Below are 57,671 nucleotides of genomic sequence, written 5' to 3'. Positions count from 1 at the left end.
TCATTCGTCAGGGCCGAAAAGTTCGTTTTGCTGATAGTGAAATTATTGTTGCAAATCTGGAATTAAGCAACGATAATTGTGAAGGCGCGCGGAATGCGCCGAAGCAAAGCTCGAAACGAGGAAACGTCACTGAGGTCGCAAGAGCAGGTTTGCTCGCTGTCCAACGACAGTAGAGCCGCACAAGCTGTTGCGATCATGGGAGGTGAGTCTGACAGACAGTTTCATCGCGTCCTGACGACCTTGCGCCAACGTGCTGGCTGCTGAGGTTCAATCGCCTCGAAGCGTTGTGCAGGACGAGGTTGCCCGCATTACACCAGTGTCCTTTACGTCAGCGCATCCAATGCGGGCTTGGCGAAGGGAATCGCTTGACCCCAGGATAGGCCGGAGCTTCCAATATGTTGCGAGTTGCAATTCTTGGTGCTGGACGAATTGGAAAAATTCATGCGGCCAACGTGGCGGGAAATCCTAAGGCAAAGCTTGTCATAATTGCCGATCCATACGGCACCGCAGCCAAGGATCTGGCCGATCATCTTGGTTGCGAGGCCTCTCTTGATCCCGTTGCGGCGATCGGGCGAGGTGATGTCGATGCCGTCATTATCGGCACGCCGACGGATACTCATGTCAGTTTGATGCTTCACGCGGTGCGGAAGGGAAAGGCCGTGCTTTGCGAGAAGCCGATTGATCTCGACATCGCCAAAGTGGATGCTGCTGTCCACGAGGTCGAGCAGCTGAACGGCCGCGTGATGGTGGCATTCAACCGCCGCTTCGATCCGAGCGCCCGGCAACTCCGCAGATCGATCGATGCTGGTGAAATCGGCGACGTGCGGCAGGTCATTATCACCAGCCGGGACCCGGGAATGCCGCCGCGTGAGTACGTCCGTCATTCCGGCGGTATCTTTCGCGATATGGCGATTCACGATTTCGACATGGCGCGCTGGCTGCTCGGCGAAGAGCCGATCGAGGTGATGGCGACGGCCAGCCGACTTGTCGATCCTGGATTGGCCGAACTCAACGATTTCGACACGCTCATGGTTCAGATGCGCACGGCATCGGGTCGACAATGTCATGTCAACTGCTGCCGCGAGGCGGTCTATGGCTATGATCAACGGATGGAAATCTTTGGATCGAGCGGAATGCTGCTAAATGAAAATCTGCGGCCAACCACGGTCCGGCGTTGGAGCAAGACTGGGACGGAGGTGCGCGACCCGCTGCTGAATTTCTTCCTGGAGCGATATGCCGAGGCCTACAAGGCGGAATTCGATCAATTTGTCGATGCAATCGAAAGCGGTTCGCCAATGCCTACCACCCCACATGACGGTCGCCAGGCGCTTCGTTTGGCTGACTGTGCGCTTGAGTCTGCCCTGACGGGCCGAGCTGTCAAAGTCTGATCAGAATAGGGATGGGGACGACATGCGTGATATTGGCGTAGGCGTCATCGGCACCGGCTTCATGGGCAAGGCCCATAGCTTTGCCTATCGGGCCGTTGCCGGCATTTTCCCGGGCAGCCTGCGTCCTGTTTTGCAATCGGTTGCAGATATCAATGGGGACGCGGCGGAGCAAGCCGCCAAGCAATTCGGTTTTCGCCGCTGGCGAACCGATTGGCAGGCGCTCGTCGATGACCCGGATATTGAGGTTGTCTCGATCACGGCGCCAAATACCGTTCATCGCGAAATGGCGCTTGCGGCCCTCGCGGCGGGCAAGCACGTTCATTGCGAGAAGCCGATCGCGCCAAATGCCGATGCCGCAAAGGACATGATGGAGGCCGCTGAAGCTGCGGGCGTCGTGACGCAGGTTGGTTATAACTATATCAAAAATCCGATCTTGAAACTTGCACGTTCCATGATTGCGGCAGGAGAACTCGGCGAAATCACCGGCTTTCGCGGCATTCACGCTGAAGATTATATGGCGGATCCGGAAGCTCCCTACAATTGGCGCGTGGATGCCAGCGGTGGAGCGGGTGCCATTGCCGATCTCGGCAGCCATATCATCGGAATGGCCCGTTTTCTTCTCGGCCCCATCAGTCACGTCGATGCTGATTTGGAAACCGTCGTCAAGAGCCGCCCCATCCGCGCCGGCGCATCGGAGCGCCGCGCCGTCGAAGTCGATGATATTGCGCGCCTTACCGTGCGATTTGAGCGGGGATGCCGGGGAACGATTGAAGCAAACTGGGTGGCGACAGGACGAAAAATGCTGCTCGGGTTTGAATTGACCGGCGCAAAGGGGTCTCTTGCCTATACGCAGGAACGCCTCAATGAACTGCTTCATTACCGCACCAGCGGCGATCCACGCCATAGCGGTTACACGCGTATCGAGGCAGGGCCCCAGCATCATCCCTACGGGCTGTTCTGCGTCGCGCCGGGTCACCAACTTGGCTTCAACGATCTCAAGACGATCGAGGTTGCGGAATTCCTGGAAGCGATTGCTGGTGGAGAGAGGCGCGGGCCGGATTTTCGCGAAGCCTGGGAAATTCAGAAGATCATCGATACGGCGGTTCGATCGTCCAAAGTGCGGGCGTGGCAAGCGATAGAGTAGGAGTGACGACCATTGCCGCCGAGGTGCAGGGGGCAGCCTGGGCTACGATAAAATAGTCGAACCGAAGGCAGCCGGAAGAGCTGCATGACAGGGGAGGTGCTGGAGTGGCTCTGCTTGAAGTTCGCAACGTATCGAAGAGTTTTGGCGCCATCCACGCGGTAAACGACATCAGCTGGTCGATCGAGCCCGGCGAGGTCGTGGGGTTGATGGGCGACAATGGTGCCGGCAAATCCACTCTGGTCAAGCTGATTGCCGGGAATTTTCCGCCAACGGATGGGGAAGTTCTCGTCGACGGCGAAGTCTGCCATTTCCATAAGCCGATCCAGGCGCGCGCCAAGGGCATCGAAGTCGTTTATCAGGATCTCGCGCTTGCCGATAATCTCACCGCCGCGCAAAACGTGTTCCTCGGCCGCGAGCTAAACAAGGGGTTCTGGCCCTTCCGAGTGCTCAACAAGCAGGCGATGATCGACCGCTCGGCCCAATTGTTCGACGAACTGAAGTCCGAAACGCGACCGCGCGATCTGGTCAAGAAAATGTCCGGCGGCCAGCGTCAGGCGGTGGCCATCGCCCGCACCCGGCTTTCCAACGCCAAGCTCGTTCTGATGGACGAGCCGACCGCCGCCATCTCGGTGCGTCAGGTCGCCGAGGTGCTCGAGCTCATCCGCCGCTTGAAGCACCAGGGTGTGGCGGTCATCCTCATCAGCCATCGTATGCCCGACGTGTTCGCGGTGAGCGACCGCATCATCGTCATGCGGCGCGGCACCAAAGTCGCCGACAAAGCCACGACGTCGACATCGCCGGAAGAAATCACCGGCCTGATCACGGGAGCGATCCGTGCAGCATGATCTCATCAAGACGACCGAAATCGGTCATGCCGCAATTTCAGATGTCGTGGAGAACAAGGAACAGACCTTTACTGCGCGCCTCATCGCGAGCCAACCGTTCTGGGTGACGATCGCGCTCGTCGCCCTGGTCATGGTCATGGCCATTAATGAACCGAGCTTCGGCACCGTCGAAAATGCCGCCAACGTCACGCGTAACTTCGCGCCGATCGGAATCATGGCGATGGGGATGACCGTGGTCATCATCACCGGCGGCATTGACCTCTCTGTTGGGTCCGTGATGGGCCTGGTGGCGATTGTCGCCGGCCTATTCCTCACCTGGCATTATTCCTGGTATGTCGCCTTCACGATGGGCATGATCGCCGGGATCGCGTGCGGCATGGTCAACGGGTTTTTCGTGGCCTATGTCGGTATGCCTTCCTTCGTCGTGACGCTTGGAATGCTGTCAATCGCGCGGTCGCTTGCGGTGGTGTTTTCGGCCAATCAGATGCTCTATCAGTTCGGGCCCGACGCACCCATCGTCAGAGCCATCGGTCAGGCGAAATGGCCTTTGCGCGCGCCGGTGGGTTGGGCACCGCTCTGGATGCCGGAATTGTCTTCGCATTTCTGGGTCATGGTTGGGCTGGCTCTCATCGTCGGCTATGTGTTCAATTCGAAAGCCTGGGGCCGCCATCTATTTGCGATAGGCGGCAACGAGCAGGCTGCTCGGCTCACCGGTGTCCCGGTCGATTGGATCAAATTTCAAGCCTATGTCTTTTCCGCCTTCACCGCGTCGTTGGCCTCGCTTTTGCTGCTCGGTTACAATGGCTCGGCCATCAATGCCATGGGGCAGGGCTATGAGCTGCGCGTCATCGCAGCGACCGTGATCGGCGGCGCGAACCTGATGGGCGGGGCCGGCACCGCCTTCGGGGCTTTCATCGGTTCGGCCTTTCTGGAGGTCATCCGCAATGCCTTGTTGATGGCCGGCATCGATTCCAATTGGCAGGGCGCATTTGTCGGCGCTTTCATCATTCTCGCGGTCCTTCTCGGCATGCAAACCGGTGGCAAGTCGATCGTTGCAGCCATTTTGGAGCGGTTGTTGCCGAGAAAGCATCGTTAGAAGCCGAATTCACTGCGGGCAATCAGTGAAGGTCAACGAGGAGGAAACGAGATGAAGGGATTTCTCTTAGGCACGGCTATCGCCTTCGGCGCCATATCTGTGGCGATGTCCGGCGCGCAGGCGAAGGATATCTTCGCTTTGGTGCCGAAGAACATGAACAACCCGTTCTTCGATCAGGCTCGCGACGGCTGCAAGAAAGCCGAAGCGGAATCGAAGGGGGCTTTTGAATGTATGTATATAGGTCCCGGTGAGCACGGCGGCGGCGAGGAGCAGGTGCAAATCCTCCAGGATCTGATCGCCAAGAAGGTGAATGGCATTGCCGTATCGCCATCCAATGCCGCGGCCGTAGCTGTGGCATTGCAAGCTGCCAAGCAGGCCGGCATTCCCGTTCTTACCTGGGACTCCGATCTCCTGCCTGACAGCAAGGCCCTGCGCGCCGCCTATATCGGCACCCACAATTACGAGATCGGCACGAACCTCGCCAAACTCGCCATGCAGATCAAGCCGAAGGGCGGCACGGTGTGCATCCAGTCTGGCGGCGCGGCTGCGGCTAACCACAATGAGCGGATGCAGGGAATTCGCGACACATTGTCGGGCAAGAAATCGGCGGCCTCCCCCGGTGACCGCTTGACGGGCCAGAACGGCTGGACCGAGATTCAGGGTTGTCCGCTTTATACCAATGACGACTTCCCGGTATCCGTCCAGCAGTTCACTGACACCATGGCGAAGAACCCTAACCTCGATGCCTTCATTCCGACCGGTGGTTTCCCGCAGTTCATTCCCGACGCAAACCGCGCCGCGGTGGCACCGTATAAGGATAAGATCGCCTCGAAAGCACTTGCCCTTGTGGTGGCAGACACACTGCCGGTGCAGATCGATCAGATGAAGGAAGGCCTGTCACTCGGCCAGGTCGGCCAGCGGCCGTTCGAAATGGGCTATAAGACGATGTTGGCGCTGGAAGCGATGAAATCGGGCAAGCCCGCGCCCGCAGATCCTACTTACACCGGTCTTGATGTCTGCACGCCCGCGACCGTCGCCACCTGTATCGGCAAGTAAATCTGCTCGTTGCAATGATGGGGCGGGAGGCAACTCCGGTCCCATCGTTTTGTCGCGGCGAATTTCAGGTGCGGCTTCGATCGCCGACGTGCGAGCGTCGCGCGCCACGACCCGCGCCTAAATGCGCGAGGACATACTGCCGTCGATTCTGACAAAACGTAGCTCGGAGCCGAGTCGGTCCTCGCCAGGACGGCCCGATTGCCCTTGCCGACTTCGTCTGCATTCTCATTCTCGTTGGCCGTCCTCCCGCAGATGCGCGAAAGGCCGCGTGGCCACGGTCAGTACGTCGTCCTACCGGTAGCACATGTGTATTACGCGCCGCGCCACAACGTTCCAACGATCACGCGTCGCACTCTGTGCAACTCTGCATGCGGGCGGGCTCCTCCAATGGGTTTTTGAGCAGATTGTATGGACCTAGACCTCAGTTGCTGGAACTAGCTAGCCATTACTTGCTCAAATTGGCCCATGATGGATTGGAGCGAGAGTTCAATATTTCCAGTTGGTTAGAAGGCAGCGTGTGCACGACGTGTGCACCGGGAGATTAAGAAAAATCTCAGGACGAGAAACGTGTGCGGTCCTGTGTTGAGAGCGCGCTAATCTCGCGTGACACCGTGACACTCACGAAATCGAACGAGCTATGAGGGCATGATTAGCGATGACGTTCCGGGGAAAGGGCTCTTGTGCAAATCGGACATCGGAGCAGATGACGAGGCCGCCTAGCGGCTCAATACCGAACCTGCGCCTCCGTGGCAGACCTGATGAGCCTGAACCCTAGTCCTTCCGGATCAGTCGCCAGCGACCAGGTGTGGTACCCTCCCGCGTCGAGAATGCTCTAGTGAAGTGACTCTGATCCGAGAAGCCGCATTTGATCGCAATTTCCGTCAGTGACAATGTTGAGTTTGCCAGCAGAGCTTTGCTTTGCTCGATACGTTGGTTCATCAACCAGCGATGCGGCGGTGTACCCGTGCTGACTCTAAAAGCGCGGGCAAAATGGGCCGCGGACAAGCCACATTCGCTGGCGATCCGATGCAGAGAAGTTTGGCCGTCGAGATTCGCGCGAATCAATGCCTTGGCTGTCCGAAGCTGCCATGGTGCCAGTCCGCTGCGGGGAGAGCGATTGCCAGGTCGGCTGCTCGAGTACTTCTGTAGGAAATGAATATTAAGTGCCATCGCAACATGGCCGACGAACAGTTCGTTGGCCTCTTGAGGTCTTTCCAGGGCGGGCAGTAGGCAACGACCTAGATGAACCACGATGGGATCGAGGAAGTTTGCACCCGATGCAACCTCATATTGAACGCGACCAACTTCAAGTTCGTTCGCCAGCTCACTTAGCGCGTTATGCGGCAGATATAGATAGAGGAAGTCGAACGGATCATAGAAGTGAACGATCGTCTCGCATCGCAGATCGTAGATGCTCGTCTCGTCCTTCAAGGCGCCCTTGGGCGCGTATCGGCCATCCAGCCATGTCTCAGCTCTCTGATGCCGCAGCCGAAGGCAGAGTGCGAAGGCCTCGTCGGGAGGCGACGGCAACGTCGGATCGCCGACCGGTCCGGAATATGCCATCCGCACCGCGGCGAACGTTCCCTTCTGTAGCGACTTGACGAGGCCCGAGTTTGGATCGCGGATCATTGGAAATAGCTTCGCAAGCCGATCGCCGTAGAGGCCTTCATCGGTCATGATGTACTCCCAATGCGCGGCCGAAGACGATCGGCCCAGTCTGCGTTCCGTTTTGATGCCCTTGCCTGATTTCCTTGCAGGCTCGTTTTGATCAATCGTGGCTCAGGACATTCAAGCGCCTCGGGTCGGGTGACCCTAGATTTAGGCAACACTTCAACTTTCACGTGTTGTCTCCGGAGCATTGATGTATTTCACAACGATCAAACCGCACGTCATGTCGGCGTCGGCGCAGACCAATCTGTCCTTCCTGGAAGATCTCGTCCGCGCTGCCCGCTCCCGGTTCGCCGCGCTTGTGGACAAACTCACTGAATTGCAAGCTAGGCCGTTATCGAAGATGCCGGCCGAGCGGACGTCACATGACAACAATCCGGGCAGCCGTGCACACGGTTTGGCGGCCGCGACCGAGGATCTGATCGCGATCGTCACCGTGATGGATCGGATGGCCGGCGAGCTCCTGCTGGAATCGAAGCAATTATGGGCGTCCGTCGGATATGTCTCTGGTAACGTCCACAAGATCAGCTTCGGGCGATGGCGATTGCTCGGTAGCCGGAAGCGGGACGATCTGTTCGCCGTCGCGGTCGACGAGAGGCTCAGGCGGATGCCTCGCTTGGTGATCTCGCTGCTGGAGGTTGCTACCATATTGGAGGAAGCGGTTGCAGACCTGCATCCAGTCAAGACCGGCGAAGGGGCTGGCAACAGGTAGCGACATCCCCGCCGATCACTGCGACGTCGTGTCAGGCTTGCATGCGCGTTCGACCGAACGCGCATGCTTAGAGTGTCGCGGGAGCGCCGCCCAAATGGCGGTCGCCCCGCAACTCCGGACTTCATTCGCCCGCTCCGACAATGATGGAAACCGGCCCTTGCTCCTTCGAGAGGGCTCGGTAGATCAATCCGCCGACGCTGGCACCGATGAGCCATCCCCAGTCGCCGACGTTGAAGATCAGTCCATAGGCACCGAACAGGGACAATCCGATGGACAGCGTGCCGGATAGGGCGAGGGCGATCAGCGCATTGCGATTCCAGCCTCCGTCATAGTTGAACGCGCCGCTCCGCGACATCGTGTAGAGGTCCTCGACTGTCACGATCTGCTTTTTCACGAGATAGTAGTCGGCGATCATGATGCCGAACATCGGTCCGAGCGCGGAGCCGAAGATGCTGACGAACAGCGTGATGGCGGACGGGCTTGCCACGAACAGCCACGGGCACACCAGCACCGACAGGATCGACGTGATGAGGCCCCCCAATCTGAAATTGATTCGCTGGGGATTGAGGTTGGAGATGTCGTAAGCCGGCGAAACGAAATTGGCGACGATGTTGATGCCCATCGTCGCGACGATGAAGGTGATCGATCCGACGATGACGACGAACGGATTGCCGATCTTCTCTACAATCAGCACGGGATCCATGATCGCCTCCCCGAACACCTTCAGCGTACCGGCCGTCACGATCACCGTGATGATCGAGAAGACCAGGAAGTTGACGGGCAGGCCGAGGAGGTTGCCCATCTTCATGGCCTGTTCATTCTTGCCGAACCGGGCGAAGTCACCAAAATTGAGCAGAAGCGCCGAGAAGTAGGCCACGATCAGCATTGCGGCATTCGCCATCACGCCAATCGTGGCGGCGTTGGAAGCTGCCGGCGGGCTCAGCTGGAGAGACAGGCTCGAGAAACCGGCCTGCCATAGCATCCAGATCGCCAGCGCGAACATGACGACGTACACCACCGGCCCGCAGAAATCGATGAAGCGGCGGATGCGCTCCATGCCGCTCAGGAAGATGAGAAGCTGGAACAACCACATGAAGAGGAAGCTGAACCACGCGAGCGTAGACAGGCCGACGATGTTGTTGTGGGTGAGATCGGCGGCCGACGGCACCAGGGTGACGATCAGGACCTGCACGGCCTTCGAGGCGAAATAGGTTTGCACGCCGTACCAGACAATTCCAACGACGCCCCGCACCATGGCGGCAAGATTGGCGCCCATCACCCCGAATGAGATGCGAGCAACGACCGGGAACGGAATGCCGTAGCGCAGCGACGGGCGTCCGATCAGGTTCATCAGGAAGTAAACCGCCGTGATGCCGACCAACATGGAGATCAGCACCTGCCAGCCGGTCAGGCCGAGGAAGAACAGGCTCGCAGCGAACGTGTAGCCGCCGACGGAGTGGACGTCCGACATCCACATCGCGAACAGGCTGAATACACCCCAGGTGCGCCCCTCAGGCGCGGTTGGAGCAAGGTCGTGATTGTAAAGCTTCGGATGGGCGCCGGTGATCATCAGCGTGGGAACGTCGCCGCTCTTGGATGACATGTCCTCTACCTCGCATTTGCTGGCGCAGGTGCAACTGCCCTCGTCGGAAGCCGCAGTCCCTGCTGTTGATGCCCGCGCTTTGCGGACGATCGGATCGAAGCAAGCGATATGCCATCTCTATAACGATAGATAAAAAATAGTTTTACGATCGATAAAAGTATTTTACAAACACGAATTTGTGATTTGATGGCCGGACTCTGGCGCAATCGTTGCCAGCAACCGGAGATTGAGTTGCAGGACCAGCCGCGATAGCCGAGCAGGTTGAAGCGAGTCTGGTTTGGTGAAAGCGAGGAAGCGCCCGGAAAAAGCGGCGCCCGAACAATAGGCTAGGCGCCAGACTTGGGCGGGGCTCGCTTCGCGAGGACGGTCCGGTCCGCCGGCTTGTTGCTGCCTTCAAGGCCGAGACCGCCGAGGACGAGCTGGACGATCGTCGCCTTGGCCGCGGCGTAGTCAGCCTCTTCGAGCTGTCTCTTGCCCTTCATGATGATCATCTGGCTGGAATAATCAGCATAAGCCTGGGTCATCGCCCAGATGCAGAAGAAAAGATCGACAGCGCTGATCTGCCGAATCGCCCCGCTCGCTGCCCATTGTTCCATCGTCTCGACTTTGGCGAGCAGCAAGGGGGTCGAGACCTTCTCAATGAAGGTGCCAATGAATTGCGCGCCGCTGATGATTTCGTTGGCATAGATGCGCGACAGATGAGGATGATCTCGCGAGAAATCGATCTTCTTGTGAATATAGCGAACGAGGATGGTCTCGATGTCGGAAGTCATGTCGAGACTGTCCATGTCTCGTGCCCACATGTTCATCGCGCGCTCCAGCACTGCGCGATACAGGTCCTCCTTGTCCTCGAAATAGTAGTAGATGTGGGGTTTTGCGATAGACGCCTTCTTGGCGATCAGCGCCGTTGTCGCTCCCCGGAAGCCGAAATGCCCAAAAACGAACTCCGCGGCATCGAGGATTTTTCCTTCGATGTCAGGTCCTGGCGCCGCCTTGCGGCCGCCTTTTGGCGCGCGGCGGATGCGGAAAAGCTTGAGCTTGTCGACGGATGCGGCAGCCATAGAGCCTCATTGGAAGCTTCGCCTCCGCGAGGGAAGGCTGAGGGAGAGTCTTGTTCGGATTGAGATTTGGCGATTCCGCGCGCAAAGTGCCCTTCCTATCTAGCATTTTCAAGCGATTAGGGCGGACCATTGGGAATGAAGTGTTTTTCGAAGACAAGAGGTTGCGCTTCTGGGGTACCAGAGAAAACACGAACAAGGGGCATCGGGCCAGAACGAGATGTTTTGATGGATGGAAGCGAGAGTTCAAGTGTTTCAATCGGTTAGATAGCCGGTGTGCACGAGGCCCGAGATCAACAAAGGTCCGCCGTCATGCCGTAGACGTCTAGACCACACTTAAGCCGGCAATCAGCATGTCAGTGTGACGGGCTCGGGAAAGCCAAGTATTCCGCAACCTATAAGTCGGCGCTCTGACCCGCCGCTTGAGAGATGATGGCCGCCGGCTTACTCAAAGCCGACGGCGTCGTGGTCGGCAGTGTGGTCGAAATTACCCCGGGCATGTCGAAGCACGTCCCGCGCACTGCGCCGACACGATCCGGTAAGGGGGAGGCCGGCGGGCGGTAAGTCCAGCAACCGAACTTCAAGCTGCGCCGAAGCCTGCTCAGGCCGAGATCGCCTTGGCCGATCCGACCTTGCCGCGCAGAACGAACTTCTGGATCTTGCCGGTAGACGTTTTCGGCAATTCGCCGAACACGACGGCCTTCGGCGACTTGAACCCCGGTAGGTGCTCGCGGCAGTAGCCGAGGATGTCGGCTTCGGTGGCCGTCGTGCCCGGCTTCAGTTCGACGAAGGCGCAAGGTACCTCGCCCCACTTTGGATCCGGCTTGGCGACCACGGCAGCGAATAGCACCGCCGGATGCTTGTAGAGCACGTCCTCGACTTCGACCGAGGAGATATTCTCACCGCCGGAAATAATGATGTCCTTGGAGCGGTCCTTGATGATGACATAGCCGTCTTCGTCGACGACGCCGAGGTCGCCGGTATGAAACCAGCCACCGGCGAAGGCATCGCGCGTGGCGTTTGCGTTCCTGAGGTAGCCCTTCATCACGATATTGCCGCGAAACATAACCTCGCCGATGGTCTCGCCGTCACGCGGCACCGGCTGCATGGTTTCGGGATCGATGACAGTGACGGCCTCTTGCAGCGGGTAGGGCACGCCCTGGCGGCGGGTGAGCTGCGCGCGGCCGTCAGCCGAAAGGTCGTCCCAGCCAGGCTGGGCCGCGCAGAACGCCGCCGGGCCGTAGACCTCAGTCAGGCCATACACATGAGTGAGTTTGATGCCGATGCTCTCGGCACCAGCGAGGACGGCGACCGGCGGGGCTGCGCCGGCGATTAAGCCGTGGACGGATCTGGCCGCGTTGCCACGGGCCGCGCCCGGAGCATTGATGAGCGCGTTGTAGACAATCGGCGCGCCACTCATGTGCGTGACGCCGTGTTCGGCGATCAGGTCGAAGATCTTGGCGGGGTCGACCCTGCGCAGGCAGACGTTGATGCCGGCGGTAACCGCGATGGTCCAGGGAAAACACCAGCCGTTGCAATGGAACATCGGCAGCGTCCACAGATAGATCGGGTGCCTGCCCAGATTGGCTGCCAGCACGTTGCTGACTGCGTTGAGATAGGCGCCGCGGTGATGGGTGACGACACCCTTGGGGTTCCCCGTCGTGCCAGATGTGTAGCTGAGCGCGATGGCATTCCACTCGTCTTCGGGATAGCGAGGCACGAACTGCGGATTGCCCTGGACGATTGCCGTTTCATATTCCACCTCGCCGATCCGCTTGCCGCCATCTAGCGCCATATCATCGACGTCGAAGATTAGCGGCTTCGGCTCGGTCATCAGTGTGGTCGCCTCCGCGATCAGGTCGGAGAATTCGGGGTCGACGAAGACAATCCTAGCGCTGCCGTGGTCTAACTGAAAGGCGATTGAAGCAGCATCGAGCCTCAGGTTTAGTGTGTTAAGCACCGCTCCTGCCATCGGCACCGCAAAGTGAAGCTCATGCATGGCCGGAACGTTTGGGAGCATGGCAGCGACGGTATCGCCCTCTTTGATGCCAAGCGCGGCAAGATAGGACGCTAGCCTCCGACACCGATCGTAAGTCTCGGCCCACGTGAATCTGCGGTCTTCATAAATAACGCTCGTGAGATGCGGATACACGGCGGCCGTGCGCGCGAGGAAACTCAGCGGCGTCAGCGGCTGGAAATTGGCCGGGTTCTTGTCCAGGTCGATATTGTATGGGTTGAACATGCCGTCTCCAGTTCCTTGGACATGTGGCCGACACCGATCGGGCGCAGTCCTATCATCGCGGTGGCATCTGTAGAATCGGTCAATTGACGTATTGTCGAATGACGGTGTGCGGATGACACTTGGTCAAACCCGTCAGCGAGCAAGCAGAGTTCATTCAAACGACTTGCTCAATTGGTATGCTTGAGCGCGGATACGGTCGGGCGCTGCGATCACCTGCGTCTATTCGGCCACGCAAGGAGCTAGCTTATGGACACCGTCACCGTCTCGTCGTCTTGCACATGCGCCCCGGAAATGGGCGGCGCGGATGCCGTGAAGCATCCTCTTGATCCCTTGACGGCCGCTGAAATCGGCGCGGTGATCCGGATCGTTCGCGATGATCTCCAGTACGGCGCCGATTTTCTCTTCGAGACGATCGAACTGTTCGAGCCTGAGAAATCACTCGTCCGTCAGCACAAGCGGGGAGATCCCATAAAAAGGGCGGCGCGGGTCAATCTCTTCAAGGTCAGAGAAGACGGCATTTGGCGTCTGACGGTCTCGCTGACCGAGGGCAGGGTCCTCACATCGAAGTATCTGCGAACCGCCAAGCCGATGATCCAGCTCGAGCAGTTCACGGCCATCGAAGATGCCGTGCGCGCAGCTCCCGAGTTCATTGCGGCTTGCCAGAAGCGCGGCATCGAGGATATGTCGCTTGTCTGCATCGATCCGTGGTCGGCGGGCAATTTTGACATTCCCGGAGAGGACGGCCGCTATCTCGCGCACGTCTTCGCCTGGCTGCGTCTGCGGGAGAACGACAATCTCTATGCGCATCCCATTGGCGGCCTGAATGCCGTGGTCGACATCAAGACCTACGAGATCATCCGCGTTGACGACCACGAGATCATTCCGATTGCTAAGGCGGAGGTGAATTACGAGGCGGAATTCATCAAAAATCCGCGTACGCCCTACAAGCCGCTCAATATCGTTCAGCCCGAAGGAGTTTCGTTCAAGCTCGATGGGCATCGGCTGGAGTGGGATCGCTGGTCGGTACTCGTCGGTTTCAATTCGCGCGAAGGTCTGACCCTTCATGACATCAGCTACGACGGGCGGCCGATCGCGCACCGCGCGTCGCTGGTGGAGATGGTCGTACCGTACGGCACCACAGACAAGGGGCATTTCCGGAAGAATGTCTTCGACATCGGCGAGTACGGCATCGGCAAGCTCGCCAATTCGCTGAAGCTCGGCTGCGACTGTCTCGGCGCCATCGCCTATCTTGACGCACATCTCGCGACGATGGATGGCAATGTGGTCACCATCGAAAACGCCATCTGCATCCATGAGGAGGATGCCGGCCTGCTATGGAAGCATTGGGACTTCCGCTCCAACAAGGTCGAGTCGCGGCGTGCCCGCAGGCTTGTCATCTCCTGCATCGCGACGGTCGCCAATTACGAATATGGCCTGTTCTGGTACTTCCACACGGACGGCTCGATCCAGTTTGAGCTCAAGGCCACCGGCATCATCAACACGGCCGCGTGTCATCCGGGCCAGCCCGGCAAATACGGCAAGGAAGTCGCCCCCGGCGTCGTGGGCCACATTCACCAGCACATCTTCTGCGCGCGGTTGGACATGAATGTCGATGGCGACGACAACAGCGTCGTTGAGCTCAACACCGAGGCCGATCGTTGGGGACCCGACAATGCCTACGGCAACGGCTTCTACGAGGAGGAAACGGTTCTGAAGACAGAGCTGGGCGGTTGCCGCCAAGCGAACCCGGCGACGCATCGGGCCTGGAAGGTTATCAATCCCGGCCGCAAGAACTGGGTCGGCACGCCGACGAGCTACAAGCTCGAGGCAAGTCATCCGGTGACGCCGTTCATCCATCCGGAATCGCCGTCGGGCAGGCGGTCGACCTTCATCAAGAACCAGCTCTGGGTCACCGCCTTCGATCCCGAAGAGCGCTATCCGGCTGGCGAACACATGAACCACTCGGACGGAACGGGAGGTGTCTCCGATTTCATCAAGAAGAACCGGAATATCGAAAACACGGATATCGTCCTCTGGCACGTCTTCGGCCTTCACCATCAAGTCCGTCCTGAGGACTTTCCGGTTCAACCCTGCATCTTCACCGGCTTCAAGCTAATGCCGAGCGGATTTTTTGACCGCAATCCCGGCATCGATCTCGCGCCGGACAGCAACGCCGCAAGCTGTCATGCGCAGGCCGCCGAATAGGGCACGGTTCGTTCCGCATTGGTCGCATCGCAGCCCATCCGCCCGGAACCGTCGGCCGGTCGGCTCCCGTCCATTGGAGGGGCAGCGTGCGCGGGGTCGAGGGCCGTTGTGGCCGTCGCTTTTGCGATCTTGGTGAGCTCCGCCGCGCGCGTCCTTCCCGCGCTGCTGGCCGTCCCCATCCAGCAGGACTTGGGCTTGCAAATCTCCGACGTCGCCTGGCCGATCACGATCGGCATCGCCATCTCTGCATCCGCGTCGCCGCTCGCGGCGCGTAGTGTCGAACGATGGGGAGTTCGATCGCCGCTCGTCGTTAGCCTCGTTCTCCTCGCGGTATCGCTTGCATCGACGACGTTCGCCACGTCGCCCGGACACCTCGTTCTGGCCTGGGGTCTTGGACTTGGCTGCAGTGGATCCTTCAGTGCATCCATCCTGGGCGCGATAGTCGGCAGTCGTAGCAGCGCGGCGCATTGCGGCACGCGCTTTGGCCTCCTGACGTCGATGCAATTCGTTGGATCAGCGGCAGGACTGCTGCTCGCATCGCGCGCGGTCGAGGCACTCGGCTGGCGCATCGCGTTACATGCCGCTGCAGTCGTCGTACTGGCCATGGCCTTCGTGGTCGTCATCCTTATTCCGGCGTCTGTTCAGGAACTTACGCCGCAGCAGTCGGCATCCAGCCGGCATGCGCCGTCGTGTTCGGCGGGGCGGGCGTGGCGGTTCTTGGCGCTGGCTGCGATTTTCTGCATCTGCGGCGCGTCGACTTCCGGCTTGATCGACAGCCAGCTCGGCATCCTCTGCATGGGCGCGGGTCTCGGCCTCTCGTCGAGCGCCGACGTGATGGCCATCGTCCTGCTCGGGGGCGCGATCGGAACTGTGGCGAGCGGGTGTCTCGCGGATCGTTATCCCGCACCCATGCTGCTGGCGGTCTACTTTGTCGCCCGCGCGCTCGTCCTGCTTTGGCTGCCTTTCACCGGCCTCAGCGTTGTTGAGTTGGCGCGGTTCGGCGCATTCTACGGCCTCGATGCGGCGGTGACGTTTTCTGCGCTCGTGAGGCTGATGGCCCGCAAATCTCGGCGGCCGCTGCATCGGCGCGGCAATGGGCTGGATGATGGCGGCGCACGTGGCAGGAGCCACCATCGCTTCCGCCGGCGTCGTGGCTCTCGGCCTCGCAGGCTATGCGATCGGGTTCGCGAGCGTTGGCCTTACTTGCCTCGTGGCCGCAGGGCTTGTGGTGTTGCTTAAGGATCCGCCCTCAAGTGAAGAGCCATCCGACTGAAGCGGTCGCGAAGTCGGTCAATGGCCGGCAAGCTTCCGAGACCGTCGGGACGGGCTCTCCGCCAGCAGAAGTCCCTCGGATACCGCCAGTGCTGCGAGCCGCGTGCGCGAGTCACAGCCCATCTTTGCGAGGATGTGCTCGATGTGTGTGGAGACCGTGCGGGGCGACACGAAGAGTTGCTCGGCGATGTTGGGATTTGAAGCGCCGCTTGTGACGAGGTGCAGGATCTGAATCTCCCGGAGGGAGAGATTGTACGGCCAGCGAATACATTCTTCGGTGATCAGCAGGATATTGCCGCGGCAGGGCGTGATCGTAACCTGGTGGCAGCGGCCGGCATCGTCCGGCCAGATGAAACGTTGCGGTTTCAATGACTTCGCTTTCTCCAGCACGACTCGACGAAGCTCTCCGTGTTCCCCGAGATGCGGCCCCGGACTGCGGTTGGGTAGGTGGAATGCGAAGCCGTTCGGAGAGACGGCGAGTGCATACGAGCCTGGCGCCAGCTCGTCGGCCAGAAGCTGTGGCGTCCTGAGCTGATCGCAGATGTTCAGCAGAATCGGGCGGAAGCGCTCCGTCATCTCGCGGTGCTCGTCCTTTGCGTGCGCTTCTTTGGACCAGCTCATGTGGATTGCCCCGATGTAGCGGCCATCCGCGACGCGCAAGCACATCGTCGAGCCTTCCTTGAATCCATCCGGGATCAGGTATTCCTGAGCGGTGAACGTGTCCGGCAGATAAAGATTCCAGTTGCGCTTGAAGTCTCGCCAGCGCATCGAGTGCGTGTCCTTCTCGCGCGCGATGGCGTAGGCCGGGCACGAGTTAGGGAATCCGTCGAGCACGTAGGACATTGTTCTGTCCGTGTACCCGTCGGCGGCCAGAGTGCGATGGGTTCGGGATATCGGATCCATCGCGACCAGGGCAATTGCCTCACTCTTCACGAACTCGCGTAATAGACGGGTTACCTGCGTTGCCTGATCGACGATCTGGTCATTCAGGGCTGCCGCCGGTGTGTCGAGCCGCACGGTAGCTGACATCATATGGTCGATCGTTGCCGATTTCACGGTGAGCCTCCAACTCGTGAAAGATCTTGCCGACGGTTCGTGATCGAATCTTCTTCTTGGCCGCTAACGATCCGTTAGCCCGGCGGGATTGCGAGACCTCCGCGGCCTAAGAGCAAGAGCCGCGCCAACCAATGCGAGGTACCACATCACTATGGCGGCCATTCGTTCCTTCTGATCGCGACCGTCCTGGATCGAAGTCAGATACGGAGCTGAGAGCTGCAATTGCATGTTAGAGGCGGTCACTCCTTTAGTCAAAGCAGTGTCACACCTCGCCTCGTTCAGGGCCAGCAATTCTGACGCAAAAGGCCTGCAGCGCCGTCGACTGATGAAAATTTGGGCTTGGCTTGCTGCGCAGGTTGTCACCCCGAGCCCTTTTCGCGCCCGCAGCGTAGTTCTGGATCACTTCTGGCATCTCCAGAGCGGCTCCAAAATCGGTCAGCTGACGTATTGCTGAAAGTCGCCGACAAACCGAAGCTTCGGTTGCGCGGTTCGACCGTATTTCACCATCTCCGGTCATCCGGATGCAGGTAGAGGACCGCGATCATCCGGCGGATCGCATAGATACGCCGTCTTCATTCACACGAAATCCGGCCGGTCTCGGTTGCGATGCCGAGAACCCGCGTGCGATTGCAGGAGGTCGCTCAGATGGTTTTGAGACTCACCAGACGTTCAGTGACCGCGGGCATCGGAGCGGCTGTAGCGGCGCCATTTGTTGGACGGTCCGCGTTTGCAGCACAGCCGATCGTTCTCGGCATTCCCTACTGTCAGACGGCGGCTGCGGGGGTTGCGGATCATCAGGACTTTCTGAACGGCACGACGCTCGCGATGGAGGAGATCAATGCCGCAGGCGGCGTCCTCGGCAGGCCACTGAAGCTGTTCACAACGGACATGAACGTTCTTTCGCCTGAATCCTCCAAGCAGGCGCTTGCCGCCTGCGTGGACGCCAAGGTCGACGCGATCTCCTTTGCTTTTACCCTCGTCCCGTTGCCGGCGATGGACGCGACCGTGAAGTACAAATGTCCCTACATCAACGGCAACGCGCAACGCGGCGGCACGTCTGCTGTCAAAGCGCAGCCGGATAAATACAGCCACATCTTCCAGTTCTGCCCATCCGAAGTGAACTACGGATGGAACTACGCGCTCTGGCTTGAGGACGAAGAGCAGCGGGGCGTCTGGAAGCCTAAGAATCGCAAGGTTCATATCATTCAGGAGCAGATCGGTTATTGCCAAACGATTTCGCGTGCGGCCCAGGAAGCGATCAAGCGGCGCGGCAAGTTCGAAGTCGCCCGGATCACCGATATCCAGTATCCCGTGCAGGACTGGGCGCCGGTTATTCGCGAGATGAAGGAAGTTGATGCCGCCGCGATCATGGTGGACCATTGGGTGGCTGCTGAATACGCCGCTTTTTGCAAGCAGTTCATGGCAAGCCCGGTGCGCGACTCGCTCGTTTATCTCCAGTACGGCCCGTCCCAACCGGAATTCCTCGAGCTGGCCGGGTCGGCGGCGAACGGCTTCGTCTGGGGCACCACGATGGGCATCTACGGTGACGAGAGGGGGCTCGCCTACAGGCAGAAGTACAAGAAGCGTTTCCCAGGCATTGCGGGGCTCGCCTATACCGGCATTGCCTACGATCAGACCTACTACCTCAAGAAGGCCTGGGAAGCTGTCGGCGATCCCCGAAAGTTCAGCGAGGTCTGCGACTGGATCCGGGCCAACCCGCAGCGCGGCGTTTGCGGCTACGTCGATATGGGCAACCCATATCAGGAGGCGCTCCATTTTCCCGACAATGGTGGCGACGAATTGCAGGCGCAAAAGCTCGAGGCCGGCGTCGCGCAGCTCTATGTCCAGATCCAGGGTGGCGAGCACAAGATCGTCTACCCGGGTCCGGTCTCGGAAACGAAGCTGATCTCTGCGCCGTGGTGGAGCTGATGCTCAGACAAATCTCCCGAAACGGTGCGGCTGATCAGGGCGGAAAGCCCGTCCTGTTCTCATGCAGCGGCATCTCGCTCGATCTCGGAGGTCGCGAGATCCTCCGCGATATCAACTTGCAGGTTGAAGCCGGGGAAGTACTGGGCATCATCGGACCGAACGGCGCGGGCAAGACCAGCCTGTTTGAAATCCTGTCCGGGCGGATGCCTCCGAAGAGCGGCACGGTGTGGTTCAAGGGCGAGAATGTTACGGGCTTGCCGTTGTATTCCCGCTCGCGCCTGGGGATCGGCCGCACATTCCAGACGCCGGTCGTTCCTGACGAGTTGACCGTCGGCGAGACATTCAAGGCGGCGCGCCAGGCCCATCGGCCATTCCTCACCAAATTCGATGCCGAATATGGCGCCGACCTCGTCGGCCTGAAGATCAGCGAAGACACGTCGGCGACGCAGCTTGAGACCTTCAACCGGCGCAAGTTGCTGCTGGCTTGCCTGCTGATGCGCCGGCCGTCGTTGCTGCTACTGGATGAGCCGGCTGCGGGGCTGATCAATTCGGAGGTCGACGAGATCGACAAGTTGCTGCGCACCCTCGCCAAGGAAATGAACATCGCGATCCTGATCGTCGAGCACCGCATCGAGCTCCTCGCGACGATCGCCGACCGCATTGTGGTGATGGATGCCGGGGAGGTCATCTCCGAGGGGCTGATGGACGAGGTCATGGCGGATCCGAAGGTCCACGCGGCTTACTTCGAGGATTTCAGCGAAGAGGCCGAGGGATGAATATCTCCGTAAGCAACCATTTGCCGGGTACTCCGGCGCGTCAGCCACAGCGCGAGGTCCTAAACGTCAAAGGATTGTCCGCCGGTTATGGGCCGGTTCGGGTCATCCACGATCTCGATCTCGTCGTTCAGTGTGGGGAGCGGATCGGCATCGTCGGCCTGAATGGCCACGGCAAGTCGACTTTGTTCTATGCAATCGCCGGACTCACGGGCTGGCAGCGCGGCTCGATCAAGCTGAACGGCGGGGAGGTCGGTCGCATGCGGAGCCAGGGCCCGGGGCGCTACACCCACGAGATCGTGCGCGCGGGATTGGCGTTGATTCCACAAGGCGACGAGATCTTCCACGGCTTGACGGTCGAGGAACATCTCGATTCCGGGGCCTACACCGCGGCGGCCTGGCGCGATCGCGCCGCGCGCAAGCTCCGCATCCTGGAGATCTTTCCACCGTTGCGGAAGCTGATGGACGTACCCGTGGGGCGCCTGTCGGGCGGTGAACGTCGCATGGTGTCTATTGGCCGCGGCCTGATGACCGATGCGTCGCTCTTCCTCGTAGACGAGCCATCGCTAGGGCTAGCGCCCAAGATCGGCAAGAGCGTGATCAACGCGTTGATGGCCGTCGAGCTCGGAAATGCCGCCATGATCATTGCGGAGCAGAACGTTGCCCTGCTCGAGGGACGGGTCGATCGCGTTATCGGCATGCATGTCGGCAAGCTCAAGGGTGAGGCCTCGGCGGCCCTCGCGTTGAACGTTTATCGAAAGGCTTAAGACGTGGATATCTGGTTCATCGTCAGCAACACCATCGTCCTTGCGTGCATATACGGCACGCTCGCGATCGGAATTTCGATCACGTGGTCGAGCCTCGGCCTGCTCAACCTGTCCTATGGCTTCATATTCGCATTCGCGGGTTATGGCGCATGGCTGTTCGCCCAGCATGTCTCCACATGGGGGCCTGCAGTGCTGGCCGCGGGTATCCTCTCCGGCGCGCTCGGAGGTGTAATCATCTGCGCGGTCGGGTTCATACCGATCCACGACAAACCGAATTTCACCATCCGGGGTCTCATTGCGACGCTCGCGATCAATCTCATCGGCACACAGTTCCTGCTCTGGTGGTTCGGTCCGCGGTCGAAGAACCTGCCGGAGATCTTCGGTAACTGGTCGGTATCCTTATCGGGTGCGGTCTTCACGGCGGATAAGGTCGGGAACGTAGCGACCTCCGTTCTGATATTGGCGGTCGTTCTCAGGTGGATGCAATCGAGTCGCCGTGGCCTCGAAATCCGAGCCATGATGATGAATCCTCATGCGGCATCTATCGTCGGCATAGGCGTTCGGCGAACCTCCTTCTACGTCATGGGCATTACCGGCGGATTGGCAGGCCTCGCGGCGGTTCTGCTGTCACAGACCTACTACATCTCGCCGTTCGGCGGACTGATGCCGATGATCAAGGGCGTCAGCATTGCGCTTTGCGGCGGGCTCGGCAGCGTGCGCGGCGCGGTCATTGCCGCGATCGTGCTCGGCTTCAACGAGGCGCTGACAGGCATGTCGATCGGCGGTCGCTACGTTCTCGTCACCCAGTTCGTCGTGATCATCGTCATCCTCTTGGTCCGTCCGCGCGGCATCGCCGGGCTGCTCGACAAGGCGAGGGAGGCCTGAGCTATGTCCCTTGATAGCGGCATCAAGTGGCGCAATCCGCTCTTTGTCTGGGGCGGCAAGCGCGACGTCGAAGAGCTTCCGACCATTCCGTTCCGAAGCCATCAGGAGGTCTGGGAAAAGACGCGCCAGTCGAGAACAAAGCTGAACCCGGTCGGCCGCCTGCGCTATTACTACAAGTGGCCTAGTCATGGCGGAACGATGTGGAATCGTCTTCGCTACTGGCCGACGCGCCGCCGGGTGCTTCGCATGCCCGGGGATTACAATGCCAAGACGTTGCGTGCGGAGAAGACGATCGTCGACAAGCGGCCCATCTGGTGGATGCTGGGGCTTCTTGCGCTGGCGATCGCTCCCCTGTTCACGCCCGGCGACCTGCAGAACACGCTGCTGACGGCGGGCGCCACGTTCGGCATCTATTCGGCTATCAGCCTGTGCTGGATGCTCATCATGGGCACTGCGGGCGTCTTCTCGCTCGCCACTTATGCAGTGATCGGGACCGCCGCGTTCGTGACGGCACTGCTTGCGGTCAAGTTTGCGATGCCCTGGTGGTTGTTGCCGCCGATCGGTGCGCTGGTGGGGCTCGTCTTCGGCGGGCTCATCGCTCTGCCGGCCACGCGGCTCGACGGATTCTACTATGCGCTTCTCACCCTTGGGCTCAACGAGCTCTGCCGGGTCTACTTTGTGACGTCGAAGGAGTTCGGGTCCGCGAATGGCGGCCTGTATGGCGCGAGGACCTATATACCGGAAGACTGGTCGCAGCTCGGTCAGCTGCTGCTGGCGTATTATGCCTGCTTTGGGCTGATGCTGCTCGCGTTGTTGCTCTACCGGTTCGTCAACGGCCGCCGGCTTGGACGCATCCTTCGTATGGCCCCCGAAAAGCGCGAGGCCTTCGCCGAGGCGACCGGAGTGAACTTCCGCCAGGCGCGCGTGTGGGTATTCCTCATCTCGTCGGCGGCGCTGGGCTTCATCGGCGGATTCTATACCTCGAATTTTGGCGGCGTTGCGTTCTCGATCTTCAACTTCGATACCGTCTTGCTCGGGCTCGCCATGCTGGTGATCGGCGGCGTCGGACGTGCGGAAGGCGCGGTGGTCGGTACCCTGATCGTCGTGTTCTTCGACCAGGTCCTGAACACGTGGGGGCCGGCGCGCTTCATGATCATCGGTCTGATCATGCTGCTGGTCGTGCTCTACCTGCGCAACGGGCTGTTCGGGATCAAGGCGCAGTTCCGTGCGTGGCGCGACAAGAAGAAGAGCGAGCGACGCTCGACGCGGGCGGAGAAGGGCGGCGAGATGCTACCTGAGGAGGCGACAGAAACCCAGGACAAGAGCGTCATCTATCAGCGGCGCCACGACAAGATGACTCGCGATCATCTCAAGACGCTGGTGTCGCCGGAGATCATAGAGGAGCATCGCCACTCCCTCAACGGGCAGCACAGCGAGGCGCTCGAGCGGCTGTTGATCTATTTCCGTACCCGTCCCCAGGTGGAGAAGTACGCGATCATTACCGTGGAACGCTTCGAGGGGTACCGGATCGTGGCGCTGTCCGGTCATCGCGGCGTGGCGCCGCGCGTGGTCGAGGACAGGATCTACTCGACGCCGGATGAAGCCTGCCACGGCGTCTTCATGCGGCGCGTCCAGGACCTGCTGGAGTCCTGATCGGATCACGGATGAAGCTGCATCCGATCTGTGCAGCGGATATTGGGCTCGCAAAGAAGGGAGTTGGTGGTGACACCGGTCAGACTTTTTGGCTACACGGACAGTATCTCGGTCAAGCCGGGCGAGACCATCCAGTTTCATGTCAACGCGGAGGGGACGGACACGGCTGAGGCGCGGCTGGTGCGCCTAATCCATGGCGATCAAAACCCCATGGGGCCAGGCTTCGTCGAGGAAGAGGTGGCATGCACCGCGAATGGCAGGTGGCGGGTCGAGCCGCAATTCACTCAGGTAGGATCGTTCCTAGAGGTCGAAGACTCCGAGGGCCGGCTGGCCTTTGCAAGCAGCTTCACCCTGTTCGCCTTCATCCACCCGACTTGGCCCGCGTCCGGAAAGCGCCAAACTATTGTCGGCCGATGGGACGACGACAGAAAGCAGGGTTACGGGATCGGCATCGATGAGAAGGGCTGTCTGCAGTTCTGGATCGGATGCGGCGAAGAGATCGAGCGCCTGACCGCCAACGTGCCGCTGCAAGTGCAGATGTGGTATTTCGTAGCCGCGACCTTCGATGCCGAGACCCGGCATGCGACCTTGCACCAGATCGGGGTCGGCAACAGGTACAACGGCCTGTTGGGCAAGGTCGCGCTGGTGGATTACGAGTCCCGCACATCTGCGATCTTCCGAAGCAAGGCCGGCAACTTGGCCTTAACTCCGTTTTTGATGGCAGGTTCGCGTAGCCGCGACGCCCAGAAGCGTGCGTGCGTGTCGGAGCTATATTGGGGCAAGATCGACCGGTGCGGCGCGTTTGATCAGGCTCTGCAGCCCGCCGAGCTCGACACGATCAGGAGCGGGCTCGTCCCCGCGATGGACAGCTTGGTCGCGTACTGGGACACAAGCGCGGGGTACACCGACCGCGGCATCGGTGATCTCGTGGTCGACGTCGGTCGGCACAAGTTGAATGCCCGAGGATACAACCGGCCCGTCCGCGGTCAGACCGGCTGGAACTGGGAAGGCTTCACCGATTGTTTCCGTCTGGCTCCGCACGAGTTCGGGGGGATCGAGTTTCATGGCGACGCGCTGACGGACTGCAATTGGAAGGCGACCAAGGTCGTGACCCTGCCGCTCGGTCTCAAAAGCGGCTGCTATGCCATGAGGCTGCGCTCCGGCAGGGAAAAGAGCTTGATCGAGGAGCATGTCGTCTTCTTCGTGCGCCCGGAAAGGCCGCGGGCGCGCGTTGCATTCCTGTTTCCTACTCTCACTTATCTTGCCTTTGCGAACGAGCGCCTGAGCTTCGATCATCCGGAACGCGAGGCTTTAACGGGTCGGCCGGCTGTGCTGTCCGATATCGACATCGAAATGTACATGCGAGCCGATCTCGGGCTGTCGACATACGACATGCACGCCGACGGCAGTGGCGTGTGCTACAGCTCCTATCACCGTCCGATTATGAACATGCGGCCGAGATACCGGATGCCGAGCCTCGATGTCGCGTCGGGACTGGCTGCAGATCTATCCGTCATCGCATGGCTGGACCAGAGCGACTTCGAGTACGAGGTCCTGACCGATGAGGATCTGCATCGCGACGGGCTGGAGGCGTTGTCGCCATACGCATGCGTTATCAGCGGAACGCGCCCGGAATACTACACCGAGCGCATGCTGGATGCGACCGAGGATTATATCGCCGACGGCGGCCGTTACATCTATGCAGGCGGCAACGGCTTCAATGCCACGGCGGGAATTCGGGACGGCGAACCATGTATCATGGAGTGTCGGCGTCGCGATGACGGCTACAAGCCGTGGGTATCGCGCTACGGCGAGCACTACATGGCAACAGACGGGATGCGTGGTGGTCCCTGGAAGGTGCTCGGACGGGCAACCCAGAAGCTGGTGGGGATAGGCCTGAGCAGTTCGGGCGGTGGACGAAGCGAACCATACCGACGGATGCCCGACAGCTATCATCGCACCGTGTCCTGGATCACCAAAGGGGTCGATGGCGAGATCATCGGCGACTTCGGTCTCGCCAATAACGGCGCCGCGGGGCTGGCCCTCGACTATTACGATCGCGCCCTGGGTACGCCGCCGCACACCAGGATCATCGCATCGTCGGGGGGGCACACAGACAGCTATGTCGTGAACCAGCAGCTCGTCCTTTATTCATACCTCGGTCTCTATGGATCATATGACTGGCGCGTTCACGCCGACATGACTTACTTCACGGCGCCCGATGGCGGAGCCGTGTTTGCATGCGGCTCGGCCGCATTCGCGCAATCGCTGCCGGTCAACAATTTCAAGAACAGCGCATCCCGCGTGCTGACAAATGTCGTGGAGGCATTCGTGGGCGCCGGCAGGTTGCCCGGGTTCGCCTGGGTCAATGAGGAAAAGCAGTGGGCCTGAAACAGGCGTCGCAGAATGGCGTGCCGGTACGCCCCGGCCGACATGCTTCACGTCAGGCATTTGCGGTTCTGGAGAGTTGAGAATGTTGCCTCTCGAGTATGACAGGTCCCAGGACCGCGACATCATCGTCCGGGATCGGTTCGACGGCTTCCGCCGCGAGTTTTTGCGGACACTCGTGACTCCCGAGGTGATCGAAGAGCACCGGCGGTCGCCTCTGGGACAGCACAGCGAAAGGCTCAAGCGACTGTTGATCTATTTCCGTCAACGACCGCTCGACGAAAGATATGCGGTCAGGGCCATCGAGCCGTTCCGCCGTTATCAGGTGGTCAAGCTGTCGGGGCGTCGGGGAGTTCCACCGCGTGTGATTGATACTGCCATCTACACGTCGGCGAACGACGCCTGTCACGGCCTGTTCATGCGCTGCATCCGCGACCTTCTCGAAACCTAGAGCACACGCTGGACGGGGCAGGGCGCCTTGTTCGGCTTCTCGATTGGAAACTCCGCACCATGGCGCAGATCAAGATATTCGGCTACGCAGACAAGATCTCGGTGAAGCCGGGCGACACCATACAGTTTCATGTCAGTGCCGACGGCACGTCTACCGCTGACGCCCACCTCGTGCGCCTGATCCATGGCGACGAGCATCCGCATGGTCCGGGATTCATCGAGGAAGAGATCGACTGCGTCGCCAACGGCACCTGGCGGGTCGAGAAACAGTTCACGCAGGTCGGAGCCTTCCTCGAGGTTGCCGACCCCGATCGCAAGCTCGCGCTCGACGGCAGCGTCACGCTATGTGCATTCATCTGGCCGACATGGCCCGATGTCGGGCACCGGCAATGCCTCCTGGGCCGCTGGGACAACGACAGGAATCACGGCTACGGCCTCGGGATCAATCCGAGCGGCAGGCTGGAGTTCTGGATCGGTCGTGGAAGCGAGATCGACTATCTGCAAGCAGAGCTGCCGTTGCAGAAGCAGGCCTGGTATTTCGTCGCGGTCACCTTCGATGCGCGAAGCGGTCGCGCCACCCTCTACCAGGAGGGCGTCGCGAACCGCTACAACAGCCTGCTCAGCAAGGTCGCGCCGGTCGAATATCGCTCGCACGTGTCGGAGGTGTTCCGGTTCAGGCAGAATAACCTGCTCGATACGCCTTTCCTCGCAGCCGGTTCGCGCGACTGGCACGCACTACGCGGTCACTTTGTCTCGCAGCTCTACTGCGGCAAGATCGATCGTTTCGGTGTGTTCGATCGCCCGCTGGGTCGCGAGGAGCTCGATGCGATCCGCTCAGGCGGGCAGCCCCCATCGGACGGCATGGTGGCATACTGGGACACAACGAAGGGCTACACCGACAACGGCATCGGCGATCTCGTGGTCGACATCGGACCAAATCGCCTCGATGCGAACGGCTACAACAGGCCGGTACGCGCGCAGACCGGCTACAACTGGAACGGTCGCAACGACTGTTTCCGTCTCGCCCCGCATCAATACGGTGGCATTGAATTCCATGCCGACGCGATGATCGACAGCAACTGGAAAGTCACAAAAACGCTACAACTTCCCGAAACGCTGCGCAGCGGCGCCTACGCGATGAGGGTGCGCGGTGGCGACGGCAAGGGCCTTGCCGAGGAGTACATCGTTTTCTTCGTCCGGCCGCGCGTGCCGACCGGACGCATCGCTCTGCTGTTTTCCACGGCAACCTATATCGCTTATGCCAATGAGCGGTTCGCGACCGACGGCCAGATTGTGCAGCCAATGGCCGGTCAGCCGCCGACGATCTCCGAGGTCGACATTGAAATCTACGAAAATCCGGAATTCGGCGGGGGCTGCTACGACTCGCATGCAGATGGCGCAGGCATCTGCTATTCGAGCTATCGCCGCCCGCTGGTGAACATGCGGCCGAAATACCGGATCTCCGCGTTCGATCTGCCTTGGAATTTCCCGGCTGATCTCTCGATCTTGGCGTGGCTCGAGCACAAGGGCTACGACTACGATGTCTTGACCGATGAAGATGTGCATCTTGAGGGTGTCGCCGCAATGGCCCCCTATGCGTGCATTCTTAATTCCACACATCCCGAATATCATTCCGAGCGAATGCTCGATGCCCACGAAGATTACATCGCCGGCGGCGGACGCTTCATCTGCATGGGGGCGAACAGCTTCTGCTGCAATGTGGCATTTCGAGATGACGAGCCGTGGATTATGGAGTGCCGCAAGACCGGCGGACACTGGATCGCCTGGGCGGCACGGCCGGGCGAATACTACCTTGCCACGACGGGGCAGATGGGCGGAATTTGGACCGGCTTCCAGCGCTGGGGGCAGAAGCTGGTCGGCAACACGTTTGCCGGCGAAGGCTTCGCCCATAGCCAGCCTTACCGACGGATGCCTGACAGCTACGATCCTACGTTGGCCTGGGTCACCGAAGGAATCGAGGGCGACATCATCGGCGATTTCGGTCTGGGCAATGGTGGAGCGGCCGGCATCGAGATCGACTGCTACAAGCTGGGGTTCGGCACGCCACCCAACACCAAGATCATCGCATCCTCGGGTGGTCACCCCGACAACTACATCGCCCATGACGAGGAGGGTGCGCACGCGCATCAGGGTTTCAGCGGGACGCACAACTACATCCTGAGGGCCGATATGGTGTACTTCGAGGCGCCGAATAACGGTGCGGTGTTTGCAACCGGATCCATCGCATTCGGAAGTGCCCTTCCTATCAACGGCTTCGAGAACAACGTCTCACAGCTCCTGAGCAACGTGGTGAACGCGTTCGTCAAGCCGGGTCCGTTGCCCGGCTCGAACAGAACTAGGGAAACTACAGCAGGGCTCGAGCGAGTCGCTCCCTAGGAAGGTCCCAATGATTGACTTGCACTACGCGCCAACCCCCAATGGTTGGAAGATCTCGATTCTGCTGGAGGAACTCGGGCTACCGTATAGCGTCGTCCCAATCGATATTCGCGCCGGTGAACAGTTCAGGCCAGAGTTTCTCGCTATCAGCCCGAACAATCGTATTCCAGCGATCGTTGATCGCGCGCCGGCTGACCGCGGCGAGCCTATTTCTGTATTCGAGACGGGTGCCATCCTGATCTACCTGGCCGAGAAGACGGGACGCTTTCTGCCAGTGGATGTGCGTGGTCGTAGCCGGGTTTTACAATGGGTGATGTGGCAGATGGGCGGTCTTGGACCGATGCTTGGTCAGCACGGTCATTTCCGTCTCTATGCGCCGGAGAAGATCCCGTATGCGATTGACCGCTATCAGCGTGAGGCGACGCGACTATATGGTGTGCTTGACGCTCTATTGGGCAAGACCGGGCGCTTTGTTGCTGGCGACGAATACACGATAGCCGACATGGCCTGCTTCCCGTGGACGATGACTCATAAAGCGCAGGGTTTCACACTCGAGGACTATCCGAACGTCAAGCGCTGGTATGCGGAAGTTCGCGAACGGCCGCAAGTGCAAGCCGGCCTTGCGGTCGGCAAATTCGTGAAGGAGCCGTTTTCCGACGAAGCAGAGCGAATCATGTTCGGCGCATCCAGGGTCGTCGCTGAATGAACGGTGATGGAGGCCTCTGGCGATTGAAAATGGAGATGCAGGCTCGCAGCATCGCGTACCGCAGAGATGGAGAGTGTAACGATCGATGATCGAGTTTTTCTTCGACTGCTCAAGTCCGTGGACCTACCTCGCCTTCCACAACATTCAAAAACTGGCGAAGAAGTTTGACGAGCCGCTTTCGTGGCGGCCCGTGCTGGCTGGCGGCATCTTCAATGCGGTCAATCCGAGCATTTATGCCTCGCGCGAAAATCCGATCGCGCCGAAAGCGCAGTACATGCTGAAAGATCTCGCCGATTGGGCTCGTTCGGCCGATCTTGTGATCAAGATGCCACCGACGGTCTTTCCGGTGAACAGCGTAAGGGCGATGCGGGGCTGCGTCTGGCTCGGCAGCGACGGGATGGTCCCGTTCGCAACTGCCGTGTTCGAAGCCTATTGGGGTGAGGACAAAGACATCTCCCAGGATTCTGTGCTGACGGACATCTGCAAGAAGGTGAGTGTCGATCCTGGAGAGTTTTTCCGAGGCATCAACGAAGCGGCGGTCAAGAACCAGCTTAGATCAAACACTGACGAGGTAATCGCGCGCGGGGGATTCGGATCGCCGACAATCTTCATTGACAGAACCGATATGTATTTTGGCAACGATCGTCTGCCCATGATCCGCGAGGTGTTGGAGCGCCGGAACCGGTACCGGTCGGTCGGCAATATTGCCCCCTAAGCTAGCTAGGGGCGCTGCACAGCTTCTCCACTGTACCCGGCTGTTCGAAACGAGGGCAAGGCATGCGCATGGCGCGACACGGTCGCGATTAGTTTCGCGGTGTCACCCAATCACCACGCAAACCGGGGTTCCGGAACCTGGATCGGTGGACGGATTTCCCATTCAAGAACTGGCAGAAGAGCTCCAGCTGCTTGACTTCGGCCTCGAAAGCCGAAAACCGATGGTTAGATCGCAAGGCGAATTGAATGTCGGTACTGGTGGTTGCATCTTCCCGATTTGAATCTACTCGCCGATCGTCTTGGCGGTGACGGATCGCGCAAACGGCACAGCCGCGATAAGCCTGTGCGGTCTTGTGACCCGAGAGAGCACGGCCCTGGTCGTCCGTCAGTCGGTTTCCTCAAGTTCGCTCATGCCGCCTGTCGACAGGCATCAACGGCGAACAGCTTTGAAGCGCCGTTGATCTTCTTAGCGAGCCCAAGAGCTCGCGGGCCGAAAGTCTCTTGGTCGTGAGTTTTTCTCACACGTTCCTGCGCACTTTTCCGATCCCCGCGGCGGCCATTCGCAATTAGTGTTCAGTACAACGATCACAAATAGAGACTAGGGAGCGAACATGCTGCTGCATTGCAGCTTTGGCCAAAGGGGGGCGTCATGAGCGCAGTTCCTCAAGGCTCTATCACAGGCACTTTCGATAGCCGGGCACATCTAGGCAACGCGTTGATGCTCGTCGATCGCGCCATCGGAGCAAGCGTTGAGGCTTGTGCCGCTTTGTTGGTCGCGGCGGAAATCGTCGTTCTGTTTGCGGGTGTGGTCAGTCGTTATGTGTTCCATAGTCCGATCCTCTGGACCGACGAATTAGGGTCCTTTCTCTTTCTCTGGCTGGCTATGCTTGGTGCTGCAGTCGCATTTCGCAACGGCAGCCATATGCGCATGACCGCAGTGGTGTCGCTGAGCGGCCCACAGCTATGGCCACTGTTCGAAAGTGTTGCGCTCGCAGCGAGTCTTGCCTTCATCCTAATGACGCTGGGACCGGCGCTCGAGTTCGCGCATGAGGAAATCGTAATCACGACGCCGGCGCTCCAGATTTCGAGCGCCTGGCGCGCCAGCGCGCTGCCAGTTGGCCTCGGTCTGATGCTGATCACTGGAGTTATCTCCATGCTCCGCTCGCCGAGCCGTATGGCCAGTATGGTTGCGATCTTAGTTGTCGCTCTGGTGGCGGGCGCATTTTATAGCTCTAGCGGAACGCTTCCGAAGTTGGGGAACTACAATCTTCTCCTGTTCTTCGTCGGGCTTGTTGGCGCTCTCGTATTGGCTGGTGTGCCAATCGCATTTGCATTTGGGCTTGCGACGTTTGGATACATCGCACTCACGACGCGGCTTCCGACCCTTGTGGTTATTGGTCGGATGGACGAGGGGATGAGCCATCTGATCCTTCTGGCTGTTCCCTTGTTTGTCTTTCTTGGCCTGCTGATCGAGATGACAGGCATGGCGCGGGCAATGGTCGGCTTTCTGGCCAATCTGCTCGGACACGTACGCGGTGGCTTGTCTTATGTGCTCGTCGGCGCGATGTATCTCATGTCGGGAATCTCAGGTTCCAAAGCTGCAGACATGGCAGCTGTTGCGCCTGTGCTCTTCCCGGAAATGCGATCGCGCGGCGCAAAGGACGGTGATCTTGTTGCTCTCTTGTCCGCGACAGGCGCACAGACCGAAACGATCCCGCCCTCAATTGTGCTGATTACGATCGGTTCTGTTACCGGCGTATCCATATCCGCGCTCTTTACGGGCGGAATGCTTCCCGGAGCGGTGCTTGGTGTCATGCTCTGTTTGCTCGTCTGGTGGCGTTACCGGCGCGAAGATCTCAGCGCCGTAACGCGGCCGGCTCGCAAAGAGATCTTACGATCGCTAGGCTTTGCCCTTCCGGCTCTTGCGCTACCCTTTGTCATCCGCGCGGCAGTGGTGGAAGGCGTAGCGACAGCGACGGAAGTATCGACCATAGGCATCTTCTATGCCGTCATAATCGGTTTGCTGTTCTATAGGCAGTTTCCGCTGGCGCGCGTGTACCCGATGTTGGTTACGACAGCTGCGCTATCCGGCGCCATCCTCCTCATCATCGGCGCAGCTACCGGCATGGCGTGGGCGCTGACGCAGTCCGGATTTTCGGCAACGCTGGCGGCAACGTTCAAGAGTCTGCCAGGCGGTGCACCGACGTTCCTAATTGTGTCGGCGATCGCGTTCATCGTGCTCGGCTCCGTCCTCGAAGGAATTCCAGCAATTGTGCTGTTCGGACCTTTGATGTTTCCGATCGCGCGGCAGGTCGGCGTCCATGAGGTTCACTACGCGATGGTTGTGATTCTCTCCATGGGCATCGGCCTTTTCGCGCCACCTTTCGGCGTTGGCTACTATTCGGCATGCGCAATAAGTCAGATCCATCCGGATGCAGGTATCAAGCCGATCGGAGGCTACATCGTCGCCATGTTGGTCGGCCTGGCTTTTGTGATCGCCATTCCGTGGATATCGATAGGATTCCTGTAATGCAGGCTGAAGATAGGCGTCTCACGTTGAATTGGCCGATCTCGCCTCGCCCTCGTTCACGGCTCGCGGAGATCTGCCGTGCGACGCGACGATCCGCTGGAGTTTCATAAGACATGGTCAGCACCCGCATCGAAGTTGACTACCTCCTGGAAACGCACGGGGAGGTCCAGCGCGTCGCCGAATTCATGGCGGGCGAGCAATCGAGTGGTACATTCGTCGCGATCCCGGGCGAAACGCCGGAGCTCAAGGAGAGGGTGGCAGCGCAGGTCACGCGGCTGGAAATCCTCGACCACGCTGTGGAAGGGCCGTCGCTGCCGACCCGAGTCAAGGTCGAGTCGGAAGCGCGGTTCAAGCGCGCCTTTATCACCCTGTCCTGGCCTTTAGACACGCTTGGCCCGTCGCTTCCGAACCTGCTGGCTACCATTGCCGGCAATCTTTTCGAACTCGGCTCTGTAACGGGCCTTCGTCTTCTAGACATCCGCTTGCCGGATGCATTCGCCGCTGCTTATCCCGGGCCGCAGTTCGGCGTGCAGGGTACCCGCCGCCTTGCCGGCGTGGAAGCGCGACCGATCATCGGCACGATCATCAAGCCGAGCGTAGGACTTGGGCCGGACGAGACGGCCTCCCTCGTCAACGAGCTCTGCTCTGCCGGTATCGACTTCATCAAGGATGACGAACTGCAGTCCGACGGACCAGCGTGCCCGTTCCACCTGCGCGTCGAGAAGGTCATGCGCGTGATTGATACCCATGCTCAGCGCAGCGGAAAGAAGGTCATGTTCGCTTTCAACTTGACCGGGGATCTCGACCAGATGCGCCGGCGCCATGACACGCTTTTGAAGCATGGCGCGACTTGCATGATGGCAAGCCTCAACTCCGTTGGTCTCGTCGGGATGATCGAACTGGCGCGCTTCGGCCAACTGCCTATTCACGCGCACCGGAATGGCTGGGGCTATCTCTCGCGTCATCCGATGCTCGGATGGTCCTACACCGCCTGGCAAAAGATTTGGCGACTTGCCGGCGCGGATCACATGCACGTCAACGGTATTGGCAACAAATTCGCGGAGGAAGACTCAAGCTGCCTCGCTTCGGCCCGGGCTTGCCTCGCACCGATGTTTACCGAGAAGCCGTGCGTGGTCATGCCAGTCTTCTCTTCCGCGCAAGCGCCGCGATCCGCGCCAGCGACCTATCAAGGGCTCGGCTCGACCGACCTCATCGTGACCGCAGGAGGCGGCATACTGGCTCATCCCAAGGGTGCCGCCGCGGGAGTCGAGGCTATGCAGCAAGCGTGGCAAGCCGCTGTGGCGGGCGTCCCGCTCGACGATTTCGCACGTACCCGCCCAAATTTGCGCCACGCTCTGGAGATGGCTGCGTGACGTCGCCCCGCCCACTGCCTTCAGGTCCGCTCATCGCATATTACGGTGACGACTTCACGGGCTCGTCGGCGTCGATGGAGGCGGCAGCGTTCGCCGGCATTGAGACCGTTCTGTTCTTGACGCCGCCGACGCCGGAGCGTCTCGCCGCTTTCACCGGTTACCGCGTTATTGGCGTGGCGGGGATCGCGCGGGCTCAGTCCCCGCATTGGATGGACGAAACCTTGCCGCAGATCTTCGAGTTGCTGGCCGCGACAGGCGCACCCATCATCCATTACAAGGTTTGCTCGACTTTCGACTCGTCGCCAGAGATCGGCTCCATCGGCCGCGCGATCGATATCGCGAAAGCGCGCTTCTCTGGTTGGACACCGATGATTGTCGCCGATCCGAACATGGGGCGCTATCAAACGCTTGGCAATCTGTTCGCCGCCGCGCATGGGGCGATCTATCGGTTGGACCGTCATCCCGTCATGTCGCGGCATCCGGTCACCCCCATGAATGAGGCCGACCTAGCTCGCCACCTTGCCAAACAAACTAGCAGGACGGTCGGTTTGGTGGATTTCGTTGCGATGAAGCGAGGCCACGCCGACGCACGATTGGCGGCGGAAATACAGGCAGGGGCGGAAATCGTCTCCCTTGACGTGTTTGACGACGAGACTCTGATTGCCGCCGGACGCCTGGTGTGGGAGCACGGAATGCCGCACCGATTCTGTGTCGGGTCTCAGGGCGTCGAGGCAGCTCTGGCGGCCTATTGGCGGCATGCCAATCTTATTCCATCGACTCCCACCGTCCCTGCCGCCAAACCGGTGGACCGCATCGCGTGCGTTTCCGGATCAGTCTCCCCGGTTACTGCCACGCAGATCGAGTGTGCGCGCGCCGCTGGTTTTGCGACCATTCCGATAGATACCGCATGTGCGGTCGATGAGAGGGCCTGGTTAGGTGAAATTGAACGCACCACGTCGGCGGCAATCCACCATCTAAGCACGGGGCGTGATGTCCTGATCCATAGCGCTGCTGGGCCGGACGATCCGGCCGTTGCCGGGTTTAGATCCGCCGTTCAAACGGCGGGCGCATCAATCGAGAAGATGAATGAGCGTGTCGGCGAAGGGCTCGGAACGATTCTCGACCGCCTGCTTCTCGACGTACGCCTGTCACGCGTAATCATTTCCGGGGGGGACACGTCGGGACGGGCGGCCTCGCTCCTGGGCATCGATGCGCTTACGGCGATCGCGCCGTTGGCGCCAGGCGCACCGCTTTGCAAGGCGCATGCACGACGCGCCGATCGCGATGGTCTCGAGATCGCGCTCAAGGGTGGGCAGGTCGGAGCGGCCGACTTCTTCGTGAGAGCGAAGTCTGGCGGTGCATACAAGGGCAATTCTTAGTCGAACAGGGAGGGAATACATGAGGCTCAAAGATAAGGTCGCCATCGTCACCGGCGGCGCCCGAGGCATTGGACTGTGCGTCGCGCAAGCCTACGCCCGTGAGGGTGCGGCAGTCGTCATCGCTGACGTGAACGTGGAGGGCGCGAAAGCCGCTGCGCAATCGATCACCTCGGGAGACGCGCGTTCTCTCGGCGTGGGAGTCGACGTCGCCGATCAGGCGTCGGTGAACGCGATGATGGAGGAGACCCTTAAGACTTTCGGTCGAGTGGACATCCTCATGAATAACGCCGGTGTCGGCGGCAATACGCCGTTTCTCGACACCAAGCTCGAGGATTGGAATCGCATAATTTCCATCAATCTCACTGGGGCATTCCTTGTGGCGCAGGCGGCTGCACGTCAGATGGTGAAAGGTGGCGGTGGAAAGATCGTGAACATCGCCTCGCTCTCGGGACAACGAGGAGGCAATGGCCGCACGGCCTATGGCTCGGCGAAGGCCGGTCTTGAGCTTCTGACAAAGGTAATGGCCGTCGAATTGGCGCCGTACAACATCAACGTCAATGCAATAGCGCCGGGCGCAATCGAAACCGAAATGGCCAAGTTCGCGCACGATCAGGCGACACGCGCGGCGTACAATTATCTCATCCCGATGACAAGGTATGGCACGCCGGAAGAAATCGCCGATGCCGCCGTTTTTCTCTGTTCGGACGAGGCGCGATACGTGCATGGCCATACATTGAATGTCGATGGCGGATTTCAATCCGCCGGCCTGATGTTCGGTCCCGGTAAAGGGGTTCCACACAGTTGATCAGAGCGGCTTGTTCAGAAAACACAATTGATGGGAGGAAAGTTATGCAATCGATTTCCCGCCGAAGCTTCGCTATTCTCGGAGCATCGGCCACGATCGCCGCAGCCGTGCCGCTTCGATACGCAAGGGCCGCCGAATTCACGTTCAAGCTCGGCACCAATGTGCCGGATACGCACCCGCTGAATGTGTATGCGCGTAAAGCAGCCGACGAGATCAAGCAAGCGACGGATGGCCGGTTCGAATTGCAAGTCTTCGCGAGCAATCAGCTCGGCGGCGATACGGATATGTTTTCGCAATTGCGTTCCGGTGCTCTGGAGTTTTTCGCGCTCTCCGGTGTGAATATCTTATCGATGCTCATTCCGTCCTCGGCCATTTACGGCGTTGGATTTGCCTGGAAAGACTATCCGACCCTGTGGAACGCACTCGACGGCAAGCTTGGTGAGCATCTGCGCGGCCAGATCAACAAATCTGGCCTGGACGTAATGGAGAAGATTTGGGACAACGGCTTCCGTCAAGTCACGAACAGCGTCCGGCCGATTGTTACGCCGGCGGATCTGCACGGACTCAAGATGCGAGTGCCCGTGAGCGCGCTGTGGACCTCGCTTTTCGAAGCGCTCGGCGCGTCGCCGACTGGGATCAATTTCGCCGAGGTGTACTCAGCGCTTCAGACGAAGGTCGTGGACGGACAGGAAAATCCACCAGCCATCATCGCCGCCGCCAAATTGTACGAAGTTCAGAAATATTGTTCGCTCACGAATCATATGTGGGACGGCTGGTGGTGGCTGATCAATCGTCGTGCTTGGCAGAGCGTTCCGGCGGATATCCGGGACAAGGTCGCGACTATGGTCAATAGAAATGCTATGGCCGAACGCGAGGAGATCGCGAAGCAGAACGTGGCGCTCAGGGGTGATCTCGCGGCCAAAGGCCTCGTCTTCAACGACGTTGACCCTGCGCCATTCCGCGAAACCTTGACAAAGTTCGGCTACTATAAAAAGTGGCGGAGGAACTTTGGCGAAGAGGCTTGGGCTCTTCTTGAAGAATCGACGGGCAAGCTCGAATGAGTCTTGCTCGAACAGGCCAAATCCGATCTATCTTAGAGGATCAGAGTTGGTTGATTGCGGCACGCCATTAACCTGAGAGACTGGCGAAAGTCCCCGTGTTCGGCCGCAATTATCGCGTATCGCAAAGTTTAAGATAGCTTCGTAGGGCGAAGACTTACGGCAATTTGGAAAGCTCCCGGCACCGGGGTCGGCAGGATCGTTGCTGTCCCGCCGGTGCCGGGCTTGGCCGGTTGCAGGTGCAACCGGCTCGTTCACATGTTCAGCATGCGCCCGCCGTCGACCACGATCTCGCTGCCGACCGTCCATGCCGAGTCGTCGGACGCGAGATAGACAACCGCCTTGGCGACTTCCGCCGCGCTGCCGAAACGACCGGCCGGGATCCCTGCGATGATGTCCTTGTTGATCTGCTCGCGATAAGCATCGGGAACGCCGAGCTTATCGTAGAGGGGCGTGTCGATCGGGCCCGGGCTGACCGCGTTGAACCGGATACCGCGCTGCAGGAGTTCGGCGGACAGCGTCTTCGACAGGTTGAGGAAGGCCGCCTTAGTCGCCCCATAGACCGACGAGGTGGCAGCGCCGACATGCGCGCTGATCGAGGTGTTGAGTACGACCGACGCCGGATTGGCGAAGACGGGCAGCAGCGCCTGAATCAGGAAGTACGGCCCCTTCACATTGATCGCGAAGATCCGATCGAATACCTCCGGAGTCCACGATTCGATCGGCTGCCAGATCGAGATGCCGGCGTTGAGGAAGGCGACGTCCAACTGGCCGTAACGCTCCTTCACCGCGGCGGCAAGCGCCTGCTGCTCTTGGACGCTCGCGCTGTCGGCCTTGATGACGGGAACCTCGGAGCCGAGGACCGACTTGGCCTGCGCGATTGTATCAGGGTTGTTGCCCGTCACGATGACGCGCGCGCCCTCGTTCAGGAATTGTTTGGCGGCTTCGAGGCCGATCCCCGTTGTGCCGCCCGTGATGAGGGTGCGCTTTCTATTGAGCCGCGTCATGTATATCGTCCTTGTGATTGATATCTTTGCTACGACCCACAGGGCCGGCCATGGTCGCGGCCAAGCCCGTCGGGTATCCGGTAAATAGGCGCCGCGCAGACTGTCAGCACGCCGGATACGCTCAACTTCTTGCCCGATCGTCTCATCTTTCCGGTCGACGACGGGGCAGGCGCTGCTCGTGAGTGGCCAAGACGCGACGCGTTCGTCCACGCTGCGTCATGTCGGTCGGTTCGCTGATGTCGGGTAGACGGCGGGCGCGATAGTGAGGCCGTCAGTGCCACTTCAGAGATGTGACTGCAACGCGGTGAGTGACGCCACGGACTGGCATTGCGCGCTTTCGCGATCTTGGCCGGCGTGACGCTCGGCCGCTTGTTGCCGAAGTGCGCGAACACGCGGTTGGGATCGCGCCACCCCGGTATCGGTTTAGGACGCGCCGAATGCCGGCATCGCCAGCTGCCCTTCGAACGCCTGGATCCTCGAGCCGCGCAGGATCACCTGGATGAGGTTGGTGGCCTCCGGGTAGTTGACCGTCCGCGCGCTGCGGAGGGATGTGGTCTGGATAACCTCGCCGTTCCAGCCGTGGCTGCTCGCACAGGCGCCCTCGTAGAGCCGCAGGCCCCTAGATCCCGCCTCGTGCCTCGGCCGGTGGCGGGCTGTAGAGCGTCGAGGCGGCGAGTGCGGGCCGCGTGGGGTCGATCCTGGCGCCGGCGTCGGAGAACCTTGGCGGCACCGAACGGCGGTAAACCGCGATCGCGCACAGATCCCCGGCGTCAGCTTACTCAGCGGCAGGCTCACGACCTCCGCCATCGATCCGCTGGCGCGCCGCGACCGGGCGCATGCCCCGTCCGGAGCTAGCGCGCGATCTCGTCGGTCAACCAGCTCCCGCTCTCGCGATCGCCGGCACTGCCGTCGTGGTGCCGGGCATGAGGGGCGTCACGCGTGCGTCAGGAAATCCTGCGTGGTGATCGCGTTGGCGTAGAACGGCGCGATGTCGCTCAGGAACGCGGTCTCATGGTCGCTGGTGAAAGCCGCCGACGCGTCGTAAATGACGTTGGTGTGGTAGCCGAGGTCATGCGCGTTGCGCACCGTCGACTCCACGCACTGCCTGAGCGCGAAGCCCATCACGTAGATGTCGAAAATGCGGTTGTTGCGCAGGTAGCTGTCGAGCGTCGTCCCGGCGAAGGCGCTGCTGCCGCCGGGACGCTCGCCTACGACAAATTCGCCGTCCTGCGGTTCGAAACCGGGAAAGAAATCGGCCTGCTCGCCGAGAAACGAGCCGTAGACGGGTATCAGCTTGCGCAGGCTGTACTTGCCCTCGCCCAGCACCTTGAACGTCGGCTCGAACCGAAGAGAGACGTGGATTACGTCCATGTCGTCGCGGTGGCGGGCTTCTGCGAGGACTGTCCTGGAATTGGCGACGGCGGTGTCGAACTGCTCTCGGTCCTGGAACTGGCCGTTGATGCCGCCGGTGGGGGCCAGCCAGTCGTTCACATATTCGATAAGGATCAGGGCGCTCTTCTCGGTCCTGCCGGTTGCGATGTCGGTCATAGGTTTTGTCCTCTGTCGGAAAAGAATAGCTAGGCGCGGTCCCGCACCCGGCGACAGGCGACAGGCGTCAGGCGGCGGCGAGCGCCCCGTTCTGGCGCAGATGGTTGCGGAAGCGGTCGGCATAGTCGGGCACCACGGCGTCTTGGACGCTCGGCCGCGCCGCCAGGGCTGCGCGCCACGCTGAGACGCGCGGCAGGCCCTCGAAGACCGCCTGCGACACCGCCGGATTGATGATCCCGAAATAGCGGAAGAGCGGGGCATAGACCGCATCGACCATGCCGAAATCGGTACCGGCGAAATACGGCCCTACGCCCAGCTCCGCCTCCAACTTATGCAGCTTGTCGCGGAACGCGGTGCGCCGGGCGTCGGCGGTCGGAGCGTCGACGGCGTGGAGGAACTGCCAGCCGTCTGTCAGGGTCTGGGTCGCGAACTCGATCCATGCGCGGTGCCGGGCGCGGGCGAGCGGATCCTGTGGGTACATCGAGGCACCGTCCTGCGTTTCGTTCAGATATTCGCAGATCACCATGCTCTCGAAGAGGACCGCATCCTCTCCGTCGGGCTGGCGCAACTTGAGCACCGGCACCTTGCCGGTCGGCGACAGCGCCAGGAACCAGTCAGGCTTGGCTGACAGATCGACGTTGATCCGTTCGAACGGGACCCCCTTTTCCAGAAGGGTGATCGCGGCGCGTTGGACGAACGGGCAGAGCGGGTGGCTGATGAGGGTGAGGCTAGTGTCGGTCATGGGCGGCCCTTCGTCGAGATGATCCAGCCGGAGGCGCCGCCGCTGCGGTGCCAGTCCGATACCAGCCAGATAGATCCCGCATGCGTCGTACGCTCGCCCGATACTCTCAACTTGTTGCCCAATTGTCTCAAGAGCTTTGCCTTGGAGAACAAACGATGCCATATAGGGGGCATGACCGATCATCTTCAGCCACATCTCGACCTCGCCCTGCGTCACGCGCGATCGGGGATGACCGTGACGCCGATCCCCCGCCTTGAGATCGGCGTCGGTCAGACGACCTCCGGCACGTCGCCCTGCCTCTACCGCTCGATGATCTGCTTCATCCTGCAAGGCTCGAAGGACGTGACGATCCACGACAATCTGCTCCGCTACGATGCTGAGCAATATCTCGTCAGCGCTCTGGACTTGCCGCTGAGCGGCCAGATCCATGATGCAGGCCACGGCCGGCCGTATGTCGCAGTCTCACTCGTCCTCGATCCTGCACTGCTTGCGCAGATTGCGTCCACCATGCCGCTGATACGCGACGCCGATGCGCCGGGCAGCGGTATCGCGATCAACCCAATGACGCCCCCGCTTCGCGACACGTTGCTCCGCCTGCTGGCGTTGCTCGACACGCCGAGCGACGTCCCAGTCCTGGCCCCAATGGCTGAACGCGAGTTGCTCTATCGTCTCTTGCAGGGACCTCAGGGGCGCCTGTTGCGCCATATCGCCCGGCCCGAGGGAGCGCTTGGCCGGATCCGGCGTGCGGTCGAATGGATCCGCGAAAACCACAACACGCGGCTGCGGATCGAGGCCTTGTGCGAAGCAAGCGGCATGAGCCGTGCCAGCCTGCATCGCCACTTCGTCGCGCTCACCGGGCTCAGCCCGATCCAGTATCAGAAGCAAATCCGCTTGCAGGAGGCGCGACAACTGCTGCTCGCTGGCGACCGTAGTGCATCCGACGTGGCCTTCGCCGTCGGTTACGAAAGCGCCTCGCAATTCAGTCGAGAATATCTTCGGCAGTTCGGCGCACCGCCCGTCCGCGACGTGCGTCAGCTTAGGCAGGCGGTCGGGAGTCCGGCAATGCACTGATTGTCACGACGCAAGCCTTTTGCCCCCACCTTCGCGCCATGGCTGGCTCAATCCTCGCAAAAGGCAAGTGGGCGGATGGGCGAGCCAGATCCTTCCTTGATTTTGAGCGGGGTGGCGACGAATAGGCTGCGCAATGAGAGCTTATGCAGATTGGTCAACATCTCGATGATCAGGATTCCGTTGGGCAACCAGTGGGTGGTATGTCCGGTGGTTTCCTGCCCGACACCGTCGAGGACGGCCATGTCGCAGGCCACGGTATCGCAACCGATCGCGCGAATGCCGCGCTCCTTGAAGTAGATGATGGCATCTTCGCGAATTCCTGGAGCATTTTTTACGAACCAGGTACTTTCGTCGTCGGTTCGCCAGAAGCGCTGCATCCAGCCAAAATTTATCAGCGGAATCTCACCTTCGCCGATCTGAACTCCTTTTTCGTCCTCATAGGCTTTCAGCATATCCAAGGTCACTAGATCGCCCGGCTGCATGTGCTTGCTGGAAAAATCGTACAGTACCGCAGGTGCGATCAGGATATCGGGTGGAAATGTATCGATCGACATGTGCATTAAGTCGTCATGGAAATGGACCGGCGCATCCACATGAGTACCGGTATGCTCCGAGATCATCAGAAGCTGGGAGTAGTACCCGTCGCGTCTCCGTAGCCGCGCCTTATCGATTACGAGTGGCGGATGCATTGGCCAATTGGGAATGCCTCGCTCCAGGGTTGGCGAAAGGTCTACCACTCGCATGCTCCTGAGCATGGCGCTTAGCTGGATCACGATACTGTCCTGGAGACGAGTTGCTGCCCCCGTCTTGGGATGAGAAGCCACAGCTTCCTCCGTGTTTAGTTCTGCGTGGAAGGAAGAGTGGCCCACCGGAAGGCCGGCCACCCGTACACGAGCTTTAACTGGTCGTAGCAAAGCGCCCGACAGGCCGCTGACGCTGATCAGGCCTTAGCGTTGAACCACCAGGGGAAGTCCTTTGTAGCCTGGTCCAGGTTTTCCTTGGTCACATTGAAATTCAGGATCTTGATCCAGGGCACGACTTTGAGCCCGTTATCCACGGTAGCGTTCGCCTCGATGGGCTTGCTGTTTCCGACAGCGTAAGCCGCTTTGGCCGCCTCGACTCCCATTTGGTCGAAGGCCGTGAAGTTGGATAGTCCCATCAGACCCTGCTTGATGAGCTCCTGGGCGCGGGGCTCGGCATCAACGCCGGTCACAAATACCTTTCCTCCCAGTCCCTGCGCCTGCAAGGCTTGAATCGCGCCATAGGCAATGCCATCGTTGCCGCACAGAACCGCGACGACATCATTGTTATTCTTGGTGAGAGCGTTTTCGACCTGCGCACGCGCGCTATCGGTCGACCAGTTCTTGTTGAACTGATCTGACACCAGCTTGATGTCGCCCTTCTCTACGTAGGGTTTAAGAACGTTGAGGAAGCCTTGGCGGGTTTCCTTGGCAACGCTCGTGGCCTCCTCGCCGGCGGCGATCACGTACTTGCCTTTTGGATGTTTCTCAACCGCAGCCTTCGCGATCTTCTCGCCCATCTCCACGGCATCACGGCCGAGGAAGCAGACGACGTCGCCTTTGTTGATCAGAAAGTTGTAGTTGATGACCGGCACATTCGCCTGCTTGGCTCTCCGGATCAATGCGTTGGCCGCATTGGCGTTTACCGGAGTCAGAACGAGGACATCGATGCCCTGCGTCAACATGTTCTCAACCTGGCTCGCCTGAAGCGACTCCGACGCATTGGAGGCTTGAGCAAACACGTCCACACCGAGTGCGGCGGCTTGCTTTTCAAAAAACGCCTGATCAGCATTCTTCCAGCGAAGCTGGTCGTAATTTGGCATGATCAATCCAACCTTGAGCCTTTTGCCTTGTGCTTGAGCAGCCTTCAGACCAACAACGGCAGCGAGCAGTGCAGACCCGGCGATGCCGAGCGTCTGCCGACGGTCGAGGCCATTCCTATAGATTTCCTTCGTCATGTCTCTCTCCCTTGGGTTGGCCGCATCAGGTTGGCGATGGTCACGTGGTTTTCGCCGCATTGCTCCGGGTTCGATCAGTCTCCGAACCTCCCGCCGCGGCTACGCAGGTCGGCGTAGACGGCAAAAAGCAGCACAAGACCGACTGTGATGGATTGATAGGCAGATGGCAGGTTCATGAGGCTCATGCCGTTGGAAAGGCTCTCCATCAAGATCGCGCCGATCACGGCTCCTGCGACAGTTCCGCGGCCGCCCATGAGGCTAGTTCCGCCGATGACGGCAGCGGCGATCACGTTGAGCTCGAGGCCCTGCATGGCGCCCGGAGGAGCGCTGTCGAGACGTGCCACGAGGACCAGGCCCGCCAGGCCGTAGAGGAGCCCCATGAAGGCGAAGACCAAGGAGGCCTGCATTCGGATGTTGATGCCGGCAAGCAGCGCAGCCTGACGATTGCCGCCGATGGCATAGAGCCGACGGCCAAAGGCAGTGAAGCGCAGGAACCACCCGGCCAAAGCCACTACCGCCAGAACGAGGACAACGGGCAGGGGCAAGCCACGATAGCTGGCCGCCATGATCATGACGCCCAGCGTGAATATGCCGACAGAAGCGGCGGGCAGGCCGACGACGGCACCGAACGACGAGCGAATCCCGGCCGCCTGCCGGGCGCGCCATTCTCGTACCTGCAAAAGGGCGAAAGCGAGCCAGAAAGCGAACAGCACGACGATGCTTAGCATCGGTGACAGAGAAGCGTCCGAGATCACCAGGATGTCGGGATTGGGCGAGATCGTTTCGGCATTGGTGATAACCAGCGACAAACCGCGAATGGCGAGCAAGCTGCCCAGCGTTACGATGAACGATGGCACCTTCATCCAGGCCACCCAAAAGGCGTGCCAGAGACCGATCAACAGCCCGAAAGCCAGCGTGATTACGATGGTTGGCCAGAGCGAAAGCTCATAGTTCGTGCCTGCGATGGCTGCTACCACGGCTGCGGCAGCGACGGTCGCACCAAGCGACAGGTCGATGTAGCCTGGGATCATCACCAGCACGGCGCCTGCCGTCAGCACGGCAGTGATGGCGACCTGACCGCTGAGATTGGTTAAGTTGCGGGCGCTGAGGAACAGACCGCCTGTGAGATACTGCAGCACCATCCAGACGATCAGGAGGACGATGATCAGCGGCAGCAGCCGAAGCCTATCTTGCGACATCGCAGCCGGCAGCTCGCGAAGCTGGAAGCCCTTGGCGAGTGCGCCCCGGTCTGTCACTGTTTTTGTTGAGGTCATGCTCCCTCACTGTATTCTTCTGCCGCGCTAATCATCACGTCTTCTTCGCTCGCCTCGCCGTGCATCCATTCGCGCACGAGGCGCCCCTCGCACATGACCAGCACGCGGTCGGACATGCCGATAACTTCCGGCAGATCGGTAGATACGATGATGACTGCTTTGCCGGCCGTGGCGAATTCGTTGACGAGTGCGTACAAATCGATGCGTGCGTTCACGTCGACACCGCGGGTCGGTTCCTCCAGAATAAAGATCTCCGCCTCGGAAAGAAGCCATTTCGCGGCCACGACCTTCTGCTGGTTGCCGCCAGAGAGCTGCGACATGGGCTGCTCAACCGAGCCGCACTTTACCTTCAGGCTCGCGACATATTGCTGTACACGCTGGAGTTCGGCGTACCGGTTGAGGATGCCGTAGCGATTGAAGCGGTTGAGCGCAGCAAGCGTCATGTTGCTTTCGATCGAATGAGCTTCGATCAGGCCGTCGCGCTTTCGTTCGGCCGGAACATAGGCGATGCCGTTGTGGATCGCGTCGCGCGGCGTCATAACCGAGATGACCTGCCCGCGGATCTGCATCGAACCGCTCACGCGTCCCGCATGAGCGCCAAACAGCGACCGGGCCAAATCGAAGGCCCCGGAGCCGAGCAGGCCAAAAACTCCTAAGATCTCTCCTGATCGGACATCCAGGTGGATGTTTTTGATAGCATGGACCCGGCCGGCTCCCGTGCTTTCTACGGTCCAGTCGCGGACCGAGAGGATCGGTTCGCCGACCTTAGCAGACGCCTTTGGATACATCTCGATGATGTCCCGCCCCACCATGGCTTGAACAATCCGACGGGGCGTGTCGCTTTGGCCCTGAAGCCTAAAATGGTCGACGACTCTGCCGTCCCGCATCACCGACACGACATTGGCGACGCGCTCCAACTCGCGCAGTCGATGGGATATGTAGATGGTGGTGACACCATGCCGGTGCAGGTCCGCGATCCGGGCGAACATGAGCTCGGTTTCGCGCTCTGTGAGGCTCGACGTTGGCTCGTCGAGGATGAGCAGCTTCACGCCTTGCGTCATCGCACGGGCAATACTGACCAACTGCTGCTGGTGCGTGCTTAGATTGCCCATCTGCTCCAGCGGCGAGGCATCGAGCTTGAAGACGTCGAGCCAACGCGCGGCATCGGTCCAAAGCTTCCTCGTGTCTACCATCCCCCAGCGCTGGGGCTCGCGGTTGAGAAACAGATATTCGCCAACCCGCAACTCCGGCACGACGCTGAGTTCCTGCGGAACCAGGAACACTCCGTGTCGCTCGGCATCGCGGATGCTGTCGAAGCGGTGGCCAACACCGTCTATTTCGATTGCGCCGGCGTAATCGCTGATGACGCCTGCCAGGATCTTCACTAACGTCGACTTGCCGGCGCCGTTCTCGCCGGCAATGGCATGCACGTCGCCCTTCTCGAATGTGATCGACACGCCGCGCAGCGCGTGCGCGCCGCCAAACGTTTTGTCGATGCCGACAACCTTAGCGGCGCTAAGTTTGGCTGCGCATGAACTGGCGATGTCAGCACTCATGGCCACGGCTTCTCGTTTCCTTGCGCACATGGGGCGCGACGAGCGAGCGCCAGTGAGAACGGGATCGTGATTTTTCCAGGTAAAGGCTCATGTTCAATAAGGCCGGCTACTGAACGATTTCAGTCGGAGTTGCGATGCTGAGATACTTCTTGAAACAGCCGCTCAGCTACCATGAGCCTGAGCGCGAGCTGACGGCGATCGGTTTCGTCCCTAACTTCCTGTTGCTTATCCGAGCCAGTGTCGGCTCTTGGTGTCGCTGACTTCGCCGCAGCCCCCACTTTGTGTGATGCGCATCTAACGTGCTGTGGGTTCGAACATGCGTGCAGCCAGTCCACCAACACTAAACATTCGCTTCCGGGACGGGACTGCACAAATTCTCAGCCGTATATGAGTTTTTGTAACGACCTGAAGCCGACCGGCGGACCGTGTTGCCTGGGCAACCAATCTCGCACTCGAGGCACGCCGCTACATTGCGACGGCGGTGGCAGCGTCTCCTCGATTCCCGCTTCAACGGATCAGGCAGCAAATTTACCTATTGCGCCTCGAAGGCGGCTGAACAGCGCATGTAAGTTTTTCTCGTATCTGCATTCGTCCCCCTGCGGATGTCGGTGCCGCCAACCTGATGCCGTGGTCGCTCCGGACAGGGCCGGCCACGGCGCAAAAAACCGGTTGCCTCCGAATAAACCGCGGCTCAAAAAGACAATCGGCTGGACTGGCCTGATATGAGATGATGTCACATAGTCGGAGGATCGGATGTCCGCATCTTTGCCTTCTTTGAACGCGCTCCGTGCATTTGAAGCGACGGCTAGACAGCGCAGCATCAGCCGTGCAGCGGTCGAGCTGGGCGTGACGCATGGTGCCGTTAGTCGCCAAATCAAGGCGCTCGAGGAAGTCATGGGTGTGTCGCTCCTCAAGCGCGGCACCAGGGAATCAGTGCCAACCCGGGAGGGCGAGCAACTCGTTGACGGCCTGTCGACGGCGTTCAACCTCATTCAGGCGACGATTGAGCGTTTGAAACCTGGTCCGTTAACGCTGTCTTGTTCAGCTTCGATAACGATGTGCTGGCTCATTCCGCGGATGCCCGGTTTATACGCCAAGCATCCCAACATGGAAATCAAGCTCGACATGAACTACGACCGAGTGGATTTCACGCGGGACAACATCAGCGTAGCTATTCGCAACAACACGTTCGAACCGCCGAAATCGGCAGTTATTCGTCCGCTGGGCACTGAGTGGATCGGTCCGGTGTGTTCTCCGGCCTATCTCAAGTCTATCTCGCTGAAGAAGCGCAAAGATTTGTCGAACGCCAGATTGCTCGCGACTACGACGCGCCCAAACGCCTGGACTGATTGGCTCGCAGCTGTGGGAGAAGAGGAGAGGGCACCGCAAGTGCATCAAAGGTTTGATCATTTCTATTTGATGATCCAAGCCGCGACTTTCGGACTGGGGATCGCCGTTGTCCCACATATGCTCGCTATAGACGACTTGGAATCCGGCAGGCTGATTGCCCCGTTTGGCTTTGCGCCTGGAAAACGTCAGCTCTCGCTTTGGATCGCGCCGCACCTTGCCTCGAGGAGCGACCTCAAGACTCTAGAGAGGTGGCTTTCGCAAGAGCTGAGGGAAGGATTGAAGCGCGCGTCGCTTTTCGGTCGTTAGGTCCGCGCCTTCCACCATAAAATACAAAGACAACATTTACGGGCGTTTTCCAATCGGCACCACGTTCCATTACTCCGCGGCACCAAGGACACGACTGCCGCCCCGGCGAGGTCTTCCAAGGCGGTTGCAATGTATTTCGCGTAGTGCACTCGATCATTTTCACCGAGGTGTTGTGCAGTTTAGCGACCTGTTGGATGGGCCAACCTCTCCAATATCAAAAACAACTCCGGTTGCAGGAGGCGCGCCAACTTTTGCTTGCCGGCGTGCATACTGCGTCCGACGTGGCGTTCGCAGTAGGCTATGAGAGCGCGTCCCAATTTAGCCGAGAGTACGTTCGGCAATTCGGCGCGCCGCCGGCGCGCGACGCTCGCCGGATACGGCAGGCGATCGCCATTCCAGCGATGACGTAAAGTGCCTTCAAGACATCCGCGCGAAAAGCGGTCTACACGCGCGGCCTTCCCCAGGGAGCCCGGATTGCCGCCACCAGTGAGGTTGCCTGCGACTTGGACAAGATTTTCCACGAGAAGCGTCGCCAATGAACTCGCCTGCGGCCATTGCGCGGGAACGCGGCTTGGCGCCGTTACGCCGCTTTCCTGCGGGGCTTCGGCTTTGCTTTTTTGTCGAGCAAGACTCTCTCCGGAGCCGGGCGCGCGCCTGGACCAGGGTGGACATGAACTTCCTTGGCCGAAAGCGGTTCGCCGCATTCCGAGCACACCATGACGGGGTCGAACATCTTGCCGCACTTGCGATGCTCGTGCAGCAGGGGGCGTCCGCGTTCGTCGACCATGTGGGTGTCGCCCCAATGCACGAGCGCCATCATGATCGGATAGAGATCGAGGCCCTTTTGCGTCAGGATATACTCGTGGCGTTTAGGCGACTCCTGGTAAGGAATGCGGCGAAGGACGCCCAGCCGAACCAGCTTTTTCAGTCGCTCTGCGAGCAGATGGCGGGTGATTCCGAGCGCTGACTGAAACCCCTCGAAGCGGCGCGTGCGCAGGAAGCATTCGCGGAGAATCAGAAGAGTCCAGCGGTCACCAATCACACCGATGGTGCGCGCCATCGAACATGGCTCTTCCTCAAGTTCATCCCATTTCATTCCTGCTCTCCGGTCGACCGGCGCCTGTTCCGCTCGAATCAGGGGGAGCGGCAGGCACCGCCCCATCATTCTAGATAGGCACTAAAGTGGATACAATACCCTGCCGGTCGTTTCAAACCAACGGAATTCAAAGTAGATTTGACAGTTCAATTTTAGAACTATAGAAGGAGGGGCAGCCTGCGTTCGGCCTATAAGATCAAGCCAAGCCTAACAACCATCGCGCTCTGCGGGAGGAGCTGACATGTCCCTGAAAGTTGAATTCCTGTTCGATTTCGGCAGCCCGAACGCTTACCTCGCGGAACTTGCCCTTCCCGGAATCGAACGGCGCACCGGCGTGAAATTCGAATATGTCCCGATCCTGCTCGGCGGCATCTTCAAGGCGACGGGCAACATGTCTCCGTTCGAGTCCCTTCATGGCATCAAGAACAAACCCGAATACCAGGCGCTGGAGACGCAGCGCTTCATTCGCCGGCATAACGTGACGAAGTTTCGTCCTAATCCGTTCTTTCCGGTCAACACGCTGATGTTGATGCGCGGCGCCGTCGCGGCGCAGTTCGAAGGCGTGTTCGAACCCTATTTCCGCGCGGCCTACCACCACATGTGGGAGGAGCCGAAGAAGATGGATGACCTCGAAACCTTCCGAGCAGCGTTCATCTCCTCAGGCGTCGATATCGATCGGTTGCTTGAGCGTGCGCAGCAGGACGACGTCAAGAAGGGGCTGATCGATCGGACCACCGACGCCGTCAACCGAGGCGCATTCGGCTCGCCGACCTTCTTCGTTGGAAAGGAAATGTTCTTCGGCAAGGACCAGCTCCGCGATGTGGAGGAGTCGATCGTCGAGCAGATCGGCCAGCCCGTTTCGAAGACGGCCTGAGGCCAGAACCTGGAGCCTTTGCAGAGCCGGGTAGACGTCCGCGCGCCTGCATGGCGAAGGCTCAGTCGGCCTTATAACAAGTCAATTCAGGGAGAATGTCATGCCAGGTCCACTCAACGGCGTTCGCGTCCTCGATCTGACAGGCGTGGTGTCGGGCCCGTTCGCGACCATGTTCCTGGCGGATCAGGGCGCCGACGTCCTGAAGATCGAGCCGATCGGCGGTGATATTACCCGGCGCAGCCGCGCCACCATCGACAAGGATGGCGAGTTTTCGGCACTGTTCATTTCGTCGAATCGCGGCAAGCGCTCGCTCGCCATCGACGTCAAGAGCGCGGCCGGCCGTGAGGTTCTGGCCAAATTGGTCGCGAAGGCGGATGTGCTGGTGCAGAATTTCCGGCCGGGCACCATGGAGCGTCTCGGTCTCGGCGTCGAAGAGTTGCGCCAGCACCATCCGCGCCTGATCTATGTTTCGATCAGCGGTGTTGGCGACACCGGACCCTATGTGAAGAAGCGTGTTTACGATCCGATCATTCAGGGCCTCTCGGGCTTTGCCGATATCCAGTCGCAGCCGGTCACGAATCGTCCGCAGATGATCCGGACCATCGTATGCGACAAGACCACCGCCGTGTTCACCGCCCAGGCGGTAGCGGCAGCCCTCTACGCTCGCGAGAAGACAGGGCAGGGTGATCACATCCAGGTCGCCATGCTGGACGCGATGATCTCGTATTTGTGGCCGGAAGGCATGATGCAATACACGGTGGTGGGTGCCGAGGCCACTGCTGCCGATCCGAACGATCGGCCCGATCTCGTGTTCAAGACCAGCGACGGCTACATCACCGCTGGTACTATTTCCGATTCCGAATGGCAGGGTTTTTGCCGCGCCACCGGCGACCCCGAGCTGGCCAAGGATCCCCGGTTTGCGACGCCATCGGCGCGCTCGGTCAACGCCACGGCACGCATCAGCAAAATGGCGGAGTATATCAGCCGGCACACCACCGCCGAATGGCTTGAGCGTCTGGATGCCGCCGACGTCCCCTGTTCGCCGATCCTGCGGCGGGGCGAGATCATTCACAATGAACAGGTGGTGGCGCGCGATATCATCGCGGAGTTCGACCAGCCGAAGGTCGGGCGGGTGCGGCAGCCGAAGCCGGCGGCGCGCTTTGCGATCAACGAGGCCGCGATCGGCGGGCCGGCTCCCCGGGTCGGCGAGCACTCCCGCGACGTGTTGCACGAACTGGGGTACGACGATGGCGCCATCGACAAGATGGTCGCCGAGCGCAGCGTGCGCGTCGCGGTCTAACCGCGAAACCCGTTGGCGACGTATTCTAGGCCTTCGCCGGCGCCGGCGTGATCGGTGCCATCGGAACATTCGCTGCAACGGCTCGCTGAAAGGCTTCGCGTTTCCGGATGCGCTCGAGATAGGGCTGAGCGTTGTCGCAAATGCCGACGCCATAGGCGATGGCCCACTCTAGGCAGGTCGTGAGCAGGATATCTGCGCTCGTAAACCGGTCGCCCATTAGGAATTTTCGGCCGTCTGCGAGCGCGACTTCGACATGGCGCAACTGCTGGCGGAAATACTCGCCGGCCTGGGCAACGACCTCAGGTGCAATGCCGTAGATCGGTCCGAGCGCGTCGGCCCGATGGCGACGCATCACGTAAAGGCTGGTGGAATCCAGCTCCGCGACGATAAAGAAGCACCATTCCAGCCATGCGGCATACTCTCGCGGGGCTTCCGGAATCAGCGATCGTTCCGGCGTGGAATACATGCGCGACAGGTAGGCAACGATCGCTGCGCTCTCGCCGATACGGAAGTCGCCATCCTGAAGCAGCGGGATCTTCTGGCGCGGATTGAGCTTCGTGTATTCTGCGGTCTTCGTTTCGCCGGTTCGCGGGCCAATGGGCCTTGTCTTGTAGGCTAAGCCCAGTTCGTGCATGGCCCAGTGCGGACGAATGGTGCGACTCGTGCCAACGCCCCACAGGGTCAGGTCTGGTGTCGCATTCATATTACCATTTCTCCACGGACGGACGGAGATCGAGCTCGTGGGTCCAGCCATCTTTGCTTTGCTGGTGGGTGAACCAATAGGCCTCGGCAATGGAAGACGTCTTGGTCAGGCTATCCGGCGGAATATCGCTTGCTTCGATCCCCTTCGCTGCCTTCATGCGTTGGTGAATCGCCTCGCTGTCCACGCCAGCGTCGATCAGGAGATGCACGACGTGAATGTTCTTCGGTCCAAGCTCGCGCGCCATCGCCTGGGCCACTGCTCGAAGTCCGAACTTCGCTGATGAAAATGCTGCAAACCCCGAGCCGCCACGCACGCTTGCCGTCGCACCCGTAAAGAAGATGGTGCCGCGTCCGCGCGACAGCATCACGCGGGCAGCCTCACGTCCAACCAGGAAACCACCATAGCAGGCGAGTTCCCAGGCTTTGAAGAACAACTTCTCCGTCGTGTCGAGCAGAGGCTTGTTGACGTTCGAGCCGGCATTGTAGAGGCAAACCTCGACGGGCCCGTGCTCTTTCTCGACCCGCGCGAAAATGCCTTGGACTTCAGCTTCCTGGCGCGCATCCACGCTGAATGCGTGAACGTCATGCCCCGCAGCCCTCAACTCGGCCACTAGTCCCTGCGATTTGGAGGCATCGCGCCTGCAGATGCAAACCGTATAGCCGCCTCGGGCAAAACGCCGGGCGATCGCCGCGCCAATGGCGTCGCCTGCGCCAACAAGTATCGCTACACCGCGGCTCGCCGCCATCCTCGATCCTCCCTTTAAGTTCTTATTTGATACTGTAGACTAGCTGTCCGATGATGCGTTGTAAACGACGGTTTTATGAGCCGCGTAAAACCATGCTCAGAGACGGATTGTCCATTCGACTCCGGAAAAAGTCCGACGACGATTTAGCGATTGACGAGTTCTAAAAAAGAACTATAAACCGAAGCCCAAGTGTGCCGCATTGCAAAGTTGGCACGGTCGGTCGGGAGGTCAGTCGTGCTGGAGCTTTCAGAGACGATCAGTGTCGACGAGATCGCTGTCGGCTTGCCGAGCCGAATCCATGAAGTAACGGCAGGACCGGTTGCCAGAGCGCCCGACCGGATTGCGCTGGTCGAGGGCGGAGCTTCGTGGAGCTATCGAGAACTGGAGCAGCGCGTTGGCGAGATCGCCACCGTGCTCTCATCGCTGGGGATCAGGGCCGGCGATCGGATGATCATTGTCAGCGAAAACTGTATTGCGCTTGCTGCTTTGCTGCTTGCGACAAGCCGGCTCGACGCCTGGGCGATTGTCGCCAACCCGCGCTTGTCGGCGCGCGAACTGGACCAGATCCGCGATCACAGCGGCGCCCGGCGGATGTTTTTCACGTCCGGTACTTCGAAGGAGGCCGCTGCTCACGCCTCACGCTACGGCGCCGAGAATTGGCGAATTGGCCCGCTGGCGGAAATTGGGGTTGGCCCGCTCAACGAAAGCGCGACAGTCCAGCCCGTGGAGACCGATCCAGCAAGGCAAGTCGCGGTTTTGATCTACACGTCAGGGACGACGGGGACTCCCAAGGGCGTGATGCTCTCGCATGACAATCTTCTGATCAGCGCAAAGACCACTGCGTACTTCCGCAGGATGAACGAGAAGGACAAGATCCATCTTGTGTTGCCGATCTCGCATATCGTCGGCATCTCGCTCCTGATCATGACGCTGATGGTTGGCGGCACGGTGCGGATGGTCAGCAAATACGATCCTGCCGCGACCGCGAAGGCCGTCGCGGAGGAGGGCGTCACCATCCTCAATGGCGTGCCTGCCACCTATCAGCGCCTGCTGGAGTACAAGAGCGTATCAGGCGTGGAACAACTGTCCCGAGGCTCGTTGCGCTTGATTGCCGTCGCCGGCGCGCCGCTGGATTTGAACCTGAAGTTGCGCGTGGAAAAAGAGTTCGGGCTTCCGTTGCTCAACGGCTACGGGATCACCGAATGCTCGCCGGGAATATCAGGCGTACGTTTCGATAGGCCACGCTCGGATCAGGCTGTTGGAACGCTGCTGCCTGGTGTGGAAGCGCGGGTGCGAACCATCGAAGGATTTCCGACTGTATCCGGTGAAGTCGGCGAGCTGCATGTTCGCGGGCGCAACGTGATGCTGGGGTACTATCGTGCCCCCGAGCTCACCGCGAAGGTGATTGACAGCGAGGGCTGGTTCAATACCGGCGATCTCGCACGTTTCGACGGCGATTGTCTGTACATCGTCGGCCGCACCAAGGAAATGATCATTCGTTCCGGTTTCAACGTCTATCCCGCGGAGGTCGAAGCAGTCCTCAGTTCACACAAGGACGTCGTGCAATCCGCTGTGGTCGGTCGTGCCGCGGACGGCAATGAGGAGATCGTGGCCTTTGTGCAGTTGCTGCCAGGATCTTGCACGACACCAGAGACCCTGATGCATTTTGTCCGGTCTCAGCTTACTTCTTACAAGCGGCCGTCCGAAATTGTCATCCTTGATGCCTTGCCGGCGACATCGACCGGCAAGATACTCAAGCACAAGCTCGCGGAGAGCTTGCGCGAAGGTGGCGCAGCCCCTGCGGTGCAGACGCCCGAATTCCGCAGGCAACATATCTAACTTACCGGGAGGACATCTTGCAGAAGAGAAACGCAACCGTGGCCGTCATCGGCGCCGGAGACTTCATCGGCGGCGAGATCGCCAAAAAATTCGCCGCAGAAGGCTTCACGGTCTTCGCCGGCCGTCGTAACGGCGAAAAATTGGCTCCGCTCGTCAGGGATATCGAGGCTGCCGGCGGAGAGATTCACGCACGCTCGCTCGACGCTCGCAAGGAAGACGAAATCATCTCCTTCCTCAACGATGCGGACAAGCACGCGCCCCTGGAAGTCTGCATCTTCAACATCGGGGCGAACGTCAATTTCCCAATTCTGGAAACCACAGAACGCGTTTTCCGCAAGGTCTGGGAAATGGCCTGCTATTCCGGCTTTCTGGCCGGCCGGGAGGCGGCCCGCCTCATGCTTCCGCGCGGGGGTGGCAACATCTTCTTTACCGGGGCGACCGCCTCGCTCCGAGGCGGCAGCGGGTATGCTGCTTTCGCAAGCGCCAAGTTTGGCCTTCGTGCGGTCGCGCAAGCCATGGCCCGCGAGCTTGGCCCGAAGAATATTCACGTCGCGCATCTCATCATCGATTCCGGCGTGGATACCGAGTGGGTTCGGCAACGCCGGCTGGAGGCTCTCGGGCCCACCGCGCTGGACGATCCGGATGCCTTGATGCCTCCGTCCTCCGTCGCAACTTCGTATTGGCAGCTCTACCAGCAGCCGAGAAGCGCATGGACGTTCGAGCTGGAGATCCGTCCCTTCGGCGAGAAGTGGTAGCGGAGCCTGCTGCGATGGAGCTCAAGCTTTCCCGCGAGGATGCCGCGTTTCGTGACGAGGTGCGCAGTTTCATTGCGGCGAACTATCCGCCGGAAATGCGCGTTCCAAATCCGGAGACCGACCTGACCAAGGAGCAATCGCTGCTGTGGCACCGGATCCTCCACAAGAAGGGTTGGATCGCCCCGCTCTGGCCCAAGGAGTATGGCGGCCCGGGCTGGTCCGTCACGCAGCGCTTCATCTTCGAGCAGGAGACCTCGCGCGCCGGCACGCTGCCGCCGTTCGCCTTCAGCGTCACCATGGTCGGGCCGGTGATCTACACTTTCGGCAACGAAGCGCAGAAGAAGAAATTTCTGCCGCGGATCCTGTCTGGCGAGGATTGGTGGTGCCAGGGCTATTCGGAACCTGGCTCCGGCTCGGACCTCGCGACCGTCAGGACCAAGGCCGTGCACGACGGCGACCACTACATCGTCAATGGTCACAAGACCTGGACCACGTTGGCGCAGCATGCCGACTGGATCTTCTGCCTCGTGCGCACCGATCCGAGCGCGAAGCCGCAATCCGGCATCTCCTTCCTGCTGATCGACATGAAGTCGCCCGGTGTCACCGTGCGGCCCATCATCACCATCGATGGCAGCCACGAGGTCAACGACGTCTTCCTCGAGAACGTCCGCGTGCCCGCCGAGAATTTGATCGGCGAGGAGAACAAGGGCTGGACCTACGCCAAGTTCCTGCTCGGCAACGAGCGCACCAGCATGGCCGGCATCGGCCGGTCCACCCGCTACATCAACAAGATGAAACAGATCGTGAGGGCCGAAATACCGGCCGAGGATCCCGCGCATCTCGAATTTCTGCGGGACATTGCCCGCGTCGAGCTCGACGTGCTGGCGCTGGAGGCGACCGAGCTGCGCGTCGTCGCCCAGATGGCGCGCGGCATAGATCCTGGCCCGGCCGCCTCGCTTTTCAAGATCCGCGGCACCGAAATCTTCCAGGCCATCACCGAACTCACCCATCGCGCGATCGGCAATTACGGCCTTGCCATCCGCGAGCATCCGGTCAGCGCCAATCGCTTCATGCCCGGTCCCGACTACGGCCATACCGCGTCGGAGAAATATCTGAACGCGCGCAAGCTCAGCATCTACGGCGGATCCAACGAGATCCAGCGCAACATCATCGCCAAAGCCGTGCTCGGGCTCTAGCCACGGCGGATCGGGAGGATCGGATGGATATTCAGTTCACGGAAGAGCAGGAATTGCTGCGATCGAGCGTCCAGCGCCTGCTGCGCGACCAGTACGACTTCGAGGCGCGGCGCAAGATCGTGGCAAGCGAGGAAGGCTTCAGCCGGAAGCAATGGGCGGCTTTCGCCGAACTCGGACTGCTGGCTGCGCCGTTCTCCGAGGGCGCCGGCGGTCTCGGCGGCGGTCCGCTGTCGACCATGATCGTCATGCATGAGTTCGGCCGCCACCTCGTCCTCGAGCCTTTCGTCGAGACGGTGGTGCTGGCCGGCGGCCTGATCGAGCACGTGGGCACGAAGGAGCAGCAGCAAAGCTTCATCCCGAGCATCATCGACGGCTCGAAGATCTGGACGCTGGCCTGGACGGAGAAGGGATCGCGTTTCGATTTTGCCGATGTCACGACGAGGGCGCGGCGGGACGGGAGCGACTACGTCCTGACCGGCTCGAAGACCATGGTGATCGCCGCGCCCTGGGCCGATCATCTGATCGTCTCGGCGCGCACCTCCGGCAACGATCGTGACCGCGGCGTGAGCCTGTTCGTGGTCGATCGCCGTGCTAGCGGCCTCGATCTCCAGAGCTTCAAGACCATCGACGGTCGCCGGGCAGCCGAGGTCAGCCTGCGCGATGTCCGCGGCCAATTGCTGGGCGCGGAAGGCGAGGGCGTTGCCGCGCTGGAAGCCTGCCGCGACCGCGCCATCGGCGCGCTCTGCGCGGAAGCCGTCGGCGCCATCGGCGAGCTGAACTCTGCGACGCTGGACTATTCCAAGACCCGCAAGCAGTTCGGCACCACTATCGGCTCCTTCCAGGTGTTGCAGCATCGCATGGTCGACATGTTCATCGCCCATCAGGAGGCGCTCTCCCTGATGCAGCATCTGAGCCTCAGCCTCGGCACCGGCGATTCCGGACTCTCGCGGCTTGCCTCCGGCGCAAAATCGAAAATCGGCTATGCCGGCAAGTTCGTCGCCGATCAGGCGGTGCAGCTTCACGGCGGCATGGGAATGACCGACGAGCTCAACGTCGGGCACTATTTCAAGCGCATCTCCTCCATCAACATCCAGTTCGGCGATCCCGCGTTCCACCTGCTGCGCTACGCGCAGCTGGACACGGCCGCGTAAGCAGAGAGGCCAGCATGACGACAGAAGC

Annotated in this window: 47 protein-coding genes and 1 pseudogene (1 of these 48 running past the window's edge); 33 read left to right on the top strand and 15 right to left on the bottom strand. The window is 60.2% G+C overall.

The window, feature by feature from the left end; all coding sequences use genetic code 11:
- Positions 1-395: 395 nt before the first annotated feature.
- The 5 genes from iolG to E4K65_RS10560 all read left to right on the top strand — a co-directional run bounded on the left by iolG (position 396) and on the right by E4K65_RS10560 (position 5,529).
- Positions 396-1,388 carry an inositol 2-dehydrogenase gene (gene iolG / locus E4K65_RS10580; RefSeq protein WP_135174093.1) on the top strand — a complete coding sequence of 331 codons (993 nt, stop codon included), beginning with the start codon at positions 396-398 and terminating at the stop codon, positions 1,386-1,388.
- Between the two features lie 22 nt (positions 1,389-1,410).
- Complete coding sequence (locus E4K65_RS10575; protein ID WP_135174092.1) at positions 1,411-2,532, top strand: Gfo/Idh/MocA family protein; 1,122 nt, start codon at positions 1,411-1,413, stop codon at positions 2,530-2,532.
- A 104-nt stretch (positions 2,533-2,636) separates the two neighbouring features.
- Positions 2,637-3,377: an ATP-binding cassette domain-containing protein gene (locus tag E4K65_RS10570; RefSeq protein ID WP_135174091.1), complete on the top strand. Its 741-nt coding sequence runs from the start codon at positions 2,637-2,639 to the stop codon at positions 3,375-3,377.
- A complete protein-coding gene (locus E4K65_RS10565) occupies positions 3,367-4,473 on the top strand; it encodes an ABC transporter permease (RefSeq protein WP_235885568.1) in 1,107 nt (368 codons plus the stop codon). Before E4K65_RS10570 ends, E4K65_RS10565 begins: the two co-directional genes overlap by 11 nt.
- 51 nt (positions 4,474-4,524) lie before the next feature.
- Positions 4,525-5,529 carry a substrate-binding domain-containing protein gene (locus E4K65_RS10560; RefSeq protein ID WP_135174090.1) on the top strand — a complete coding sequence of 335 codons (1,005 nt, stop codon included), beginning with the start codon at positions 4,525-4,527 and terminating at the stop codon, positions 5,527-5,529.
- Between the two features lie 771 nt (positions 5,530-6,300).
- Here the strand turns inward: E4K65_RS10560 and E4K65_RS10555 are convergent.
- The gene (locus E4K65_RS10555; protein ID WP_135174089.1) at positions 6,301-7,206 is read right to left on the bottom strand and encodes a helix-turn-helix domain-containing protein; all 906 of its coding nucleotides are present in this window, start codon (positions 7,204-7,206) and stop codon (positions 6,301-6,303) included.
- Positions 7,207-7,390: 184 nt separating this feature from the next.
- On the opposite strand from E4K65_RS10555, the gene E4K65_RS10550 reads away from it, so the two are divergent.
- The gene (locus E4K65_RS10550) at positions 7,391-7,909 is read left to right on the top strand and encodes a hypothetical protein (RefSeq protein ID WP_135174088.1); all 519 of its coding nucleotides are present in this window, start codon (positions 7,391-7,393) and stop codon (positions 7,907-7,909) included.
- A 121-nt stretch (positions 7,910-8,030) separates the two neighbouring features.
- Here E4K65_RS10550 and E4K65_RS10545 read toward each other — a convergent pair whose 3' ends face one another.
- From E4K65_RS10545 to E4K65_RS10535, 3 genes are all read right to left on the bottom strand, one after another.
- Positions 8,031-9,512, bottom strand: a complete 1,482-nt coding sequence (locus E4K65_RS10545) for an NCS1 family nucleobase:cation symporter-1 (RefSeq protein WP_135174087.1) — start codon at positions 9,510-9,512, stop codon at positions 8,031-8,033.
- Positions 9,513-9,838: 326 nt separating this feature from the next.
- Positions 9,839-10,573, bottom strand: coding sequence for a TetR/AcrR family transcriptional regulator (locus E4K65_RS10540; protein ID WP_135174086.1), 735 nt, complete (start codon positions 10,571-10,573; stop codon positions 9,839-9,841).
- A 598-nt stretch (positions 10,574-11,171) separates the two neighbouring features.
- Positions 11,172-12,812, bottom strand: coding sequence for an acyl-CoA synthetase (locus E4K65_RS10535; RefSeq protein WP_135174085.1), 1,641 nt, complete (start codon positions 12,810-12,812; stop codon positions 11,172-11,174).
- 246 nt (positions 12,813-13,058) lie between these two features.
- Between E4K65_RS10535 and E4K65_RS10530 the strand changes: the two genes are divergently transcribed.
- Positions 13,059-15,017: a primary-amine oxidase gene (locus E4K65_RS10530; RefSeq protein WP_135174084.1), complete on the top strand. Its 1,959-nt coding sequence runs from the start codon at positions 13,059-13,061 to the stop codon at positions 15,015-15,017.
- Between the two features lie 108 nt (positions 15,018-15,125).
- Positions 15,126-16,256: an MFS transporter gene (locus E4K65_RS10525; RefSeq protein ID WP_167770703.1), complete on the top strand. Its 1,131-nt coding sequence runs from the start codon at positions 15,126-15,128 to the stop codon at positions 16,254-16,256.
- Positions 16,257-16,307: 51 nt separating this feature from the next.
- On the opposite strand, the gene E4K65_RS10520 is transcribed toward E4K65_RS10525, so the two are convergent.
- Positions 16,308-17,345, bottom strand: coding sequence for a helix-turn-helix transcriptional regulator (locus tag E4K65_RS10520; RefSeq protein ID WP_135174082.1), 1,038 nt, complete (start codon positions 17,343-17,345; stop codon positions 16,308-16,310).
- Positions 17,346-18,017: 672 nt separating this feature from the next.
- On the opposite strand from E4K65_RS10520, the gene E4K65_RS10515 reads away from it, so the two are divergent.
- From E4K65_RS10515 to E4K65_RS10445, 15 genes are all read left to right on the top strand, one after another.
- Positions 18,018-19,274, top strand: coding sequence for an ABC transporter substrate-binding protein (locus E4K65_RS10515; RefSeq protein ID WP_235885566.1), 1,257 nt, complete (start codon positions 18,018-18,020; stop codon positions 19,272-19,274).
- Positions 19,262-20,050, top strand: coding sequence for an ABC transporter ATP-binding protein (locus E4K65_RS10510; protein ID WP_235885564.1), 789 nt, complete (start codon positions 19,262-19,264; stop codon positions 20,048-20,050). The genes E4K65_RS10515 and E4K65_RS10510 overlap by 13 nt, the downstream gene beginning before the upstream one ends.
- Entirely contained in the window at positions 20,047-20,814 is a 768-nt protein-coding gene (locus E4K65_RS10505; RefSeq protein ID WP_135174081.1) for an ABC transporter ATP-binding protein, read from the top strand. The genes E4K65_RS10510 and E4K65_RS10505 overlap by 4 nt, the downstream gene beginning before the upstream one ends.
- Positions 20,815-20,817: 3 nt before the next feature.
- Entirely contained in the window at positions 20,818-21,699 is an 882-nt protein-coding gene (locus E4K65_RS10500; protein WP_135174080.1) for a branched-chain amino acid ABC transporter permease, read from the top strand.
- 3 nt (positions 21,700-21,702) lie between these two features.
- Positions 21,703-23,352, top strand: a complete 1,650-nt coding sequence (locus E4K65_RS10495) for a branched-chain amino acid ABC transporter permease (protein WP_135174079.1) — start codon at positions 21,703-21,705, stop codon at positions 23,350-23,352.
- A 69-nt stretch (positions 23,353-23,421) separates the two neighbouring features.
- Positions 23,422-25,743, top strand: coding sequence for a N,N-dimethylformamidase beta subunit family domain-containing protein (locus E4K65_RS10490; RefSeq protein ID WP_135174078.1), 2,322 nt, complete (start codon positions 23,422-23,424; stop codon positions 25,741-25,743).
- Between the two features lie 82 nt (positions 25,744-25,825).
- Positions 25,826-26,191, top strand: a complete 366-nt coding sequence (locus E4K65_RS10485; RefSeq protein ID WP_135174077.1) for a N,N-dimethylformamidase alpha subunit family protein — start codon at positions 25,826-25,828, stop codon at positions 26,189-26,191.
- Between the two features lie 59 nt (positions 26,192-26,250).
- Positions 26,251-28,587 (top strand): N,N-dimethylformamidase beta subunit family domain-containing protein, encoded by a 2,337-nt coding sequence (locus tag E4K65_RS10480; protein WP_135174076.1) that lies wholly within the window; start codon positions 26,251-26,253, stop codon positions 28,585-28,587.
- A 10-nt stretch (positions 28,588-28,597) separates the two neighbouring features.
- Positions 28,598-29,293, top strand: a complete 696-nt coding sequence (locus E4K65_RS10475; protein WP_135174075.1) for a glutathione binding-like protein — start codon at positions 28,598-28,600, stop codon at positions 29,291-29,293.
- A gap of 85 nt (positions 29,294-29,378) precedes the next feature.
- Complete coding sequence (locus E4K65_RS10470) at positions 29,379-30,008, top strand: 2-hydroxychromene-2-carboxylate isomerase (RefSeq protein WP_135174074.1); 630 nt, start codon at positions 29,379-29,381, stop codon at positions 30,006-30,008.
- 717 nt (positions 30,009-30,725) lie between these two features.
- Positions 30,726-32,537, top strand: a complete 1,812-nt coding sequence (locus E4K65_RS10465) for a TRAP transporter large permease (protein ID WP_235885576.1) — start codon at positions 30,726-30,728, stop codon at positions 32,535-32,537.
- A gap of 113 nt (positions 32,538-32,650) precedes the next feature.
- A complete protein-coding gene (locus E4K65_RS10460; RefSeq protein ID WP_135174072.1) occupies positions 32,651-33,910 on the top strand; it encodes a ribulose-bisphosphate carboxylase large subunit family protein in 1,260 nt (419 codons plus the stop codon).
- Positions 33,907-35,289: a four-carbon acid sugar kinase family protein gene (locus E4K65_RS10455; RefSeq protein ID WP_135174071.1), complete on the top strand. Its 1,383-nt coding sequence runs from the start codon at positions 33,907-33,909 to the stop codon at positions 35,287-35,289. Before E4K65_RS10460 ends, E4K65_RS10455 begins: the two co-directional genes overlap by 4 nt.
- 19 nt (positions 35,290-35,308) lie before the next feature.
- Positions 35,309-36,094: an SDR family NAD(P)-dependent oxidoreductase gene (locus E4K65_RS10450; protein WP_135174070.1), complete on the top strand. Its 786-nt coding sequence runs from the start codon at positions 35,309-35,311 to the stop codon at positions 36,092-36,094.
- Between the two features lie 44 nt (positions 36,095-36,138).
- Positions 36,139-37,155: a TRAP transporter substrate-binding protein gene (locus E4K65_RS10445; RefSeq protein ID WP_135174069.1), complete on the top strand. Its 1,017-nt coding sequence runs from the start codon at positions 36,139-36,141 to the stop codon at positions 37,153-37,155.
- 251 nt (positions 37,156-37,406) lie between these two features.
- Here the strand turns inward: E4K65_RS10445 and E4K65_RS10440 are convergent, their stop codons facing one another.
- From E4K65_RS10440 to E4K65_RS10430, 3 genes are all read right to left on the bottom strand, one after another.
- Positions 37,407-38,159, bottom strand: coding sequence for an SDR family oxidoreductase (locus E4K65_RS10440; RefSeq protein WP_135174068.1), 753 nt, complete (start codon positions 38,157-38,159; stop codon positions 37,407-37,409).
- A gap of 933 nt (positions 38,160-39,092) precedes the next feature.
- Positions 39,093-39,707 (bottom strand): cysteine hydrolase family protein, encoded by a 615-nt coding sequence (locus tag E4K65_RS10435; protein WP_135174067.1) that lies wholly within the window; start codon positions 39,705-39,707, stop codon positions 39,093-39,095.
- A gap of 67 nt (positions 39,708-39,774) precedes the next feature.
- Positions 39,775-40,449, bottom strand: a complete 675-nt coding sequence (locus E4K65_RS10430; RefSeq protein ID WP_135174127.1) for a glutathione S-transferase family protein — start codon at positions 40,447-40,449, stop codon at positions 39,775-39,777.
- A gap of 171 nt (positions 40,450-40,620) precedes the next feature.
- Here E4K65_RS10430 and E4K65_RS10425 point away from each other — a divergent pair, with 171 nt between their 5' ends.
- Entirely contained in the window at positions 40,621-41,520 is a 900-nt protein-coding gene (locus tag E4K65_RS10425) for an AraC family transcriptional regulator (protein WP_135174066.1), read from the top strand.
- 47 nt (positions 41,521-41,567) lie between these two features.
- Here the strand turns inward: E4K65_RS10425 and E4K65_RS10420 are convergent, their stop codons facing one another.
- The 4 genes from E4K65_RS10420 to E4K65_RS10405 all read right to left on the bottom strand — a co-directional run bounded on the left by E4K65_RS10420 (position 41,568) and on the right by E4K65_RS10405 (position 46,328).
- Complete coding sequence (locus E4K65_RS10420) at positions 41,568-42,293, bottom strand: cyclase family protein (protein WP_135174065.1); 726 nt, start codon at positions 42,291-42,293, stop codon at positions 41,568-41,570.
- A gap of 167 nt (positions 42,294-42,460) precedes the next feature.
- Positions 42,461-43,498, bottom strand: a complete 1,038-nt coding sequence (locus E4K65_RS10415) for a sugar ABC transporter substrate-binding protein (protein WP_167770702.1) — start codon at positions 43,496-43,498, stop codon at positions 42,461-42,463.
- Positions 43,499-43,572: 74 nt separating this feature from the next.
- Positions 43,573-44,772 (bottom strand): sugar ABC transporter permease, encoded by a 1,200-nt coding sequence (locus E4K65_RS10410; RefSeq protein WP_135174063.1) that lies wholly within the window; start codon positions 44,770-44,772, stop codon positions 43,573-43,575.
- Entirely contained in the window at positions 44,769-46,328 is a 1,560-nt protein-coding gene (locus E4K65_RS10405) for a sugar ABC transporter ATP-binding protein (protein WP_167770701.1), read from the bottom strand. The genes E4K65_RS10410 and E4K65_RS10405 overlap by 4 nt, the downstream gene beginning before the upstream one ends.
- A gap of 753 nt (positions 46,329-47,081) precedes the next feature.
- On the opposite strand from E4K65_RS10405, the gene E4K65_RS10400 reads away from it, so the two are divergent.
- Positions 47,082-47,984 carry a LysR substrate-binding domain-containing protein gene (locus E4K65_RS10400; protein WP_135174061.1) on the top strand — a complete coding sequence of 301 codons (903 nt, stop codon included), beginning with the start codon at positions 47,082-47,084 and terminating at the stop codon, positions 47,982-47,984.
- A 203-nt stretch (positions 47,985-48,187) separates the two neighbouring features.
- Positions 48,188-48,394 (top strand): annotated as a pseudogene (locus E4K65_RS10395) (helix-turn-helix domain-containing protein); the annotation flags it as partial.
- A 170-nt stretch (positions 48,395-48,564) separates the two neighbouring features.
- Here the strand turns inward: E4K65_RS10395 and E4K65_RS10390 are convergent.
- Positions 48,565-49,080 carry a winged helix-turn-helix transcriptional regulator gene (locus E4K65_RS10390; RefSeq protein WP_135174060.1) on the bottom strand — a complete coding sequence of 172 codons (516 nt, stop codon included), beginning with the start codon at positions 49,078-49,080 and terminating at the stop codon, positions 48,565-48,567.
- 241 nt (positions 49,081-49,321) lie between these two features.
- Here E4K65_RS10390 and E4K65_RS10385 point away from each other — a divergent pair, with 241 nt between their 5' ends.
- Positions 49,322-49,954 (top strand): 2-hydroxychromene-2-carboxylate isomerase, encoded by a 633-nt coding sequence (locus tag E4K65_RS10385; protein ID WP_135174059.1) that lies wholly within the window; start codon positions 49,322-49,324, stop codon positions 49,952-49,954.
- A 100-nt stretch (positions 49,955-50,054) separates the two neighbouring features.
- Positions 50,055-51,254, top strand: coding sequence for a CaiB/BaiF CoA transferase family protein (locus E4K65_RS10380; RefSeq protein ID WP_135174058.1), 1,200 nt, complete (start codon positions 50,055-50,057; stop codon positions 51,252-51,254).
- Positions 51,255-51,279: 25 nt separating this feature from the next.
- On the opposite strand, the gene E4K65_RS10375 is transcribed toward E4K65_RS10380, so the two are convergent.
- Both E4K65_RS10375 and E4K65_RS10370 read right to left on the bottom strand, forming a co-directional pair.
- Complete coding sequence (locus E4K65_RS10375; protein WP_430649026.1) at positions 51,280-52,008, bottom strand: glutathione S-transferase family protein; 729 nt, start codon at positions 52,006-52,008, stop codon at positions 51,280-51,282.
- A complete protein-coding gene (locus E4K65_RS10370) occupies positions 51,959-52,702 on the bottom strand; it encodes an SDR family NAD(P)-dependent oxidoreductase (RefSeq protein WP_135174057.1) in 744 nt (247 codons plus the stop codon). Before E4K65_RS10370 ends, E4K65_RS10375 begins: the two co-directional genes overlap by 50 nt.
- Positions 52,703-52,936: 234 nt before the next feature.
- On the opposite strand from E4K65_RS10370, the gene E4K65_RS10365 reads away from it, so the two are divergent.
- The 5 genes in view from E4K65_RS10365 to E4K65_RS10345 are tightly spaced (at most 23 nt apart) and all read left to right on the top strand, a layout consistent with a single transcriptional unit that may run on beyond the window.
- Entirely contained in the window at positions 52,937-54,541 is a 1,605-nt protein-coding gene (locus tag E4K65_RS10365; RefSeq protein WP_135174056.1) for a class I adenylate-forming enzyme family protein, read from the top strand.
- A gap of 17 nt (positions 54,542-54,558) precedes the next feature.
- Complete coding sequence (locus E4K65_RS10360) at positions 54,559-55,296, top strand: SDR family oxidoreductase (RefSeq protein ID WP_018322608.1); 738 nt, start codon at positions 54,559-54,561, stop codon at positions 55,294-55,296.
- Positions 55,297-55,310: 14 nt separating this feature from the next.
- Positions 55,311-56,492 carry an acyl-CoA dehydrogenase family protein gene (locus tag E4K65_RS10355; RefSeq protein WP_135174055.1) on the top strand — a complete coding sequence of 394 codons (1,182 nt, stop codon included), beginning with the start codon at positions 55,311-55,313 and terminating at the stop codon, positions 56,490-56,492.
- Positions 56,493-56,515: 23 nt separating this feature from the next.
- On the top strand, positions 56,516-57,643 hold the full coding sequence (locus E4K65_RS10350) for an acyl-CoA dehydrogenase family protein (RefSeq protein ID WP_135174054.1): 1,128 nt from the start codon (positions 56,516-56,518) through the stop codon (positions 57,641-57,643).
- Between the two features lie 14 nt (positions 57,644-57,657).
- Positions 57,658-57,671, top strand: partial view of an acetyl-CoA C-acyltransferase gene (locus tag E4K65_RS10345; protein WP_135174053.1) — the beginning only. The gene runs 1,174 nt beyond the window's last position; 14 of the gene's 1,188 nt are visible here — the first part of the coding sequence; it begins with the start codon at positions 57,658-57,660; its stop codon lies beyond the right edge, outside the window.

This window comes from Bradyrhizobium niftali (assembly GCF_004571025.1).
Taxonomy (GTDB): domain Bacteria; phylum Pseudomonadota; class Alphaproteobacteria; order Rhizobiales; family Xanthobacteraceae; genus Bradyrhizobium; species Bradyrhizobium niftali.
The sequence above is the reverse complement of the archived record's forward strand: the minus strand, read 5'-3'. Positions and strand labels throughout refer to the sequence as shown.

Excerpts from the sequence above, each read along its gene's own strand:
- iolG (WP_135174093.1), top strand. The coding sequence starts at position 396 with ATGTTGCGAGTTGCAATTCTTGGTGCTGGACGAATTGGAAAAATTCAT.
- E4K65_RS10575 (WP_135174092.1), top strand. The coding sequence starts at position 1,411 with ATGCGTGATATTGGCGTAGGCGTCATCGGCACCGGCTTCATGGGCAAG.
- E4K65_RS10560 (WP_135174090.1), top strand. The coding sequence starts at position 4,525 with ATGAAGGGATTTCTCTTAGGCACGGCTATCGCCTTCGGCGCCATATCT.
- E4K65_RS10555 (WP_135174089.1), bottom strand. The coding sequence starts at position 7,206 with ATGACCGATGAAGGCCTCTACGGCGATCGGCTTGCGAAGCTATTTCCA.
- E4K65_RS10550 (WP_135174088.1), top strand. The coding sequence starts at position 7,391 with ATGTATTTCACAACGATCAAACCGCACGTCATGTCGGCGTCGGCGCAG.
- E4K65_RS10545 (WP_135174087.1), bottom strand. The coding sequence starts at position 9,512 with ATGTCATCCAAGAGCGGCGACGTTCCCACGCTGATGATCACCGGCGCC.
- E4K65_RS10540 (WP_135174086.1), bottom strand. The coding sequence starts at position 10,573 with ATGGCTGCCGCATCCGTCGACAAGCTCAAGCTTTTCCGCATCCGCCGC.
- E4K65_RS10535 (WP_135174085.1), bottom strand. The coding sequence starts at position 12,812 with ATGTTCAACCCATACAATATCGACCTGGACAAGAACCCGGCCAATTTC.
- E4K65_RS10530 (WP_135174084.1), top strand. The coding sequence starts at position 13,059 with ATGGACACCGTCACCGTCTCGTCGTCTTGCACATGCGCCCCGGAAATG.
- E4K65_RS10505 (WP_135174081.1), top strand. The coding sequence starts at position 20,047 with ATGAATATCTCCGTAAGCAACCATTTGCCGGGTACTCCGGCGCGTCAG.
- E4K65_RS10495 (WP_135174079.1), top strand. The coding sequence starts at position 21,703 with ATGTCCCTTGATAGCGGCATCAAGTGGCGCAATCCGCTCTTTGTCTGG.
- E4K65_RS10485 (WP_135174077.1), top strand. The coding sequence starts at position 25,826 with ATGTTGCCTCTCGAGTATGACAGGTCCCAGGACCGCGACATCATCGTC.
- E4K65_RS10480 (WP_135174076.1), top strand. The coding sequence starts at position 26,251 with ATGGCGCAGATCAAGATATTCGGCTACGCAGACAAGATCTCGGTGAAG.
- E4K65_RS10475 (WP_135174075.1), top strand. The coding sequence starts at position 28,598 with ATGATTGACTTGCACTACGCGCCAACCCCCAATGGTTGGAAGATCTCG.
- E4K65_RS10470 (WP_135174074.1), top strand. The coding sequence starts at position 29,379 with ATGATCGAGTTTTTCTTCGACTGCTCAAGTCCGTGGACCTACCTCGCC.
- E4K65_RS10465 (WP_235885576.1), top strand. The coding sequence starts at position 30,726 with ATGCTCGTCGATCGCGCCATCGGAGCAAGCGTTGAGGCTTGTGCCGCT.
- E4K65_RS10460 (WP_135174072.1), top strand. The coding sequence starts at position 32,651 with ATGGTCAGCACCCGCATCGAAGTTGACTACCTCCTGGAAACGCACGGG.
- E4K65_RS10450 (WP_135174070.1), top strand. The coding sequence starts at position 35,309 with ATGAGGCTCAAAGATAAGGTCGCCATCGTCACCGGCGGCGCCCGAGGC.
- E4K65_RS10445 (WP_135174069.1), top strand. The coding sequence starts at position 36,139 with ATGCAATCGATTTCCCGCCGAAGCTTCGCTATTCTCGGAGCATCGGCC.
- E4K65_RS10440 (WP_135174068.1), bottom strand. The coding sequence starts at position 38,159 with ATGACGCGGCTCAATAGAAAGCGCACCCTCATCACGGGCGGCACAACG.
- E4K65_RS10435 (WP_135174067.1), bottom strand. The coding sequence starts at position 39,707 with ATGACCGACATCGCAACCGGCAGGACCGAGAAGAGCGCCCTGATCCTT.
- E4K65_RS10430 (WP_135174127.1), bottom strand. The coding sequence starts at position 40,449 with ATGACCGACACTAGCCTCACCCTCATCAGCCACCCGCTCTGCCCGTTC.
- E4K65_RS10425 (WP_135174066.1), top strand. The coding sequence starts at position 40,621 with ATGACCGATCATCTTCAGCCACATCTCGACCTCGCCCTGCGTCACGCG.
- E4K65_RS10415 (WP_167770702.1), bottom strand. The coding sequence starts at position 43,498 with ATGACGAAGGAAATCTATAGGAATGGCCTCGACCGTCGGCAGACGCTC.
- E4K65_RS10410 (WP_135174063.1), bottom strand. The coding sequence starts at position 44,772 with ATGACCTCAACAAAAACAGTGACAGACCGGGGCGCACTCGCCAAGGGC.
- E4K65_RS10405 (WP_167770701.1), bottom strand. The coding sequence starts at position 46,328 with ATGAGTGCTGACATCGCCAGTTCATGCGCAGCCAAACTTAGCGCCGCT.
- E4K65_RS10400 (WP_135174061.1), top strand. The coding sequence starts at position 47,082 with ATGTCCGCATCTTTGCCTTCTTTGAACGCGCTCCGTGCATTTGAAGCG.
- E4K65_RS10390 (WP_135174060.1), bottom strand. The coding sequence starts at position 49,080 with ATGAAATGGGATGAACTTGAGGAAGAGCCATGTTCGATGGCGCGCACC.
- E4K65_RS10385 (WP_135174059.1), top strand. The coding sequence starts at position 49,322 with ATGTCCCTGAAAGTTGAATTCCTGTTCGATTTCGGCAGCCCGAACGCT.
- E4K65_RS10380 (WP_135174058.1), top strand. The coding sequence starts at position 50,055 with ATGCCAGGTCCACTCAACGGCGTTCGCGTCCTCGATCTGACAGGCGTG.
- E4K65_RS10375 (WP_430649026.1), bottom strand. The coding sequence starts at position 52,008 with ATGGCTGGACCCACGAGCTCGATCTCCGTCCGTCCGTGGAGAAATGGT.
- E4K65_RS10370 (WP_135174057.1), bottom strand. The coding sequence starts at position 52,702 with ATGGCGGCGAGCCGCGGTGTAGCGATACTTGTTGGCGCAGGCGACGCC.
- E4K65_RS10355 (WP_135174055.1), top strand. The coding sequence starts at position 55,311 with ATGGAGCTCAAGCTTTCCCGCGAGGATGCCGCGTTTCGTGACGAGGTG.
- E4K65_RS10350 (WP_135174054.1), top strand. The coding sequence starts at position 56,516 with ATGGATATTCAGTTCACGGAAGAGCAGGAATTGCTGCGATCGAGCGTC.